Annotated in this window: 58 protein-coding genes, 1 tRNA gene and 1 pseudogene (1 of these 60 only partly in view); 33 read left to right on the top strand and 27 right to left on the bottom strand. The window is 40.0% G+C overall.

Features of this window, described 5'->3' with window-relative positions; genetic code table 11:
• From BVH02_RS18085 to BVH02_RS18070, 4 genes are all read left to right on the top strand, one after another.
• Positions 1-529, top strand: partial view of an SAM hydrolase/SAM-dependent halogenase family protein gene (locus BVH02_RS18085; protein WP_086502879.1) — the 3' portion only. It extends 242 nt beyond the left edge of the window; 529 of the gene's 771 nt are visible here — the last part of the coding sequence; the start codon falls outside the window, past its left edge; it ends in the stop codon at positions 527-529.
• Complete coding sequence (locus BVH02_RS18080; RefSeq protein ID WP_086502878.1) at positions 529-828, top strand: putative quinol monooxygenase; 300 nt, start codon at positions 529-531, stop codon at positions 826-828. Before BVH02_RS18085 ends, BVH02_RS18080 begins: the two co-directional genes overlap by 1 nt.
• 79 nt (positions 829-907) lie before the next feature.
• Positions 908-989, top strand: a tRNA-Leu gene (locus BVH02_RS18075).
• A gap of 394 nt (positions 990-1,383) precedes the next feature.
• Positions 1,384-2,568, top strand: coding sequence for an ATP-binding protein (locus BVH02_RS18070; RefSeq protein ID WP_086502902.1), 1,185 nt, complete (start codon positions 1,384-1,386; stop codon positions 2,566-2,568).
• A gap of 94 nt (positions 2,569-2,662) precedes the next feature.
• Here the strand turns inward: BVH02_RS18070 and BVH02_RS18065 are convergent, their stop codons facing one another.
• The 3 genes from BVH02_RS18065 to BVH02_RS18055 all read right to left on the bottom strand — a co-directional run bounded on the left by BVH02_RS18065 (position 2,663) and on the right by BVH02_RS18055 (position 6,428).
• A complete protein-coding gene (locus tag BVH02_RS18065) occupies positions 2,663-3,109 on the bottom strand; it encodes a hypothetical protein (protein ID WP_086502877.1) in 447 nt (148 codons plus the stop codon).
• 126 nt (positions 3,110-3,235) lie between these two features.
• Positions 3,236-5,758, bottom strand: a complete 2,523-nt coding sequence (locus BVH02_RS18060) for an ABC transporter permease (RefSeq protein ID WP_086502876.1) — start codon at positions 5,756-5,758, stop codon at positions 3,236-3,238.
• A complete protein-coding gene (locus BVH02_RS18055) occupies positions 5,751-6,428 on the bottom strand; it encodes an ABC transporter ATP-binding protein (protein WP_086502875.1) in 678 nt (225 codons plus the stop codon). Before BVH02_RS18055 ends, BVH02_RS18060 begins: the two co-directional genes overlap by 8 nt.
• Positions 6,429-6,634: 206 nt before the next feature.
• Between BVH02_RS18055 and BVH02_RS18050 the strand changes: the two genes are divergently transcribed.
• From BVH02_RS18050 to BVH02_RS21465, 5 genes are all read left to right on the top strand, one after another.
• The gene (locus BVH02_RS18050; protein ID WP_086502874.1) at positions 6,635-7,327 is read left to right on the top strand and encodes an arylesterase; all 693 of its coding nucleotides are present in this window, start codon (positions 6,635-6,637) and stop codon (positions 7,325-7,327) included.
• Positions 7,328-7,436: 109 nt separating this feature from the next.
• Positions 7,437-9,179 (top strand): GMC oxidoreductase, encoded by a 1,743-nt coding sequence (locus tag BVH02_RS18045; RefSeq protein ID WP_086502873.1) that lies wholly within the window; start codon positions 7,437-7,439, stop codon positions 9,177-9,179.
• 3 nt (positions 9,180-9,182) lie between these two features.
• Positions 9,183-9,887 (top strand): gluconate 2-dehydrogenase subunit 3 family protein, encoded by a 705-nt coding sequence (locus BVH02_RS18040; protein WP_086502872.1) that lies wholly within the window; start codon positions 9,183-9,185, stop codon positions 9,885-9,887.
• Between the two features lie 138 nt (positions 9,888-10,025).
• Complete coding sequence (locus tag BVH02_RS18035) at positions 10,026-11,216, top strand: hypothetical protein (RefSeq protein WP_086502871.1); 1,191 nt, start codon at positions 10,026-10,028, stop codon at positions 11,214-11,216.
• The gene (locus BVH02_RS21465; RefSeq protein WP_158093910.1) at positions 11,213-11,362 is read left to right on the top strand and encodes a hypothetical protein; all 150 of its coding nucleotides are present in this window, start codon (positions 11,213-11,215) and stop codon (positions 11,360-11,362) included. The genes BVH02_RS18035 and BVH02_RS21465 overlap by 4 nt, the downstream gene beginning before the upstream one ends.
• Before the next feature lie 150 nt (positions 11,363-11,512).
• Here the strand turns inward: BVH02_RS21465 and BVH02_RS18030 are convergent, their stop codons facing one another.
• The 10 genes from BVH02_RS18030 to BVH02_RS17985 form a co-directional block, all read right to left on the bottom strand.
• Positions 11,513-12,103 carry a porin family protein gene (locus BVH02_RS18030; protein WP_086502870.1) on the bottom strand — a complete coding sequence of 197 codons (591 nt, stop codon included), beginning with the start codon at positions 12,101-12,103 and terminating at the stop codon, positions 11,513-11,515.
• Positions 12,104-12,961: 858 nt separating this feature from the next.
• The gene (locus tag BVH02_RS18025) at positions 12,962-14,347 is read right to left on the bottom strand and encodes a sodium-dependent transporter (protein WP_086502869.1); all 1,386 of its coding nucleotides are present in this window, start codon (positions 14,345-14,347) and stop codon (positions 12,962-12,964) included.
• 39 nt (positions 14,348-14,386) lie between these two features.
• Entirely contained in the window at positions 14,387-15,322 is a 936-nt protein-coding gene (locus tag BVH02_RS18020) for an SDR family oxidoreductase (RefSeq protein WP_223271912.1), read from the bottom strand.
• On the bottom strand, positions 15,294-16,139 hold the full coding sequence (locus BVH02_RS18015; RefSeq protein ID WP_086502867.1) for a peptidylprolyl isomerase: 846 nt from the start codon (positions 16,137-16,139) through the stop codon (positions 15,294-15,296). Before BVH02_RS18015 ends, BVH02_RS18020 begins: the two co-directional genes overlap by 29 nt.
• Positions 16,136-17,065, bottom strand: a complete 930-nt coding sequence (gene hemC / locus BVH02_RS18010) for a hydroxymethylbilane synthase (protein ID WP_086502866.1) — start codon at positions 17,063-17,065, stop codon at positions 16,136-16,138. Before hemC ends, BVH02_RS18015 begins: the two co-directional genes overlap by 4 nt.
• Entirely contained in the window at positions 17,062-17,967 is a 906-nt protein-coding gene (gene rimK / locus BVH02_RS18005) for a 30S ribosomal protein S6--L-glutamate ligase (RefSeq protein WP_086502865.1), read from the bottom strand. The genes hemC and rimK overlap by 4 nt, the downstream gene beginning before the upstream one ends.
• 175 nt (positions 17,968-18,142) lie before the next feature.
• Positions 18,143-18,583 (bottom strand): ATP-dependent zinc protease family protein, encoded by a 441-nt coding sequence (locus BVH02_RS18000; protein WP_086502864.1) that lies wholly within the window; start codon positions 18,581-18,583, stop codon positions 18,143-18,145.
• Position 18,584: 1 nt separating this feature from the next.
• On the bottom strand, positions 18,585-19,721 hold the full coding sequence (locus BVH02_RS17995) for a DNA polymerase III subunit (RefSeq protein ID WP_086502863.1): 1,137 nt from the start codon (positions 19,719-19,721) through the stop codon (positions 18,585-18,587).
• An 11-nt stretch (positions 19,722-19,732) separates the two neighbouring features.
• On the bottom strand, positions 19,733-20,929 hold the full coding sequence (locus tag BVH02_RS17990; protein WP_086502862.1) for a GlmU family protein: 1,197 nt from the start codon (positions 20,927-20,929) through the stop codon (positions 19,733-19,735).
• A 69-nt stretch (positions 20,930-20,998) separates the two neighbouring features.
• Positions 20,999-21,247 (bottom strand): type B 50S ribosomal protein L31, encoded by a 249-nt coding sequence (locus BVH02_RS17985; RefSeq protein ID WP_086502861.1) that lies wholly within the window; start codon positions 21,245-21,247, stop codon positions 20,999-21,001.
• 290 nt (positions 21,248-21,537) lie between these two features.
• Between BVH02_RS17985 and BVH02_RS17980 the strand changes: the two genes are divergently transcribed.
• The 6 genes from BVH02_RS17980 (at position 21,538) to BVH02_RS17955 (ending at position 28,989) form a co-directional block, all read left to right on the top strand.
• Positions 21,538-23,226, top strand: a complete 1,689-nt coding sequence (locus BVH02_RS17980) for a hypothetical protein (protein WP_223271913.1) — start codon at positions 21,538-21,540, stop codon at positions 23,224-23,226.
• A gap of 60 nt (positions 23,227-23,286) precedes the next feature.
• Complete coding sequence (locus BVH02_RS17975) at positions 23,287-25,119, top strand: ABC transporter ATP-binding protein (RefSeq protein ID WP_086502860.1); 1,833 nt, start codon at positions 23,287-23,289, stop codon at positions 25,117-25,119.
• 161 nt (positions 25,120-25,280) lie between these two features.
• Positions 25,281-25,649: a hypothetical protein gene (locus tag BVH02_RS17970; protein WP_086502859.1), complete on the top strand. Its 369-nt coding sequence runs from the start codon at positions 25,281-25,283 to the stop codon at positions 25,647-25,649.
• Between the two features lie 62 nt (positions 25,650-25,711).
• Positions 25,712-27,250: a YifB family Mg chelatase-like AAA ATPase gene (locus tag BVH02_RS17965; RefSeq protein ID WP_086502858.1), complete on the top strand. Its 1,539-nt coding sequence runs from the start codon at positions 25,712-25,714 to the stop codon at positions 27,248-27,250.
• A 333-nt stretch (positions 27,251-27,583) separates the two neighbouring features.
• On the top strand, positions 27,584-28,048 hold the full coding sequence (gene tnpA / locus BVH02_RS17960; protein ID WP_086502857.1) for an IS200/IS605 family transposase: 465 nt from the start codon (positions 27,584-27,586) through the stop codon (positions 28,046-28,048).
• A gap of 206 nt (positions 28,049-28,254) precedes the next feature.
• On the top strand, positions 28,255-28,989 hold the full coding sequence (locus BVH02_RS17955) for an MBL fold metallo-hydrolase (protein ID WP_086502856.1): 735 nt from the start codon (positions 28,255-28,257) through the stop codon (positions 28,987-28,989).
• 164 nt (positions 28,990-29,153) lie between these two features.
• On the opposite strand, the gene BVH02_RS17950 is transcribed toward BVH02_RS17955, so the two are convergent.
• Positions 29,154-30,254: a trans-sulfuration enzyme family protein gene (locus BVH02_RS17950; protein ID WP_086502855.1), complete on the bottom strand. Its 1,101-nt coding sequence runs from the start codon at positions 30,252-30,254 to the stop codon at positions 29,154-29,156.
• 392 nt (positions 30,255-30,646) lie between these two features.
• Positions 30,647-31,123, bottom strand: coding sequence for a DUF4293 domain-containing protein (locus BVH02_RS17945; RefSeq protein WP_086502854.1), 477 nt, complete (start codon positions 31,121-31,123; stop codon positions 30,647-30,649).
• 102 nt (positions 31,124-31,225) lie between these two features.
• Between BVH02_RS17945 and truA the strand changes: the two genes are divergently transcribed.
• From truA to hemE, 6 genes are all read left to right on the top strand, one after another.
• A complete protein-coding gene (gene truA, locus BVH02_RS17940) occupies positions 31,226-31,984 on the top strand; it encodes a tRNA pseudouridine(38-40) synthase TruA (protein WP_086502853.1) in 759 nt (252 codons plus the stop codon).
• A gap of 6 nt (positions 31,985-31,990) precedes the next feature.
• Complete coding sequence (locus tag BVH02_RS17935) at positions 31,991-33,763, top strand: ABC transporter ATP-binding protein (RefSeq protein WP_086502852.1); 1,773 nt, start codon at positions 31,991-31,993, stop codon at positions 33,761-33,763.
• Between the two features lie 38 nt (positions 33,764-33,801).
• Positions 33,802-34,383 carry a hypothetical protein gene (locus BVH02_RS17930; protein ID WP_086502851.1) on the top strand — a complete coding sequence of 194 codons (582 nt, stop codon included), beginning with the start codon at positions 33,802-33,804 and terminating at the stop codon, positions 34,381-34,383.
• A 2-nt stretch (positions 34,384-34,385) separates the two neighbouring features.
• The gene (locus BVH02_RS17925; RefSeq protein ID WP_086502850.1) at positions 34,386-34,901 is read left to right on the top strand and encodes a hypothetical protein; all 516 of its coding nucleotides are present in this window, start codon (positions 34,386-34,388) and stop codon (positions 34,899-34,901) included.
• 80 nt (positions 34,902-34,981) lie between these two features.
• Positions 34,982-35,530, top strand: a complete 549-nt coding sequence (locus tag BVH02_RS17920; protein WP_086502849.1) for a hypothetical protein — start codon at positions 34,982-34,984, stop codon at positions 35,528-35,530.
• Between the two features lie 115 nt (positions 35,531-35,645).
• On the top strand, positions 35,646-36,668 hold the full coding sequence (gene hemE, locus BVH02_RS17915; protein ID WP_086502848.1) for a uroporphyrinogen decarboxylase: 1,023 nt from the start codon (positions 35,646-35,648) through the stop codon (positions 36,666-36,668).
• A 193-nt stretch (positions 36,669-36,861) separates the two neighbouring features.
• On the opposite strand, the gene BVH02_RS17910 is transcribed toward hemE, so the two are convergent.
• Entirely contained in the window at positions 36,862-37,668 is an 807-nt protein-coding gene (locus BVH02_RS17910; RefSeq protein WP_086502847.1) for an MOSC domain-containing protein, read from the bottom strand.
• Positions 37,669-38,108: 440 nt separating this feature from the next.
• Here BVH02_RS17910 and dnaK point away from each other — a divergent pair, with 440 nt between their 5' ends.
• Both dnaK and BVH02_RS17900 read left to right on the top strand, forming a co-directional pair.
• On the top strand, positions 38,109-40,034 hold the full coding sequence (dnaK, locus tag BVH02_RS17905) for a molecular chaperone DnaK (RefSeq protein ID WP_086502846.1): 1,926 nt from the start codon (positions 38,109-38,111) through the stop codon (positions 40,032-40,034).
• A 124-nt stretch (positions 40,035-40,158) separates the two neighbouring features.
• Complete coding sequence (locus BVH02_RS17900) at positions 40,159-40,533, top strand: co-chaperone GroES (protein ID WP_086502845.1); 375 nt, start codon at positions 40,159-40,161, stop codon at positions 40,531-40,533.
• A 67-nt stretch (positions 40,534-40,600) separates the two neighbouring features.
• On the opposite strand, the gene BVH02_RS17895 is transcribed toward BVH02_RS17900, so the two are convergent.
• The 5 genes from BVH02_RS17895 to rocD form a co-directional block, all read right to left on the bottom strand.
• A complete protein-coding gene (locus tag BVH02_RS17895) occupies positions 40,601-40,888 on the bottom strand; it encodes a hypothetical protein (RefSeq protein ID WP_086502844.1) in 288 nt (95 codons plus the stop codon).
• Between the two features lie 297 nt (positions 40,889-41,185).
• The gene (locus tag BVH02_RS17890) at positions 41,186-42,367 is read right to left on the bottom strand and encodes a porin (protein WP_086502843.1); all 1,182 of its coding nucleotides are present in this window, start codon (positions 42,365-42,367) and stop codon (positions 41,186-41,188) included.
• Between the two features lie 854 nt (positions 42,368-43,221).
• A complete protein-coding gene (hemB, locus tag BVH02_RS17885; protein ID WP_086502842.1) occupies positions 43,222-44,190 on the bottom strand; it encodes a porphobilinogen synthase in 969 nt (322 codons plus the stop codon).
• Positions 44,191-44,193: 3 nt separating this feature from the next.
• The gene (locus BVH02_RS17880) at positions 44,194-44,847 is read right to left on the bottom strand and encodes an HAD family hydrolase (protein WP_086502841.1); all 654 of its coding nucleotides are present in this window, start codon (positions 44,845-44,847) and stop codon (positions 44,194-44,196) included.
• Positions 44,848-44,956: 109 nt separating this feature from the next.
• Positions 44,957-46,192 carry an ornithine--oxo-acid transaminase gene (gene rocD / locus BVH02_RS17875; RefSeq protein WP_086502840.1) on the bottom strand — a complete coding sequence of 412 codons (1,236 nt, stop codon included), beginning with the start codon at positions 46,190-46,192 and terminating at the stop codon, positions 44,957-44,959.
• Positions 46,193-46,267: 75 nt separating this feature from the next.
• On the opposite strand from rocD, the gene BVH02_RS21460 reads away from it, so the two are divergent.
• The 9 genes and pseudogenes from BVH02_RS21460 to BVH02_RS17835 all read left to right on the top strand — a co-directional run bounded on the left by BVH02_RS21460 (position 46,268) and on the right by BVH02_RS17835 (position 50,260).
• Positions 46,268-46,426, top strand: coding sequence for a DUF5522 domain-containing protein (locus tag BVH02_RS21460; protein WP_158093909.1), 159 nt, complete (start codon positions 46,268-46,270; stop codon positions 46,424-46,426).
• A 102-nt stretch (positions 46,427-46,528) separates the two neighbouring features.
• A complete protein-coding gene (gene rpmB, locus BVH02_RS17870; RefSeq protein ID WP_057939354.1) occupies positions 46,529-46,771 on the top strand; it encodes a 50S ribosomal protein L28 in 243 nt (80 codons plus the stop codon).
• Between the two features lie 30 nt (positions 46,772-46,801).
• Positions 46,802-46,984 carry a 50S ribosomal protein L33 gene (rpmG, locus tag BVH02_RS17865; RefSeq protein ID WP_057939355.1) on the top strand — a complete coding sequence of 61 codons (183 nt, stop codon included), beginning with the start codon at positions 46,802-46,804 and terminating at the stop codon, positions 46,982-46,984.
• Positions 46,985-47,021: 37 nt separating this feature from the next.
• The gene (locus tag BVH02_RS17860; protein ID WP_086502839.1) at positions 47,022-47,174 is read left to right on the top strand and encodes a DUF4295 domain-containing protein; all 153 of its coding nucleotides are present in this window, start codon (positions 47,022-47,024) and stop codon (positions 47,172-47,174) included.
• 91 nt (positions 47,175-47,265) lie between these two features.
• Positions 47,266-48,222 carry a signal recognition particle-docking protein FtsY gene (gene ftsY, locus BVH02_RS17855; protein WP_086502838.1) on the top strand — a complete coding sequence of 319 codons (957 nt, stop codon included), beginning with the start codon at positions 47,266-47,268 and terminating at the stop codon, positions 48,220-48,222.
• A 158-nt stretch (positions 48,223-48,380) separates the two neighbouring features.
• Positions 48,381-49,189, top strand: a pseudogene (locus BVH02_RS17850) (SPFH domain-containing protein).
• Positions 49,190-49,191: 2 nt separating this feature from the next.
• Entirely contained in the window at positions 49,192-49,680 is a 489-nt protein-coding gene (locus BVH02_RS17845; RefSeq protein WP_143244244.1) for a hypothetical protein, read from the top strand.
• Positions 49,681-49,683: 3 nt separating this feature from the next.
• Complete coding sequence (locus BVH02_RS17840; RefSeq protein ID WP_086502836.1) at positions 49,684-49,863, top strand: Arc family DNA-binding protein; 180 nt, start codon at positions 49,684-49,686, stop codon at positions 49,861-49,863.
• Positions 49,864-49,915: 52 nt separating this feature from the next.
• Positions 49,916-50,260 carry a hypothetical protein gene (locus tag BVH02_RS17835; protein ID WP_086502835.1) on the top strand — a complete coding sequence of 115 codons (345 nt, stop codon included), beginning with the start codon at positions 49,916-49,918 and terminating at the stop codon, positions 50,258-50,260.
• A 9-nt stretch (positions 50,261-50,269) separates the two neighbouring features.
• Here BVH02_RS17835 and BVH02_RS17830 read toward each other — a convergent pair whose 3' ends face one another.
• Positions 50,270-51,763 carry a TolC family protein gene (locus tag BVH02_RS17830; RefSeq protein ID WP_086502834.1) on the bottom strand — a complete coding sequence of 498 codons (1,494 nt, stop codon included), beginning with the start codon at positions 51,761-51,763 and terminating at the stop codon, positions 50,270-50,272.
• A gap of 182 nt (positions 51,764-51,945) precedes the next feature.
• Here BVH02_RS17830 and BVH02_RS17825 point away from each other — a divergent pair, with 182 nt between their 5' ends.
• A complete protein-coding gene (locus BVH02_RS17825; RefSeq protein ID WP_086502833.1) occupies positions 51,946-52,710 on the top strand; it encodes a class I SAM-dependent methyltransferase in 765 nt (254 codons plus the stop codon).
• Here the strand turns inward: BVH02_RS17825 and BVH02_RS17820 are convergent.
• Genes BVH02_RS17820 through BVH02_RS17800 form a run of 5 tightly spaced genes read right to left on the bottom strand, consistent with a single transcriptional unit; the run spans position 52,707 to position 56,937 of the window.
• Positions 52,707-53,669, bottom strand: a complete 963-nt coding sequence (locus tag BVH02_RS17820) for a glycosyltransferase (RefSeq protein WP_086502832.1) — start codon at positions 53,667-53,669, stop codon at positions 52,707-52,709. The two genes, BVH02_RS17825 and BVH02_RS17820, sit on opposite strands and share 4 nt — an antisense overlap.
• On the bottom strand, positions 53,669-54,628 hold the full coding sequence (locus tag BVH02_RS17815) for a glycosyltransferase family 2 protein (protein WP_086502831.1): 960 nt from the start codon (positions 54,626-54,628) through the stop codon (positions 53,669-53,671). The genes BVH02_RS17820 and BVH02_RS17815 overlap by 1 nt, the downstream gene beginning before the upstream one ends.
• 3 nt (positions 54,629-54,631) lie before the next feature.
• Complete coding sequence (locus BVH02_RS17810; RefSeq protein ID WP_086502830.1) at positions 54,632-55,180, bottom strand: DUF4199 domain-containing protein; 549 nt, start codon at positions 55,178-55,180, stop codon at positions 54,632-54,634.
• A gap of 7 nt (positions 55,181-55,187) precedes the next feature.
• Positions 55,188-55,700 carry a DUF4199 domain-containing protein gene (locus BVH02_RS17805; protein WP_086502829.1) on the bottom strand — a complete coding sequence of 171 codons (513 nt, stop codon included), beginning with the start codon at positions 55,698-55,700 and terminating at the stop codon, positions 55,188-55,190.
• Complete coding sequence (locus BVH02_RS17800) at positions 55,693-56,937, bottom strand: dihydroorotase (protein WP_086502828.1); 1,245 nt, start codon at positions 56,935-56,937, stop codon at positions 55,693-55,695. Before BVH02_RS17800 ends, BVH02_RS17805 begins: the two co-directional genes overlap by 8 nt.
• Positions 56,938-57,273: the final 336 nt, after the last annotated feature.

Genomic DNA, 57,273 nt, shown 5'->3' with positions numbered 1-57,273 from the left:
TGTTAAGCTGGAAGACCATATTTTCATAGGCCCAAATAATGGTATAATTAGCTTATTAGCCGATCATGAACCTGGCATTATGGTTCAATTTGCTGATATTCACCTGAAGGACTCTACTTTTCCTACCAAAGATATCTTGGCACCAATTGCCGCTAAGGTGGCCAGTGGGGCTGCCATACATGACTTCGGAGGACCACTAAAAAACTTCCGAAAGCTTATGTCCCGTCATCCAAAAGCCACACGTGAGCAGATTGTAGGACATGTCCTTCGTGTGGATCGCTATGGGAATCTGATTACAAACATCAATAAGACTGTCTTCGACAAATTGAATCCGGGTAATTTCACTATCGAGTTTGCAAGAGAATCTGTCAGCAAACTGAACAATGGCTACGATCAGGTAGAACCAGGAGATTGTTTTGCTTTCTTTAACAGTTTGGACTTACTAGAAATCGGAATTAATCATGGTCATGGAGGAGATTTACTTGGCATGAAATACGACAGCGTAGTCTATGTGATCTTTCATCCCTAATGCTGATTCGAATAGTTCGCTTGACTTTTAGGCCAGATGCTGTGGAAGATTTCTTGGAAAATTTCCATGTAAATAAGCAATCCATCCGCAATTTTCCTGGATGTCTGCATTTAGAGCTTTGGCAAGATGAAAATGAGAAAAATATTTTCATAACTCACAGCCACTGGGAAAGCGAAGAATACCTGAATCAATACCGTGATTCTGAGCTTTTTAAAAGTGTATGGACATTCACCAAAGCTCTTTTCTCAGAGAGACCAGTTGCATTTAGTTCGCGAAAAATAGAAGAAGTAACAATATGAGTTTGTAGAAAAAAGATTCTTTGCTCATATTTGCATCCCGTTACGCAAGTGACAGGAATGAGACACACTCTCACCACAAGCCCAGGTGGCGGAATCGGTAGACGCGTTGGTCTCAAACACCAATGCCGCAAGGCGTGCCGGTTCGACTCCGGCTCTGGGTACATTGCTAAAGCTCTTTCTGAAAAGAAAGGGCTTTTTTTATGTCAGAAAATTATTCCTGACCGCATTCAACTTTTCCAAAGTTCTAAACTTTGGAAAAGCTTTGGATCAGGCTGAATATCTGGGGAGGAAGAAAAGTTTATCCGTATGACACGAAGTAGATATCGGGAAGTTTCGCTCTAATTTCGGTAAACAGGTATATAATCTAAAGGCATATCAGGGTACAAAAGCTCGCTTAAAAGCAGACTTGTTTGAATTACAAAAAAGCCTCTTATAATTAATATACCTTTCAGATTACATAAAAAACTATCTAATTTCATGCAAATTGAAAGTTTAACTTTCATATTGCATGAATTTAAACTACATTTCATGCAAATTGAAAGTTTACACAAAAGCATGATCACGAGACTTATAGAAGATCGCCTCCTCCAAAGCCTGAAAAACATGCCCGTAGTGGTCATTCTCGGCCCAAGGCAAGTGGGGAAAACTACACTAGCTTTAGAGCTGGTGAAGTCTGCTGTGGACAAACCTATTCACTACCTAGATTTGGAACTCAATTCCGACTTAGCCAAGTTGGATGATGCGGAAAGCTATTTGAAACGCTTCGAAAATCAGCTTTTGGTCATAGACGAAGTACAACGCAAACCAGAACTTTTTCCTGTAATTAGAGCTTTGGTGGACATCCGAAAACGGAGTGGAGAGCGTGCTGGACATTTTCTGCTTTTAGGGTCAGCTTCACGAGATCTTTTGCAACAGTCTTCAGAATCACTGGCAGGAAGAATTCGATACTTGGAATTAGCCCCTTTTTCTGTAAAGGAACTATATCAGAATGATCCATTGGGTTTCAATCTGGAGAAATTGTGGTTCAGGGGAGGATTCCCAGATAGCTACCTGGCAGATTCAGAAGCGGAAAGCCAAAATTGGAGACGAGACTTCGTTTCTACCTATGTAGAAAAAGATATTCCGCTGTTTGGACCATCGATTCCGGCTACGAGAATGAAGCGTTTCTGGTCTATGTTAGCTCACTATCATGGGCAACAAGCCGTACTGTCGGAAATCGCTAAGAGTTTGGAAGTCAGCCATACCACTGCCCGATCTTATTTAGATATTCTTCAGGACTTCTTTATGGTCAGGCAAGTTCAGCCTTGGTCGGGCAACTCAAAAAAACGATTGGTTAAAACTCCCAAGGTTTATATTCGAGATACAGGCTTGTTACATAGTTTGTGGAACATTTCATCTTTCGAACAGCTTTTAGGACATCCGGCAGTTGGTGCAAGTTGGGAGGGCTTTGTGATGGAAAATATCTTAAATCAATTACCGGCTGACTGGACAGCGAGCTATTATCGTTCGAGTAACCAAGCCGAAATTGACCTGGTTCTAGAATTTGGAACAAAGGAAGTTTGGGGGATTGAAATCAAAAAGTCCAGTGCTCCGACGATCAGTTCCGGCTTTCATCGCGCATGCGCAGATATAGGAGCAACCAAAAAATATATGGTTTACTCAGGATCTGATCGGTTTCCGATGAGAGGTGACATTGAAGTGGTAGGACTGGTAGAATTTATGGGGATGATTTCTAGTTAACACTAATCCCTCTTATAATTCAGAGATTTCCCAAAGTTTGGCACTTTGGAAAAGCTAACATATCAGCTTGAATTTTGATTTTTTGTGGATCTTATTATTCTCTATTCAAACAGGGACAATACTCACCTAACTTACAGCCTACAGGTTCACCAGTACAAAAGTCAAAACCCCAGTAGCCATGATTGAAAATCATTACTGGTCCTACTAATATCTCCATCAATAGCTCATATCGTATTGGCTGCGGAAGATCATCTGGAAAGTGAACCAACAAATTCCAAGACTCCATCATTTTTACAAAGGAGGACGTCAATTGAGCAAGCTGCTCGTTGGAAAGCTGATCTACAGGAGGAAAGCTCTCCCGCTTCAACCCACAGTAGCCTTCAAATCCAGATCTTACCTCCTGTGACACAAACATTTCAGATTCTAGTAATGCTTCTTCCAAATCTTCTTCTTCGGAGTTTTTTCGTGACTTATTAAAATAATCTGCGGGGCGATGAGCTGCTGTAATGTCCTCCAGCAAAAAGTTAACGTAAGCTTGCATATCAAGATAAATTTAGAGATTTATGAAAAATATTTGATACTTGAATTTAATCAATCATAAGCAAAAAGAAAATGAGCTCCTTGTGAGAGCCCATTTCAAATTTCAACTATCTAATTTTTATCCCTGCTAGTTCCCCCTCAAGATCTCCATCGGTGGCTGATTAATGATTTTTCTACCGTTCAGCCAACCCAATACAATCGTAAGCGTCGTGATCACTACGTAAAGCATCAATGCCTCTGCCCATGCTCCGCGGAAGGACATCTCAAACACAAACTCACTCAGCAACCATGTCGCTCCAAAGGATAAAATAATCCCGGAAAGCGATGCTAAACTTCCTAAAAAGAAATATTCCAGCGTATTGATCTTACTTACAATAGCCGAGCTAGCCCCCAATGTTCGAAGCAAGATACTCTCTCGCATGCGTTGATATTTACTTATGATCAAGGAACTAATCAATACCAAGACTCCTGTTGCGATACTAAAAAACGCCATAAACTGAATAACAAAGCTGATTTTCCCTAAAATCTCTTCCAAGGTTGCTACGATTGTGCCTAGGTTAATAATAGAAATGTTTGGAAAATCTCGTACAATTTCCGACTGCGTCTCTGCGGCTTGTCGGTCATCTTTTGTTTTGGTGATAAGCACGTGAAATTTTGGAGCCTGATCTAAAACTCCCTCTGGGAAAAGAACCAAGAAATTGGTCGATACCTGATTAAACTTTACCTCTCGAAAACTTCCTATGTAAGTTTTAATCGGCCTACCCTGCACATTAAACTCAATTTCATCTCCGATTTTCAAACCATTCCCAGTACCAAAACCTTTTTCAAAAGAAACAAAAATACTATCTCCTCGGGCACCTTGTGGAATTAATTCACCTTCGACCAATGTCTCTGAGGAAATAAGTGTGTCCCGGTAAGTCACACGAAACTCTCTATTATAAAGCCGTCGAGAAAAGTTCTCCTCGTCCGACATCTCCTCGTTCTTCTTCTTGTCTACCCCATTGATCTCATTGAGTTGCATTGTCACAATTGCAACTTCTTGGAGAATAGGTATACCCTTAGACTCAATTGCCGCTTTTACATCCTCTAACTGAGCAGTTTGAATATCAAACATCAACATATTAGGTTGATCTTCTTTGTCTGCAAACTTTGCTTCTTCCAGCAATTGATTTTGGAGGAAAAAGAGTGTTGAAATCATCGCTGTACCCAAGCCGATTGTCGCAATCAAAGAAACGGTCTGATTATTTGGTCGGTATAAATTTGCCAGAGATTGACGCAAGGTATAAGTGAAAGAAATAGGCAAGAACCGTCTTACTGCCCAAATAATCGCTTGAGCAACTGCCCAAAGTATTCCAAATGCGAAGACTACAAAACCTGTAAAGCCAAAAGCAAAATCAGTTCTTCTTAATAAGTAAAAACTAAACCCCCAAATAAATGCAAGAATGGCAACGATCACCAACCATCGCAAAGGATCTTTGAGCAAGGTGGAATCTCCAGTTTCTGGTCTCAGCGTTGCCATTGGAGAAACATTTCTCACTTTCAACAGCGGCAATAGCGCAAATAACACGGAAACAAAAAGGCCTGTCACAACTCCAAAGCCCACTGAAAGCCATGAAATCCCAAAGGATACTTCTACGGGAAGGAAATCAGCAAACACAGCTGGCAACACAAACTGAAGTAGTGTCCCTAAGAAAGACCCAAGAACCGCCCCAACAAAGCCCATAATCATGATCTCCGTCAGATAAATCAGCAACACATCTCTAGACGAGACACCTAGACAGCGTAATACAGCTACAGAAGCCAACTTCTCTTTCACAAAAACATTCACGGCACTGGCAACTCCAACACAGCCTAGCAGTAAAGCAATAAATGCTACTAAACTTAGAAAATTTGAGAGGTTCGCAAATGAACGGCCAGTGGAATTTTTCTTATCCTCAACCGTGTCTGCGTCTACCCGCTCTTCTTCCCATAAATCATCATAGGGCTTAATTAATGCGTCTACATCAGTCCCTTCAGCAAACTGAAAATACCTACTGTAATTAACCCTACTTCCAAGTTGTACTAAGCCAGTTTCTTCCAAATAATCCATTGGAATATACACCGCCGGAGCTACTGAAGCGGTGATCCCTGTTTGTCCAGGGACACTTTGCAATTCACCAACTACAGTAAATAGCACTTCTCCTATTTTGATCTGATCACCTACTACAGCATCAAACTGAGCCATTAGTGTTTTTTCTACTAAAGCCTTTTTCCCACCGGAACGAAAATCTGCATCTCCAGAGACTGGTATGGTCTCAAAAAAACCATAGAATGGGAAATCACCTTCTAGCGCACGGACCTGTGTCAGACGACTTGCACCTGTTTCAGGAAAAGCCACCATACTGGCGAAATTAACTTCTGATGCCATCTGTGTAGCTAAACTATCTACAGCCTGCTTACCAATTGGCTTGCTATTTTCTAAAACCAAATCAGCTCCTAAAAGCTCTTTTGCTTGGTTATTAATGTCGGCCGTAAGATTTTCTCCAAAGGAACTAATCGCCACTAACGCAGCAATTCCGACTACAATCGAAGAAACAAAAAGCAAAAGTCTAGAGATATTTTTACGGAAATCCCGAAAAGCCATCTTAAAAATCCATCCGAAATCAGGCATGAGTTCCCTCCTGTACTTTTCCTCCTTTGATATAAATAATGCGCTGAGTTTTGGCTGCCAGTTCCAAATCGTGCGTCACTAAAACCAGCGTAGTTCCTTCTTCTTTGTTGAGGTCAAAAATCAATTTTTCGATCATTTCGCCTGTTTCCGTGTCCAGATTACCCGTAGGCTCATCTGCGAAAAGTATTTTTGGTTCATTGGCAAAAGCTCTGGCGATAGAGACTCGCTGCTGCTCTCCACCCGAAAGTTGAGTAGGATAATGTGTTCCTCTATCTCCCAAGCCAACTTTATCAAGAAGCTCTTGAGCTTTCTGACGTGCATTTTTCCTCTTCTTCAGCTCCAAGGGAACCATCACGTTTTCCAAAGCTGTCAAGGTTGGCAAGAGTTGGAAATTCTGAAAAATAAAGCCAACACTTTGATTTCTGACCGCTGCCCGCTGATCTTCAGTAAGTTTCTCTAGGGAATTACCATCCAGCACTACACTTCCTGTAGATCCTGAATCCAAACCAGCGCAAAGTCCAAGAAGCGTCGTCTTACCACTGCCCGAGGGACCTACGATAGAAATGATTTCTCCTGCTTTGATGTCGAATGTAACCTCGTCTAAGACAGTCAGTTTTCTGCTGCCACTTTGGTAAACCTTGCTCAGGTTTGCTACTGATAAAATATTCATGTGATGTACTTGGGTGGGGAAACGTGTTGAGTTACAGCTTAACGGCAAACCCTTGCTATTGTTGGTGGAAGGTAACAATCCCACTACGAATCGACAAATTACTTTACAGTGAAGGTATTTTCATGCTTGTTTGTATTCATTATCGAACCTTTTAGATAGAATATCCTTTTGGGTATATAGTCTTACTACTCATCATTCCCATCATCATGACTTTCAATTATAAGCGCCTATCCTTTCCTACCCTTCTATTATTTCTAGGACTTGCTGTAATTTCTTGCGCTGAGAAAAAAAGCGAAACATCTCAAACAGAAACCACCACTAAGAAAACAAGTGAAGTAAAATCTGATCAGAAGAACATCCTCTTCTTTGGTAATAGCCTGACTGCCGCCTACGGAATCGATCAGGAGGACGGCTTCACTGGATTAACACAAAAAAGAATTGACAGCCTTGGTATGGATTACAGGGTAATCAACGGTGGCCTTTCGGGCGAAACTACCGCTGGCGGTCTGAGCAGATTGGATTGGTTTCTGGAAGACAAGCCGGATGTTTTTGTATTGGAACTTGGGGGAAATGATGGCTTGCGGGGCATCAAAGTAACAGAGTCAAAAAGTAACCTCCTCAAAATTATAGATAAGGTCAGATCTAAATTTCCTGATACCAAAATAATTTTAGCTGGCATGCAGATCCCTCCGAATATGGGGCAGGACTATACTGGTGAATTTACAGCCATGTACCCAGCTGTAGCCACTGAAAAAGGTGTAACATTAATACCTTTTCTCCTAGAAAATGTAGGTGGAATTCCTGAACTTAATCTGCCTGATGGCATTCACCCTACTGAGGAAGGTCATCAAATCGTCTTTGAAACCATTTGGCCTTACATAGAAAACGCAATTAACTAATTCAATAGAATAAGTTAATATATTGTCTTAAAAACCAAGGAAGTAGCGGAGCAGTTTCATTGCTCTATTTTTTACGCTATATTTTATCTTCCATAAAAATTTTTAATAAATGAGCTTTCAAATTAAATCTTCCGGGGACACTTATGATGTAATTATCGTAGGGTCTGGAGCTGGTGGCGGTATGGCCTCCAAAATCCTTTCTGAGGCCGGACTCTCAGTAGCAGTAATAGAAGCTGGCGGAGATTTTGACCCCGCCAAGGAAGAAGATCGTACCCAACTCAGACCACCTTGGGAATCTCCACGAAGAGGTGCCGGCACTCAAATACGTCCATTTGGAGATTTTGATGCGGCAATCGGAGGCTGGGAAATTGATGGTGAACCATACACCCGGAAAGGAGATTCCGAATTTGATTGGTTCCGATCTAGAATGGTCGGTGGCAGAACTAATCACTGGGGAAGAATCTCGCTACGCTTTGGTCCAAATGATTTCAAAAGAGCCAGTATAGATGGTTTAGGTGACGACTGGCCAATCGGCTATGACGATGTCAAACCATACTATGACAAGGTTGATAAGCTGATAGGCGTTTATGGTACTAAAGAAGGCATTTACAATGAGCCCGATGGTTTTTTCCTTCCTCCTCCTAAGCCGAGACTTCATGAAATCTATCTGAAAAAAGGTACTACTGCCGCAAGCATCCCGATGATTCCCTCAAGGCTATCAATTCTGACCAGGCCAATTAATAAGGAACGAGGTGCATGTTTTTTCTGTCGCCAATGTAATCGTGCCTGTCAGGTTTATGCTGATTTCTCTGCAGGAACATGCCTAGTTCATCCCGCCATGAAGCAGGGCAAAGTGGATCTTTATACGCACAGCATGGTAAGAAAAGTTACCTCGGATGATTCGGGCAAAGCGACTGGAGTTTCCTTTGTCAACGTGAAAGACATGAAGGAATACAAGCTCAAATCCAACGTGGTAGTCTTGGGAGCATCTGCCTGCGAGACTTCACGGATTATGCTGAACTCTAAGTCAAAGATGCATCCAAACGGGATTGGCAATAGCTCCGGCGTACTGGGTCATTACTTACATGACTCTACAGGTGCCAGCAGATCAGGGATTATTCCAGATATGATGGGGCGAGAGCGATACAATGAGGACGGTACCGGTGGAATGCACGTGTACACACCATGGTGGCTGGACAATAAGAAACTGGATTTTGCCAGAGGCTATCACATAGAGTATGGCGGAGGAATGGGCCAACCTAGCTATGGAGCTGGAGGAAATATGGACTCCATGAGAAAATACATTACTGATGAATTTGGCCAGCCAAGTCCAAACGGCGGCTATGGTGTAGGTCTGAAAAAGGACATCCGCCAGATCTACGGATCAACTGTAGGAATGTCAGGCCGAGGGGAAAGTGTCCCGAGGTTTGACAACTACTGTGAAATCGACCCAACGGTGGTGGACAAATTTGGTATTCCAGTGCTACGGTTTAATTACAAATGGACAGATCAGGAAATCAACCAAGCCAAGCACATGCAAGATACCTTCGAAGAAATTTTGACTGGAGCTGGAGCACAATTACTGGGAACAAAACCTGGTGCAGATACGATGTATGGCCTTCTCGCTCCTGGAAGGATCATTCATGAAGTAGGCACAGCCAGAATGGGCAACGACCCAAAAACTTCCGTGCTTAATTCTAATTCTCAAGCACATGACTGCAAAAATCTTTTTGTGGTGGATGCGGGCTCATTTGTATCTCAAGCTGACAAGAATCCTACCTGGACCATCCTTGCCTTGAGCTGGAGAACCTCAGATTTCATAGTATCAGAACTGAAAAAGAAAAATATATAAGCCATGAACAGAAGAGAAAACCTCAAACTACTCTTTACCGGTACAGTCGGTACAGGTTTATTCCTTACCGGATGTTCTCCTGAAGAGAAGGCCTTGCCTGAGAATGCACTTTTATCTGGAGGCACTATTGGCGGTAGAACCGAAGAAGAAAAACAACGTGATCAAGCCTTGCTTTCTAACACTTTCTTTACGGATGAAGAGCGAAAAAAGCTAAGCACTTTGGTGGATATCATCATGCCAAAAGACGATGATTCGCCTGCCGCTACTGAAATTGGCGTGGTGGATTTTATAGAGTTTATGATGAAAGATCAGCCAGAAAATCAGACACGAATGCGTGGAGGGCTTATGTGGCTGGATTTTGAAGCAGATGAAAAGTTTGGCAAAACCTTCAATGACCTAAGCCAATCTGAAGTGATACAAATCGTGGATGAAGTGGCTTGGCCCGACACCGCAAAACCGGAGTATGAAGGTGGCGTTCGGTGGTTCAACGCGCTCAGAAACTTGACATGCTCAGGCTATTTCTCCACAGAAGCAGGCTGGAAATACATGGGATATGTAGGAAACAAACCTAATGCTTGGGATGGTGTTCCTCAAGAAGTGATGGACAAGCATGGTCTACAACTCGAAGAAAAATACCTTCAGCACTACCTCAAAATGGAAGATCGAGGTAGAATAGCAGAATGGGATACCGATGGGAATTTGACCTAATACCGTGAAAATTCAGCTAGTTAGTGCCTCCAAAAATGATTTTGGAGGCACTTTTTTTTAACAAAATTTTAGTTTTTAAGAAGTCATAAGATTGAATTTCTGGCAGGTTTCTTTTTAACTTAATAGAAAATTATACCCATGAAAAACTGTATTCTCTTCTGCTTTGCTTCAATTTTTGCTGGATTTGCTTGTTCAGCTCCTGAGAAATCCTCCGAAGATTCTAAAATACCTGAGTTATCCTTAGAAATAATTGACTCACTTGACTTGAAGGTACTTGGAGACCCGTTGATCACCTCCGTGAGTGAGTCGGGAGATTCATTTTTGTTTTATAATTATGCCTTCAGTGATATAATCATAACCAATAGCGAGGGGGAAATTCAAAGTCAATTCAATAAAAGTGAGGACATACCAGATTCTTATCAAATTATGTTAGAATCCCCCGGATTTATCGGGAATGATCAATTGGTTATAGTAGGGACGACTGGTATTTTCATTTATGATTTAGAAGGAAACTTGGTCAAAAAAATTGATCATCCTGAGTCGCTCGGCGGGGGTGGTTCTATGGTTTTTCCTGGTAAATCTGTGGAAACAATCGTCTTAAATGGCAAAACTTACTTAGTGACAAGATCTCTGCGCACAAGAGACTCCTATCCCGGAGAGCAGAAATACTACGATACGTTCAGGCATTTCGAGCTGGTGGATATTGCCACGGGAAGCTCTAATGAAATCGTCCCTTTTGAGCAGAACAGCCGCTTTCTGGATGGAATGGGTTACTATGAAAGTGATTTTTGGCCAGCCTTGGAAGCAAAGAATAACAAACTTTATGTCGCACTGGCAGGCGAGCCTACGCTATATCGCTACAGTTTGAATCCTGAAGGAGCAGCCTTAGATACTCTTGTCAACCTTACAATTCCTGGTTTTGCAGGGATTGATGGCACACCAAGAGTAGAGTTTGCAGAAGGAATAGTGATGCTGAACGGGAGTACTTCCACCATCCAAAATATTCATATCGTCGACGACAAGCTTATTATAAATTACTATGGTGGTATCTCGACTGAAGATAATGCCGAGCTCTCGAAGCTGTATGAAACAAATAAAATGGAAGAAGCAGAGGAAATGTATTTCAGATTAGATAGTCAGGTATCCAGAGGAATATTAGTTTTTGATTTGGAGAACTTGGCTTACTTAGGAAATCTCTCACTTCCCAAAAACGCGGATTTGGAGTCTTTCGCTTCCGGAGGAGGATATTTGTGGATGCAGAAAAACCCAAGTGAAGAAGTAGAAGAGGATTTCTTAAGGATTTATAAGGTGAAATTGACAGGGAAATGAGATGCATAATTCTACTGTCCCTCGCAGCGATTGGAAGCTTTTTTGCCTGCTCACCTTCGGAAAACAACAAAGAGAAAACCACTGAAGGCTCCAATGAATGGGAGTTGCAGATCGTCCATTCCGACTCTCAGATGAATTGGAATTAGAAACTAAAGTCCAGCTTCTGAAGAAGCAGGAAAATTGCTTGATGAAGCTGTCTCCTCCGTGTGAAATTTTTCTACTTCAGTGGTAAAAATATAAGCAGAAAAGCCCGACTGAAATTCTCAATCGGGCTTATTCTTTACTATTCAAGTCTTTTAGAAAAGTCTAAATCCTACAGACAATATCCATTGATTAACGCGCTGATCGGTATTGAAATTCCCCACTTTGCTACTCATCTTATTAAGCGAGCTCTCATATTTAGCATCAATGATCATGTTGCCAATATCCAGTCCCAGACCTGCTTGATAGCCTACAGTGGCATCCTCAAACTTCACATCCCGTACGGTATTCCCAGCATCCTTCAACTCCGAATTCAGATTTATACTTGCGATCGGCCCCGCCTGTACTCTTAAAAAATTAAACATCTTAAAGCCCAGCATTACCGGAATATCTACTCTATTGAAATCTGCTTCATATTCCTTGATCGGCGCATCAGCAGGATCAAATGTAAATTGCCCTTGTGTCTGCGTATAAAGCACCTCAGGTTGGAGATAAAGGGACCCAAGACCAATTCGAGCAAATAGGCCAACATGATAACCGAACTTGGATTCGCCGTTTTTGAACTGATCACTTTTAAGATCCAATTGGGTTTGACTTAGGCCTAATTTTGGGCCAAAAGAAAAGCCTTGCGAGTAGCCCGTCAGCGCAAATGCCAGCAGTGCTAGAGAAAGAATGAGTTTTTTCATGGTTATGTAGTTAGTTGTTTAGTATGAGTTTTAACGACGGATTTTAAGAAAAATTAGCAATTGTCTTGCCAATAGGTAGATCACTGTGTGAGGTAGGAGGTCTGAAGTAAAAAATATTCATGGATCACTGTTCAGTTTCAGGTTGAAAAAACGTGATGTTGTTCAAATCTCGATAATTGTCTCGGATATAATCTCGAACCATTTTCATGGGATTTGAAATGTTAACCCATTAAAAATTCCTCTGTGATAAAACAGCCATACCGGGTTTTGGCGAACCGTCTTTCCTTTGTTTGAGATTACTTCTGCCAAAACAACGAATCTTGCATAAACCATGAAAACTAGGGTTAAAACCCCAGGCTACAAAAATATCGCTCCTATGCAGCTAGTCTGACATTTTTATCCTCCAAATACATGTTTTAATTGAGTTAAAAAAAGTAAAAATTGCTCCCTCTGTGCGTACTCTTTGGCCTTCGCGGTAAAAAACGGTTGCTGTTCGAGTCCGGATGATTATCGCGGTTGCAATTTCGAACCCCTATCAGTGGATTTGAAATCCCTCTGTTAAAAGATTCCCACCTTACAATTGCAGCACCGTGTTCTTCACGTGACCTCCGTGGCCTCTGTGGTTAAAAAAAAAAGGAATAAGCTGTTCGAGTACCGATGACTATCGCGGATGTAATCCCAAACCCCCTATCATGGGATTTTAAATCCCAATGAGGAATAACATTTCAATAGATTTTCTGGGCTATTGTTGAATAAACCGCGCTCTCTGCGTGTACTCCGAGTTCTCTGCGGTTAAAAAAAACCAATAAAAAAAGGAAGCCCGAAGACTTCCTTTCACTTATAGTTAAGTGTTGTTTTTTAGGCGGCTTGCTCAGTCCCGAAAACACCCACTAAATTAAGAATCAATAATATAATCACGACTGGACAAATCCATTTTACAAAAAACATCCAAGCTGCTCTATAAGGCCCTTTGAAATTTGGCGCTCCCAATTTCAATTCATCTGCATAATCGGAGATTTTCGATGCCCAACCAGTATAAAGTGCAAGCATCAAACAAATCACAATCACGGCAAACGTACCAAATACGAAGTCCATAATCCCGAAGAAACCTTCGAGCTTATTTCCAAAGAAGTTGATATGAAGATTGGCAAAGAAATTACCTGGGATCTGAGATAAAGCGGAAGGAACAGAAAGCACCATAGCTGCGATACCTATTGTCCAAGTAGCCTTTTTTCTACCCCACTTTTTATCATCGATCATGTACGCTACAGGCACTTCAAGCATAGAAATAGTAGAAGTCAATGCAGCTACCATCAATAAAAGGAAAAATAATGCTCCTACGATATGTCCACCTGGCATAGCTGCAAATACTTGTGGCAATACGTCGAAAACCAATGCTGGGCCTGCTGCAGGATCTTTACCCGGAAGTAATGCAAATAATGCTGGAAACACCATCAAACCTCCTAACAGAGCAACTGAAGTATCCATTCCTGCAATCCATCCTGCAGACTGTACGATGTTTGATTTCTTAGGCAAATAAGATCCGAAAGTGATCATAAGACCCCATCCTACTGACATGGAAAAGAAAGCTTGACCAAGTGCCTGTAGTACTACTGCAGGATTAATTTTACTAAAATCCGGCTTCAAGTAATACTCAATACCAGCGCCTGCGCCTTCTAAGGTTACTGCTCTACTGGCAATGAAGATAATGATGATGAACAAGACAGGCATTAAAAACTTAGAGGCTTTCTCGATTCCGCCTGAAACACCACCCAAAACGATTAAAATCGTCATTAATATAAACAAAAACGTCAATGGAATCACATACAAAGGCGTCTGCACAAATTCAGCAAAATCGACCGGTACATTGATTATTTCCGTGATAATATAGCCTACTGTCCATCCTGCAATAACTGAATAATAGCTGAAAACGAAGAAACAAACTAAAACGCAAAGTACCCCAGCAGTCTGCCAAAACTTATTTCCACCTGTATCACGGATAGCCCCTATTGGGTTTTTACCAGATTTCCTACCTAGAGCTATTTCATTCAAAAGTAAGGGTAAGGCTATGAATAGAACACATAGGACATAAACAAACACGAAAGCTCCTCCACCATTTTCACCAACTAAATAGGGGAATCTCCATATATTTCCAAGACCTACGGCAGAACCAGCTGCGGCCATGATAAATCCTAGACTAGATCCAAATTCACCTCTTTCTTCGGTTTCGTTGTTAACTGCCATATATTGTTTAAAAGTTAATCGGGGTATATAAACTGCTTTTTAAGCGCGGGCTAAGATAATTTGTTTTGCCAAAATACCAATTGCCATTCGGAAAGTTTTAGGTTCAAATCCTAACTCCTTTTGAGCTTTAGTGATAATGAACCCTGTTTTTAAAGGTCTTTTTGCTGGCTGACTAAAAGTGCTAGAATCTGCTCTTTTAATTAGATCCTTATTTAGCCCAAAATAGTCCGCTGTAATATTCGCCATTTCATAAGCACTTAAGTAATCAGGACCACAGATATTGAAAATCCCCTCTGCTTCCTTCTCAGCTATCAAAATACAACCAGCCGCCAAGTCTTCAGCAAGTGTTGGAGTTCTGAACTGATCATCCACAACCTGAATTTCTTTTCCAGCCTCCAGAGAAGACTTAACCCAAAGAATAATATTAGTACGACTCATATCATGAGCTATCCCAAAAACTAATACAGTTCTCGCAATAGACCATTTTGTTTTGCACGCCATTACTAGCTGCTCACCTTCCAGCTTGGTCTCTCCATAGTAATTTACTGGAGCAGCTACTGCATTTTCATCCAACGGACCTTCTTCCCCTGAGAAAATAAAATCTGTAGATACAAAAATAAAATGTGCTTGTGCCTTCTCGGCAGCTTTTATTAGATAAGCAGTAGCATTGACGTTCGCGTCATAACACGCCTCCTGATTCAATTCGCACTGATCTACATTAGTCATTGCAGCTCCATGGATAATGATATCTGGACTTATTTCACCCAAAGTTTTCTCTACTGCGGCAGGATCAATAATATCTAGACTCACATATTCGAATCCCTTACCTGGCAGTCTACATTCGCCTTTTCCGCTGGCAAATACCTGAAAGGTTTCTTTTTCTAGCAATTGAGCAACGAGCTTTTGTCCAAGTAGGCCATTTGCTCCTGTAATAAATACTTTCTTTCTACTTGTCATTAGGGTAGCTGTAGCCATATTCTTTTTCGATTTTATTTCTTGACATTTTTTCCACTGTCACTTTCATATATACTGGCTCATTAGGCACATCTCTGTATCCTGTAGGCACATTTGATATTTCCTCCGCCACTTCTAATCCTTGGATCACTTCCCCAAATACTGTGTACTCCTTATCCAAATGCGGCACTCCACCAATAGTCGTATAAGCTTCGATCTGCTCAGATGTGAAATCCTTGGTCAAGTTTACATTAAGCGACTTTTCTAGCTCATCTCTTTTTGAAAGAATTAACGAAGTCAAACTATCGTATTTCTGCTCGTTATACAGTCGTATATATTCGATCTTCAAGTCTTCCTGACTTCCCAACTCCATGTATTTCATCAGCGACTTTTGAAGCTCTGCCATATTTGTGGTGAGTTCAAGCTCGTTATAAACTTTGCCGATAGTGATATAAAATTGAGATCCGTTGGAACGGCGATCTGGATTGACACCATCAGGTTGACGCGCCGCCGCAATCATTCCTTTCTTGTGGAAATAGCTTGCTCTGATTTCAGCTGGCAAGGTTGGCCAGTCTTGTGGAGGAAGGTTCTCTTTTGTGAATACGTCTCCGCCCTGAATCATGAAATTTTTCATGATTCTCTGGAATTCGGTAGAATCAAATCTTCCGGCTTCCGCCAACTCAATGAAATTAGACTTATGCGCAGGAGTATCATCAAACAGAACTGCCACAATATCCCCATGACTAGTCTCTATCGTGATCAAGTAATCTTTGTTCGCGGCACAGGAAAATGAGCTGACTGTAATAAACACAAAGAGTAAGGCTCTTAAAAATCTCATTTATTCAATGTTGTTTTGATTTGATCCAATATGACTTTTCCGCCTGCGGCAAAAACCTGATCAGCAAGCTCTTTACCTAGTTTTTCGGGCTGATCAGCGCTTCCTTTCACTACAATTGAGATTCGTTCTTTTCCGTCCAAACTCACGATCCCACCTTTGATACTAAGCTGATTTTCTTCAAGTGTTGCTAGCGCAAAAACAGGAATACTACAGCCGCCTTCCAAGACTCTCAAATAAGCCCGCTCTGCACGAAGTCTCAATGAAGTATCCAAATGATTACATGCTTGGGCAATTTTAGACTTCAAATCAGCATCTAGATTAATTGCCACTTCTACCGCCACAGACCCTTGCCCGACGGCAGGAGTAAATTCATCCAAATCCAACACCTGAATTATCATATGATCATATTCCATCCGATGTGCTCCTGCATAGGCTAGCAATAAAGCATCGCATAGTCCCTCTTCCATCTTGCGAATTCGAGTTTGTAGATTTCCACGAACCTCCACCGTTTTTACATGTGGATAAAAATGTTTCAAAGTTGAAACTCGACGTGTGGCTGAAGTGCCCAAAACAATTTCATTCTTCAAAGAAATAGATTTATCATGAGATACAATCACGTCATTTTCCTTCTCCCGCTCAGTAAAAGCAATAATCTCAAATCCATCTGGCAAACTAGACTGCATGTCCTTTGCGCTGTGAACGGCAATATCAATACGGCCATCAAGCAACTGATCTTCCAATTCTTGTGTGAAAACACCTTTACTCCCAATTTTAGCTATAGAAACATCCAAAATTTGATCTCCCTTAGTGTCAATAATAACAATCTCTGTACTTAAGCCTGCTTTCTTCAGAAGTGCTTCTACGTGGTATGCCTGCCAAAGCGCCAATTTGCTTCCGCGCGTACCTATTTTCACTAATTGACTCATTGACTTGATATTTTCATCGGGCGTTTATTAACCCCTTCTTCTATAAATTTTATAATGGCACCAGCGATATCAATCCCTGTAGCTTTCTCAATCCCCTCTAATCCTGGCGAGCTATTTACTTCTAGAATCAATGGTCCTCTAGCAGATTGAAGCATATCTACTCCAGCCACGTCTAGACCAAGTGCTTTCGCAGCACCCAAAGCAGCAGCTTTCTCCGCACGACTAAGTTTGATAATGGATGCTTTACCGCCTCGGTGAAGATTGGAGCGAAACTCACCCTCCGCCCCTTGACGTTTCATAGCTCCTACTACTTTCCCATTTACGATGAATGCACGAATGTCAGCCCCTTTGGCTTCTTTGATGAATTCCTGTATGATAATCCTTGCCTTTAAGCCATGAAAAGCTTCTATTACAGACTGGCTTGCTTTGCGTGTCTCTGCCAAAACAACTCCCAACCCTTGGGTTCCTTCGAGTAATTTGATGATCAGTGGCGCTCCACCTACGTGATCTATAATCTGCTTTTCTCCACCTTTAGAAAAATTGGTAAACGCTGTTTTAGGCATCCCAAGTCCAGCGCTAGATAAGATTTGTAAGCTGCGTAGCTTATCCCTGCTTCGGACAATCGCCTGAGAATTTACGGCCGAGAATGCTCCCATCAGCTCAAACTGACGAACCACCGCGGTACCGTAGAAAGTAACTGATGCACCAATTCTGGGGATAATCGCATCTACATCTGTGATTTTTTCACCTTTATATATGATAGAAGGACCTTCTTGCTCGATGATCAAGTCACAGACGCCATGGTTTACAATTATTGCTTCATGACCAGCTTTCTGAATTGCTTCTAAAAGCCTTTTAGTAGAGTATAAATTTGGGTTCCTAGAGAGGATTGCAATTTTCATGTGATTATAAATTTTTATCAATGGTCATCCCCCCAACAATTATCGAGGCTAAGGGTAGAAATCTCATATTACGGATGATTATACTATTGTGTTCCGCTACAGGTATACTCGATTTCATTAGAAAATATTAAGGTAAATTTGGTCATTTATATGACCTTAAGAGTAGACCAGTAAGTTATTTATTTATTCGATAGGGTCTAGCCAGATTGACCTTACATACATTTACAAGAAAACGATTTCTTAAGATTTTTCGACCGAGGAGAATAGCATTTCTCATACTCGATCGATCCGATAATGTAAACTCTGCTGAATAACTTTCACCAGCAAGCTCAAAGGTAGTCTCGATCAAATAACGAACCTCAGCATGACCGAATGAATTTTTTACTTTTTTCTCTCTAAAATGATCAATTGTAACCGCCTCGCCTGTGAAGGATTTGTGCCCAGGTAGAAGTGGTTGAAATTTGAGAACACGTTTACCATTAATTTCGACTACTTCTAAATTCTCTGCATGAATACTACTGGTGTAAGCACCAGTATCTACTTTCGCCCAGACCAAATGCAATCCCAAATCAGGGAGAGACACTTTTTCTTTTCTACCAATTATTTTTCTCTCCATATTAACTGATTTTCGCCATCAATTTTGTCACATTCATAGATAGGTCTGTGAAGATGAATTTGGCGTTGCCATTTCGTTCCAAATGATAATGTGCTGTATTGAAATCTCCATATAGCTTGCCTACATGCTCTTCCTTCAAAACTTTGCCGCTGATTTTATTCACAAAATCCCGATCCTCGTCATGGGTGCGAAGGAGCTCATCCAAACCGGCGTTTTTCAGGAGAATTTCACGAAGAACATTCAGCCCCGTCAGTAATAATGATTTTTGAGCTTCTTTATCTGATTTGTGAAAATCATCTGCCATTCCGAAAATACTTTTGAAATCAGCTTTGTAACAAGACAAAAACCACTCTCTGATTTTTTTTACTTGTAGATCTTCTACTTGATCGACTAATCGATAAGCCTCACGCAAATTCCCATCCGCTAGCATGGAGATTTGATCCGCCGAAGCTTCGTCGCAAAGCCCTTTTTCAAAAAGATGATTTTTCACTTCCTCATCTGAGAAACCACGAATTGTCACTTTTTGCGTCCTCGAAAGTATAGTAGTCAGCAACTGATCTGCGGCACTAGTTACTAGTATAAATAAGGTCTTTGGCTGAGGTTCTTCGAGAATCTTCAATAAGGCATTTGCCGCTGAAGGATGAAGATATTCCGGGGCCCAAATCATCATAATTTTGTAGCCCCCTTCAAAAGACATCAGCGAAAGTGCCTGAATGATTTTGCGAGCAGCTCCTTTTGAAATGTTTAATTGCTTCTTTTCAAAATTATTGAAGTATATATAATCATGCACATTGCCATATGGCTGCTCTGTAGCAAACTTTCTCCAGCTCGTCAACACATCCGTCTTATCCTCGTCGTCTTTATCATCCTCCTTGGAGGAAGTAATCGTGGGAAAGGCAAAATTCAAATCAGGGATAACCAATCGGCTCATGCGCTGACAAGAAGCACATACTCCACAAGAATCGGTATCCGTAGGGTTTTCGCAGTACAAATAGGTGCAAAGCGCCAAGGCCATCGTCAAATTTGCGGAGCCCTCAGGCCCATGGAATAACAATGCATGCGCCAAATGATTGTTTTTGACGGCATTTATAAGATTTACTTTGGTTTCGGGAAGTCCCGGTATAGCTGCGAATTGCATGAATTAATTAATCAGGATGAAGTTTCCCAAATTCTATAGTTTTTTGACATTTCGAAAATCAAGCGTAAGATCTCTTGTTCTTCCGCATCTAACTCCAGTCCTCTTCTCGCTACTACAGCTTTTGCTGTCTCTAGAAATTTCGGAAACAAGAAGGTAGAGAATCCTTCTTCTCCACCCCAAGCAAAGGAAGGAATAAATTTACGCGGAAATCCGGGACCAAAAACATTTGAGCCAACCCCAATAACAGTTCCCGTATTGAACATGGTGTTAATTCCGCATTTGGAGTGATCTCCCATCATCAGTCCACAAAACTGTAAGCCTGTGTTGGAGTAATTCCCGACAGTATAATCCCAGAGTTTGACTGGAGAATAATTGTTTTTCAGGTTGCTCGTATTCGTATCCGCTCCCATATTACACCATTCACCGATCACAGAATTACCCAAGAATCCTTCATGACCCTTGTTACTAAAGCCAAAGATCACAGAGTTGGAAAGCTCACCACCTACCTTAGAATGAGGGCCAACCGTGGTATCTCCCTTTATTTTTGCTCCCATATTTACAGTAGAACTTTCGCAAAGCGCAAATGGGCCCCGGATCAAAGCTCCTTCTTGAATTTCGGTATTTTTCCCTATGTAAATAGGTCCAGCATCCGCATTCAATACTGCTGCACGAATCACAGCTCCTTCTTCTATGAAAATATTTTTGAGAGAATACGCTTTGGTGTGGGGATCGCTGATTTCAGCTGATTTTCTCCCTTTTGTAAGTAAAATGAAATCCTTTCTGATCTCCGATCCATTGAATTGGAATATATTCCAAGTTTTCAATAGCAAGGTAGTCTCAGTGTCAAGCTGAATAATTTCTTTGCTCTTGACAGCTCCGAGGTTTTTTTCAGTTTCTCCAATATATGTTGCGATCAGCGTTTTGCCGAAATAGAGTGCTTGAGTGGAGGAAAGAGATTTCAAGAGAGTGTGACTTTTACTGTCTGGCAACCAAGCTCCATTTACAGCTAAGGCATTTCCTGATTTGCGAGGAAATTTCTTTTGCAGGTAGTCTTGAGTAAGAAAAGATACTGAAGCACCTGTTATCAATTCCCATTTTTCAGAAATCTTCAGAATCCCAATGCGGATATCCGCCACAGGCCTGGTAAAAGTAAAAGGTAGCAACGAGCCGCGAATTGCGGGATCATCAAACAATAAAATTGAGTCCATGAGGCAAAAATAAAAAAGTCTCCCGGAATCCATGCTCCGGGAGACTTTTTAGCCTGAGATAAAGAAGAATTACTTCTTCTGAGCGTATCTTCTGTTGAATTTCTCAACACGACCCGCAGTATCAAGCATCATTTTCTTACCAGTATAGAACGGGTGAGACTGTGAGCTCACTTCCACTTTGAACAATGGGTAATCGTTGCCATCTTCCCAAGTGATTGTTTCGCTTGTCTCGATAGTTGACTTTGTAAGAAATTTAAATTCGCTAGAAGTGTCGTAGAAAACGACGTCTCTGTAGTTTGGATGGATATCAGCTTTCATATTTATTGCTAGTTATTATGTACGTCTTTCAAATGAGGCACAAAGCTACCCTTTTTCAGAAAACTCACCAAATCTTTGTCAAGTATTTCTAAGTCAATTGATCAAAAGGAATTAAAAAGTCGATTTATGAATGTAAAACAAGGTGTTTTTCCTTGAAAATAAAATCTGAATCAGAATCTATGGCATTCAATAATGCCAGCTCAGCTTAATTATAGTATGTGAATAGCCATAATTTTGAACCTCTTTCTTAGACATGTTCCATTTTCAGGAATGTTTTTTAGATTTAAGCAATGCTAAGACCTCCATACATTCGTTTGCTTATTTTATTAGGCATAGTTCTATTCCCACTTTTTGCTTTTGCACAAGGTAGCTACATCCCTTATGACCGGGATTATTATCATAAAATCGAACGATATGAGATTCTTCGAGGAAAAAACAACCCGGTTTTTCACACGGGAGCAAAACCTTATCGCCGAGATCATGTGGCGCATTTTTTAGATAGTATCGCAAATGACGCAGTCATACGAACTAGCATAGATCGCTTTAATCTCGCTTATTTGAGCCAAGACAATTGGGAGTTTGTCAGTAGAGAGACACCTTTATCTGAAAAACCTCTGTTCAACTCAATTTATAAGAGACCAGGAGACTTTGCTTATTACAATAGCGAGGAATTTGACATCCATGTCAGCCCAGTTTTTTACTTGAATGGCGGTGTTGAGCCAGACAATGAACGTAATCCAAACCGCTTTTCTAGAGGATTGGTTGTACGGGGATCGATTGACAATAAAGTCGGTTTTTACACCTACTTCACTTCTTCCGAAGCCTTTTTTCCGAGTTGGGTAAAAGACTATTCTGAACACAACGGCGCAGTGCCTGGCGAAGGATTCTGGAAGGAATATAATGGAGATGGCTACAGTTACTTCTCAGCATTAGGCCATGTAAGCTTTAATATCACCAAACACATTCAGGTGGAAGCCGGTCATGATCGCAACTTCATTGGAGAAGGTTACCGCTCTTTTTTGCTGTCAGACTTCTCCAATCCTTATATGTTCGTGAAGTTAAACACGCAAGTATGGAAGTTTCAACTAACAAATATCTGGAGTCAAATGACAGCGGATGTTTTTTATGACAGAGGAAGACCAACAGACGGTAAATACCCGCAGAAATTTTTTGCGTATAGCAGACTTGGAATGAATATAGGCAAGAATCTAAATCTGGGATGGTTTTCATCGGTCATGACTAATGAGGTGAATTTCAATTATTTCAATCCGATCATCTTTCTACGCTGGGTGGAGCAGCAACAAGGCACTCCAGATAAAGTAATGTTAGGATTGGACGGTAAGTGGATTTTCACACCTGGGATGGAGCTTTACGGCCAATTTGCTTTAGATGAATTTGTTTTCAATGAGTTTTTTGGAATAGACGGCAAAAATTCCAAGCGCAATAAGTACGGGGTGCAAATGGGCTACAAATACATGGATGTATTAGGAGTCTCTAATTTAGATTTTCAATTGGAATGGAATCAAGCGAGACCTTACACATTCCAGGAAAAATTTGATTACCAATCCTATTCGAATTGGAATACTCCTTTGACGCATCCACGCGGTGCGAATTTCAGGGAATTTATAGGCGTCCTCCGTTACCAACCTATTCCAAAATTAAACTTGACTTTCACTGGAATGCATCAACTCTATGGAGCAGATCCAGACGAGGCAACAAACTGGGGTGGAGATGTATTGAAAAACAGACTTGTAGGAAGTCCTACCGGATTGTTTAACAATGTGATCGGTCAGGGAATCGAAAATACCGTGATTCAATCCAATTTAAATGCGAGCTATATGCTTAAACATAACTTTTTCATAGATGCCTCACATACTTTCAGAAGAAGGACAGCACAAGATTTAGGCAGTCCTGAGACTTCCCAATACCTTCAGCTGGCATTCCGATGGAACTTTACGCGGCCGGATTACAACTATTAATAAGGAACCTCTACTATCAATTTTGCTTAACTTGCGAGATTATTCCATGAATATTAGTTTATGAAAACTTACCTGCGAATTCTTTCCTATGCCAAGCCATATGGGAAGTTCGTACCTACCTATATCATTTATGCGTTTCTGTCCATAGTTTTCGGATTACTGAATTTCACGCTTTTGAAACCACTTTTCGATGTGATCTTCGAACAAGTAGATCCAGCAACGCTAACTCAATATGCCACGAAGCCTGAATTCAGCTTTTCGCTAGCATACTTTTCCCACGTATTCAATTACAACTTCCTCCAAATTGCGGAGGAATACGGTAAAATGGGGACGCTTTACTATGTGTGTGCCATCATCGTAGTTTCTGTTTTCCTCGCAAATTTATTCACTTATCTATCAGGTGTAGTTTTGGCAAAGGTGCGAGCTACTGTGATCAAGCGTATGCGAATGGATATTTTTGGTCAGGTCAGCAAGCTTCACATAGGATACTTCTCCACTGAACGAAAAGGCGATCTCATGTCAAAAATGACGAATGATGTGCAGGAGGTGGAAAATACGATCGTGCAATCCCTTCGAGTTGTCTTTCGAGAACCAGTGACCATTATTTTGTATTTCTCGGTGCTCTTTTTTATGTCTCCTAAGCTTACGATTTTTACCATTTTGATCATACCTATCACAGGCGCAATCATTGGAGGAATTACAAAAAGATTGAAGAAAAAAGCGGTGGAAAGTCAGGAATCTCTGGGAAGAATCGTTAATATTTTAGACGAGACTTTGGGAGGAATGCGAGTAATAAAAGCCTTCAATGCGGAGCGTTTTATGTGGGGGAAATTTGACCAAGAAACTGATTACTATGCCGGAGTAAATGTAAATATGGCTCGAAAGAATGAGCTAGCCTCGCCGATTTCCCAGTTTCTCGGTGTGTTCGTAGTAGCAGGAATTCTTGTTTATGGAGGAGGCCTAGTACTCAGCGGTAACTCAGATCTGGGAGCCTCCGACTTCATTACTTACATCATCATTTTCACCCAAGTCTTAAATCCTGCAAAGGAAATATCCCGCGCAATGAGCAGCATTCAGCGCGGAATTGCTTCAGCGGAGCGAATATTCTCAGTAGTTGACACGCCAACGCAGATTAGTTCGCCTGTGAGTCCAATTGCATTGAGTTCTTTTGAGAAATCAGTCGAATTTAAAAATGTAAGCTTTGCTTATCAGGATGCAAATGTTTTGAAGAATATCAATTTTACCCTATCCAAAGGGAAAACTATCGCGCTTGTAGGACCTTCAGGTGGTGGGAAATCCACCTTAGCTGATTTGGTTCCTCGTTTTTACGATCCTTCAGCAGGTGAGATTTTACTTGACGGTAAAAATCTTAAAAGATTTGATTTGAAAGATCTGCGAGGCCTAATGGGCATAGTGACGCAAGAGTCCATTTTATTTAATGACACTGTTTTCAATAATATCGCATTTGGAGTGGAAGGCGCGACCAAAGAGCAGGTACTCGAAGCAGCGAAAATTGCAAATGCCCATGAATTCATTCAAAACATGGAAGATGGTTACCAAACCAGTATTGGAGAGCGGGGTTCTAAGCTTTCTGGGGGACAAAGACAAAGAATAAGTATTGCAAGAGCCGTTTTGAAAAACCCTCCAATTTTGATTCTTGATGAAGCTACATCAGCTCTTGATTCTGAATCCGAGCATTTGGTGCAGGAAGCTTTGACTAAATTGATGAGCAATCGAACCACTTTAGTGATCGCTCATCGACTTAGCACAATCCAACATGCAGATGAGATATTGGTGATAGAGCGAGGAGAAATCGTGCAAAGAGGAACTCACTCAGAATTGAATCAAGTTGATGGCTTGTATCAGAAACTTTCTACTATTCAGTCAGTTTAGTATATTCGTTAAATTTAATATTAATACTCGTGAAATCGAGCCAGCCTGAGGCAGACAGGCATGTCTAAGATGACACAAACTTGGATAGTAATCTATTTTGTGAGATATCATATCGAAACATCTGGTCAAGTTGTGAACACTAAAAATCAAAATATAATCATATGAAAAAACTTCACCAAATCCTTCAAATAGCTCTTTTGGTCTATTTTGGTGCTTTTCTCATTTTCTTCATTGCCTTTGATACCCTTGGTGGTGTTTTTGGAATGGATGAGATCACCTCTGATTCCATGGTAACAATCATCTTGATTGGTCTGATTCTTTTTCTTGCAGCTTGGGGAAGTAGTTATGCCGCATATGCCAGCCTAGCTTCTACAATTAAGAAAATGGAAATAGATGCAAATTCTTTGAAAGCTAAAATCTACGATTTCGAGCATCCAAGAATCCCTACCACCCAGCCTACAAGACCTACCTTACCATCAGATACTGATCCAAGTAATCTTCCTCCAAGACAAAATATTACAGATAAGTAAGATTTTAAATTTGTCAAACTAGTATATTGAGGAGACCAATCAGGTCTCCTTTTTTTGAAAATATGGTAGCAAAAACTTTTGGAAGCGCAGTATCTGGCGTTGATGCCAATATCATCACCATAGAAGTTAATGTTGGGCAAGGAACCAACTTTTTTATGGTAGGTCTCCCCGACTCTGCCGTGAAAGAATCCCAGCAACGGGTGGAAAGTGCCTTGAAATACTACGGCTATAGAATGCCCCGGCAAAAAGTAGTAATTAATTTGGCTCCCGCAGACATCCGAAAGGAAGGTTCTGCTTATGATTTACCAATTGCGATGGGCATTCTGCAGGCTTCCGAACAAGTAGAATTCCCAACTTTAGGAGACTATGTGATTATGGGTGAGCTTTCATTAGATGGCAATCTCAGACCAATTAAAGGCGTTTTGCCGATAGCTATAGAAGCTCGGAAAAAAGGATTCAAAGGATTTATTCTTCCCATAGAAAACGCCAAGGAGGCATCGATTGTCAATAATTTGGATATTATCGCTGTGGAAACCATGCAGCAAGCCACTGACTTTTTGTTAGGAGAATTGGATATAGTGCCACTGGTGACTGATACTCGTGAGATTTTTTATCATTCGCTAGATGATATTGAGTTTGACTTTGCAGATGTGCAAGGGCAGGAAAACATCAAGCGGGCTATGGAAATCGCCGCAGCGGGCGGACATAACGTGATCATGATTGGCCCTCCCGGCGCAGGGAAAACCATGCTTGCAAAACGCCTTCCTTCGATCCTTCCTCCTCTGACATTGATAGAAGCACTGGAAACTACCAAGATTCACTCGGTAGCGGGTAAACTGGGAAAGAATGGATCTCTCCTAGCCAATCGTCCATTTCGCTCGCCGCATCATACGATTAGTGATGTGGCTTTAGTTGGAGGTGGCGGAAATCCTCAGCCCGGAGAAATATCCCTTGCACATAATGGAGTTCTGTTTCTAGACGAGTTACCAGAGTTCAAGCGAAGCGTACTTGAAGTGATGCGTCAGCCGCTGGAAGAGCGTAGAGTGACGATTTCCAGAGCAAAAATTTCGGTGGATTTCCCTGCCAATTTTATGCTGATTGCAAGCATGAATCCTTGTCCCTGTGGTTATTACAATCACCCTGAGAAGGAATGTGTCTGTGGACCAGGAATAGTACAGCGCTATCTGAACAAAGTTTCTGGACCGCTTCTGGATCGAATTGATTTACATGTCGAAGTCACTCCGGTGAAGTTTGACGAGATGACCTCCACCAGAAGAAATGAAACAAGTAAAGAAATTCGGGAACGAGTAATCTTGGGTAGAGAGCGCCAGAAAAAGCGTTTCAAAGACAATCCAGAGGTATTCTGCAATGCCATGATGCCTTCACATTTGACCAAGCAAATCTGCCAGATTAACGAAGCCGGGAAGATGCTGCTAAAAACTGCGATGGAGAGATTAGGATTGTCCGCTAGAGCTTACGACAGAATTCTGAAAGTAGCTCGAACCATTGCAGATATCTCAGGAAGCGAGGACATCAAAGTGGAGCATTTGGCCGAAGCGATCCAGTATAGAAGTTTGGATAGAGAAGGCTGGGCGGGGTGAAAAGAATTTAAAATGAAGGAATTAAAAGTTTGAAATTATGGCTGAAAGTCAAAGCTGGAAATTTCGTCAGGTTAATTTTCTACCTATAATATCTCCCAAAAAGGCCTATTGTAGAAAACAAAATCTTGATTAACAACAATAGACTACCTGACAAGGCAAGTGAATTAATCGTGACCGCTATAAATATCGTGTAATCAACATTTCAAGCAGAGTTCATATATAGTAACTCTCGAAATTATCCCAAACCTGTCCCGTTAGGGACTTATTATGGGTAGCATTTTAATGAATAGTGAACCCTGCCGTGCCTTTAGGTACAGCCCTAATTTTTCAATCATGGCAAATACTTACACACAAATCCATATTCAGGCTGTCTTTGCAGTTCAAAATAGAATCTCATTAATTCAGCCAACATGGAAAGATGAATTGTATAAATACATCTCAACTATTGTCTCAAGTTATGATCACAAGCTTCTGCAGATAAATGGAATGCCCGATCACGTCCACTTATTAATAGGTTTTCGACCAACGCAATCACTTTCTGATCTTATGAAGGAGGTTAAGCAAGATTCATCCAAATGGATAAATAAAAAAGGCTTCGTAAAAGGAAAGTTTACTTGGCAAGGAGGTTATGGCGCTTTTTCTTACAGCAAAGATCAAGTTCCAAGGGTAATGAATTACATCCAAAATCAGGAAGCACATCACAAGAAGCAGTGCTTTCTTGATGAATACGAAGGATTATTGAAAATCCACCAAATTGAATACGATAAACGCTACATTTTCAAACCAATTGAAGAATAGAGCTATACCTAAAGGCACAGCTTGAAATTTTATATTAATACACATTCTACCCATAATTTGTCCCTAAAGGGACTTATAGTAGAAAAATAAAATCTTGAATGAAAGCTTGATGGCAAAAGGAATTGGGTGTTTCGGTTAAGAATCCTCTCCAAACAATTTTCTAACTGCCTAGTTTAATAAAATTAAAAAACTAAATTTTCATCATCATGAAATATCTTTCTTTACTCCTTATTCTCATCTCTTTTAGCTCTTTTGCACAGGATAAAATACCTGCCAAAAACGGAGAGATCACCATCAATCCAATCACTCACGGCACTCTCGTATTTGAGCATAACGGCCAAGTGATTTACGTGGATCCTTATGGCGGAGCAGCAGGTTTTGCAGGACAGAAAAAACCTACACTAGTTTTGATTACAGACATTCATGGAGATCACCTCAATCAGGAAACTTTGGATGGACTGGATCTGTCAGGGGCTACTTTTGCGGTGCCACAAGAAGTTGCAGACAAGTTGCCTGTCGGCACTGGAAAGTCTATAGAGATACTTAGTAACGACCAGTCCAAAACTATTAATGGTGTCAAAATCGATGCTATACCAATGTATAATCTTCCTGAAAACTCTGAATCCAGACATCCAAAAGGTCGAGGAAACGGATACATAGTTAACCTCGGTGGCAAACGTCTTTACCTCTCAGGAGACACTGAGGATATTAAAGAAATGCGTTCGCTGAAGAGAATTGATGTTGCTTTCGTCTGTATGAATCTGCCTTATACAATGGATGTGGACCAAGCTGCAAGTGCCGTTTCGGAGTTTAAACCTGCAGTAGTTTATCCTTACCATTACAGAGGCACAGAAGGCTTATGTGATGTAGAGAAATTTAAAAATTTGGTAAATGCATCTGCTCCAAATGTAGATGTAAGATTAAGAAATTGGTATCAATAAGATCTCTCAATTTTGCCTCCTCAAAGCATTTAATACTTGAGAATAAACAACAAAACCCAGCCGAATGGCTGGGTTTTGTTGTTTAAGGCTATTCTCTTATATCACAACTGTACTTTTTATTGCGCTATCTGCGAGGCACTCCGCGTCCACTGCTGTAAAATTAATTATTTCAGCGCATCTTCCATATCTTCAAGAAGATCGTATAAATGCTCTAATCCAACTGAAACCCTAATCAAATTCTGAGGGGTCAAGGTGTCTGGGCCTTCGGAAGCTGCTCTGCGCTCGATCAAACTTTCTACTCCTCCAAGGCTAGTCGCATTGGTAAAGTACTTGAGTTTAGAAATCACTCGATCAGCGGCATCCGCTCCACCTTTCACAAGAAAAGAAAGTACTCCTCCAAACCCAGTCATCTGATTTGCGGCGACCATATGTCCTTCATGACTTTTCAAACCTGGGTAGTAAACCCTTTCTACTGCATCGTGATGAGAAAGAAAATTAGCCAAAACCATGGCATGCTCTGCATGGCCTTTCACACGATAAGGCAAGGTCTTTATGCTTCTGCACAGGTAATAGCAATCCATAGGAGACGGAACTGCACCTCCCCCGATTTGCACATTTTTCACTTTCTCCCAGAATTCATCTGCCTCTTTGGTTATCAAAGCTCCTCCCAAAATATCCGAATGTCCTCCAAAATACTTGGTACTGGAATGCATGACGATATCAGCACCCAAATCAATAGGATTCTGAAAAACTGGTGTAGCAAATGTATTATCACAGGCGAGCATCACGCCTTTCTCTTTAGCCAATTTTGCAACTGATGCAATATCTGTAATCTTTAAGAGTGGATTCGATGGAGTTTCCAGCCAAACCAACTTAGTATTTGGCCTGAAGGCATTTTCCAGCTTATCCAAATCCGTCATATCTACAAAAGTGGCTTCTAACACTCCTTTGAAGATGGAAAGAATTGCATTTTTCAACCCGTGGTACATATCATCTGGAGCAATAATATGCGAACCTGGCTCCAAGGCCTGAAATACCGCAACTCCGGCAGCATTGCCAGAGGAAAAAGCTGCAGCATCTCCACCTTTCTCCAAAGCAGCAAGCAATTTCTCAAGCGAATGCCGATTAGGATTATTTGCCCTAGCATAAATCATCGACTCAGGTTGATGAATAAAAGTTGTGCTGAGTGTGATCGGCTGGATGACTGGCTTCTCAGAATCAGTGACAATATTTCCTCCGTGAATGGCGAGTGTTTCGAGTTTCATAATGTTAATTATTAATACTTGCAAAAGGCAGTGCTTGAAATTACCATTATTTCCGTTGAGCCCTAAAAGAATTTGTAAAATGCCCAGAAGTCTGGAAAAAAATGTCAACAATCCATCTTAAATATTAACTGTAACTAGTTTACTACTACAGAATTCAGCTGGGAGTAGCCGCCTCTCTGTACTTCAAAACTTTCTATCCTACTGTGGGCATGAGTTTCAGGCAGAAAAAATTACGCATGGATTATGCCTCTAGAGGTGGTCCATAAAAAACCACACCTGATAAAAACGAGTAAAGCCAGCGAGTTGCTGGCTTTACTCGTTTTTTAAATGATTGGGAGATCGCTCCCAATGACGTAAATCTTATATCTTGATTCTTTTATCTAACGTCTATTTTATCGTATTCTATCCACAGATTTTAGCAAGGCCACATCTTTTCGGATGAAACGATTGGCAAGCATATTACAAACCATACCTATCAGAACAGCCCAAAAACCAATCTGATATTCGCCATTATCAGGAGCTGCCATATCATTGTTTACTCCATTTGTAGTCAAAAATACAATGGCTACCAAGCCAACCATTATCAGGGAATTGAGCATATTTAACATCATCTGGCGGCTTAAGTTTCTGTATTGGAAAATCGAAATAATCGCTAAAAGACCTGCAAATGCAGCCATGGCAGCGATATACCAATTAGAAGAAGACTGAATGACTTCACCTGAAGCATCTAGCTGATTCATAAATAAAGCATTGAATTTCCAGATTTCACTTGTATCTGGCACATCTTGAATCCAAAGGTCTAAGCCTAAAGTCAAACCCATGGACACAGCCACTAGGAATAGGAAAATTGATTGTACGCGCTGGATCATTTCTTTCTAATTTTTTGGCAAATAAAAGGCCTTATGAGATCATTACCAAGGAAAGCAGGTTTTGCGCCATGATTTGATTGGGAATAGTATCTTTGCAGCCGTATGAGTGAAAGCAAAAGATATTTCTTGGACATTAGCTATAAAGGCACCCGCTATCATGGCTTCCAAATCCAGAAAAATGCATTTACAGTTCAGGAAGCCTTGGAAAATGGACTTTCTACTTACTTCAGAGAATCAATCTCTGTGATGGGCAGTGGGCGTACAGATACGGGAGTGCATGCTATAATGCAGATCTGCCACTTCGAAACGAATCAAGAAATAGACAGAGCTAAGTTTATACGGGCAATAAATGGAATTTTACCGAAAGACATAGCAATCAACTCTATCCGAGAAGTCAAAGCAGATGCACATGCTAGGTTCAGCGCCAAAAGCAGAGCATATGTTTATCGTTTGATTTTACAAAAAAGCCCTTTTATAGAAGATTACGTTTGGAGACATTACTTCAATCCAGATATAAATAGAATGAATGCGGGAGCTAAAATCCTTTTAGAATACAATGATTTTGAGTGTTTCAGCAAAGTGAATACCGCCGTTAAGCATTTTCGCTGTGAAATAAAATCGGCTCATTGGGAACAAAAAGACGGGGAATTGCAATTTCATATAACTGCTAACCGTTTTTTGCGTGGAATGGTAAGGGCAATCGTCGGAACGCTCGTATCTATTGGCCTTGGCAAAATAGAGCCAGAGGAAATGCATCATATCATAGAATCACGTGATAGAATAAAAGCGGGAAAATCAGCTCCAGCCAGTGGCTTGTTTTTCAGCCGAATTGAATATTCAGAAGACATTTATTTAGACTAGTTTACCTTGAGTTTAGAACAAGAAAAATCATCCTCCGGCGAAATCGTCGATTCGAAAGTACTCAAGCAGCTCTATGGTTTTGTAAAACCTTACAAACCTCAGTTCTATTTTCTGATCTTTCTTACCATCGCTTTGGCCATTTTGGCACCTACGCGACCATATTTCATTCAGGTCGCCATAGATGATTACATCGCTGTGGGAGATGCGGCAGGGCTTTTGAAAATCATCTACCTCCTCATAGGATTGATGATTGTGCAGGCATTTGTCCAGTGGGCACACACGTATTATTCTGGCTGGATAGGTCAGGTAATTATCCGCGATATCCGCGTGAGACTGTATAAGCATCTTTTAAAACTTCGGCTAAAATTCTTTGACAACACGCCTATAGGCAGATTAGTAACACGTAATATATCAGATGTTGAAACGCTTGCAGATGTATTTTCCGAAGGTTTGGCTGCAATTATTGGAGATCTATTACAGCTGGTAACCATCCTTGGTGTTATGTTTTACATCGACTGGAAGCTTACGCTGGTGAGTTTATGTACACTACCGCTGATGATTATTTCTACTTATGTCTTTAAGGAAAAAATCAAAGTGACTTTTAATGATGTCAGAAATGCTGTTTCTAACCTAAATTCCTTTCTGCAAGAACATATCACAGGTATGAATATCGTACAGATTTTCAATCGCGAAGATCGGGAGTTCGAGAAGTTCAAAACAATAAATAAGGAACATAGAAGAGCACATATTAGATCTGTTCTTTACTATTCTATTTATTTTCCAGTAGCAGAGATTATCCAAGCTATTGGAATTGGACTGGTGGTATGGTACGGTGCAGTTGGTGTGTTGGGAATGGAGATAGAGATCGGTGTTCTAATTTCATTTATCATGTATTTACAGCTATTCTTCCGTCCTATTCGCATGATCGCTGACAGATTCAATACTCTTCAAATGGGCGTAGTAAGTTCATCCCGCATTTTCAAACTATTGGAAAGTGATGAGCACATCGCAAACGAAGGAGATTACAAGCCTGCCAAAGTCAGAGGTAATATCAAAGTAGAACAGGTTTGGTTTGCCTATGTAGATGAAAACTACGTGCTAAAAAATATCAGTTTCGAAGTGGAATCAGGCCAAACTGTTGCACTTGTCGGCGCCACCGGAGCAGGTAAATCTTCCATCATCAACTTGATTTCTAGATTTTATGAAATCAATACAGGTCATATTTCCATTGATGGCCATGACATTCGGGAATTTGAACTTAATACCTTGCGTAAGCACATTGGAGTAGTACTTCAAGATGTATTTCTTTTCTCCAATACAATTTTCTACAACATCACGCTCGGTAATCCAGACATTTCGCGTGAGCAAGTAATGTATGCTGCGGAGCTTGCTGGCGCAAAAAAATTCATTGAAAGGCTGCCAGGCGGGCTCGATTACAATGTAATGGAGCGCGGCGCTACCCTTTCTGTAGGCCAGCGTCAATTAATTTCTTTTGTGAGAGCGATGGTTTACAATCCTGAAATCATCATTCTGGATGAAGCAACTTCATCGGTGGACACCGAAACAGAGGAATTGATCCAAGAATCTATAGAAACAATGATGACGGGAAGAACGTCTATTGTTATAGCTCACAGACTTTCGACCATCCAAAAAGCAGATAAAATTATTGTCCTTAATAAAGGCGAAATTGTAGAGACTGGCACCCATGATTCCTTATTGGAATTAGGCGGTCATTACACCCAACTGCATCAGATGCAACTTAAGACAATGGCTATCTAGCCTGATTTTTAAAAACTAGTATAAAACCTATAATTATCGTGAAATACAGCTTAATCATCCTCTTGGTAGTATTACCATTTATCAGTTTTGCACAAGAACGTGGAGTCGGAATTCGTCTTGGCGAACCTCTTTCTATTACTTATAAAGATTTTCTGTCCGAATCTATATCCATCGAAGGAATGATCGGAGTGGCGGGGATCAATGGAGCTAGTTATTATCAGAAAGATTTCGAAAGCAATCCACCTGAATCCAACTCTTTCTATATCTCGCATAGCGCACAAAAAGGAATTTCCTTTAATGTGCGTTCAGCTTATCATGAAGACATCACAGATGTTTTTGGAATTACAGATGGATACCTTCTAGCCTATGGTGGCATTGGAATCCAACTTAGATCTACCAAAGTCACCTATACCTATGCTGATGGACAGACTTCCTCTCTTATGAAAAATGACAGCCGGACCAATTTTGATTTTGGTCCAGAGACATTCATTGGAACGGAATACTACTTTGATGATGTGCCTATTTCAGTTTTCGGAGAAGTTGGCCTCTTCCTAGAGCTAATTGACCGCATTGGACATATAAAAGGACAAGGTGGTATTGGGGTTCGCTATATTTTCTAAGCATGAAAAGGATTGCCATACTTATTGTCGCGCTAATTTCCGGCTTTACGATTTTAGGATTCTGGGCATTTAGTAAACTAGGAGGAAATATCCCTGTAGAAATACAGTTGGTAGAAAATAAGCCTGACAATCTTGCGGGATTAACCTACCGAGGAACTCCAGGTAACGTTGAATTAGGAAAGATTTTTGAAAAGATGGAGACTCAAAAAGCACTCCACCCAGGAAGTCAACTCCATACCATCTATGAAGTGGAGCCAGCAGGAAAACTTGACACCATGCTCGTTTTTGTAGGAATTAATCAAATGCATCCTATCTCAGATATGGAATTTCGGGTTTTTGAAAACAGAGGCTACCTGCTTGCACAAATTAAAAGTAGCACTTGGGTGATGCCTAGTCCAGAAATGGTAAAGGAAAAACTAGCTGAATTTGCGGAAGCAAATAAGCTGGAATTGAGTGGAATTTATATCGATAAAATAATTTCGAAAAACGAAGTTCAAGTGATTGCACCTATCAAGTGAAAAATCGTTAAGGATTTCTCACCAACCATTTAATGGCATTATTCGTGAAAGAAACCTAACCAACCATAAAAACTACTTCTATGAAAAATATCAACTCTCTTATTTTAGCTCTCTTTGGGCTATTTGTATTCCAAGCATGTGAAGGTCCAGAAGGTCCTCAAGGTGTACCGGGTGCTCAAGGCGATCAAGGTACGCCAGGAGTAAATATAGTAGGTCAAACATTTGAAGTGGAAATTGACTTCACTAGCACAAACAACTACGCAGGCAACTTTGACTTCACTGAGCCACTAGTAGATGGAGATGCTTTGCTAGTCTATATGCTAGAGCAATCGCCTGCTACAGAAGGCAGAGTAGCTTGGAGGCTTTTGCCTCAGACTTTCTATATAGATGGTGGCATTCTTGTTTATAACTTCGATTATACTGTAGATGACTTCAGTATCTTTTTGGACAACTCCCCGATAGAATTCTCAACCTTGGACAGTTATTATACTACGGGCGTACTATTCAGAGTAGTGGTAGTCCCATCAGATCTTATTGGAGCTCGCGTAGATTATACAGACTATGAAGGAACAATGAAGCTATTGAACATCTCTGAAGACGACTTCGAAAGAATAGAATCTAAGAAATAAAAAGCACGTTAAATCATCTATTAAACCAATAGCTGGATCTATGTCAGACATAGATCCAGCTTTTTTATGTAGTCACTTTACCTGCCATAAATAATTTGGCGCTTATCTTTGTACCATGCATTTGAAAAATGACCTATTACTTCGCGCTGCCAAAGGCGAAATCACAGAAAGAACACCAGTCTGGCTGATGCGCCAAGCAGGCAGAATTTTACCAGAATATAGGAAAGTTCGGGAAAGCGTAAGTGGCTTTATTGAGCTAGCGCAGACTCCAGAACTTGCTGCTGAAGTGACTATTCAGCCTGTGGATTTGTTAGGAGTGGATGCAGCTATTATATTTTCAGATATTTTAGTAATTCCAGAAGCTATGGGTTTGCCTTATGAGATGGTTGAGAAAAGAGGTCCCTTATTCCCAACTACCGTACGGTCAGAAGCTGATTTGAAGAAGTTGCATATCTCAGATGGTTCGGAACTTCGCTATGTAACGGATGCTATTCAGATTACTAGAAAAGCCTTAAATGGTCGAGTTCCACTGATCGGCTTTGCCGGTGCACCTTGGACTATTTTCTCCTATATGGTAGAAGGTCATGGCAGCAAAACATTTTCAGAAGCCAGAAAAATGCTTTACACACAGCCAGCCTTCTCACATAAATTGCTGCAGATGATCACGGATAGCACGATCAATTACCTACATGCTCAAATCGAAGCAGGTGCACAATTAGTGCAGCTATTCGACAGTTGGGCGGGTATTTTGGGGCCTAAGCAATATGCCGAATTTTCTATGCCCTACATCGCTCAGATATGTGATGCAATTACTTCAGTTCCAAAAACTGTTTTTGCTAAAGGGGCATTTTTCGCCAGAGAAGAAATGGGCAAATTGAATTGCGAAACGATAGGTTTGGATTGGAATATGGGAATCGCTGAATCAAGAAACTTAATAGGTTCTGAAAAAACATTACAGGGAAATCTAGATCCAGCTGCTCTTTATGGTAATGAAGAGCAAGTACGTGAGGCCACTAAAGCCATGATGGAGCAATTCCGTGGAACGAGACATATTGCCAATCTAGGGCATGGCGTATATCCAGACATCAATCCAGAGTTGGTAAAAGTGTTTATCCAGACCGTTAAAGATTTTAAATAGGCGCTTTTAACCACAGAGTAAAGGCAGAAATTTATACAGAGAACGAATCTGAAAATTGCTTAATAGGAGTGAAAGCCCTAGATAATCATTCCCAGTTCAATAGGACCGTGTAAAAAAGCATTTATTCCTAGTGATAAAACTCCAAAAGAGTGTAATACTATTTCCTGCTTCTCCAGAAGCAGGATTTCTTTTTTTACACCATCTTAATTTCATCGCCAACATTAAGAACCCCATTCGACAAGGCTACCATATTTTGTCCAAAAAGAATTTTGTGGCCCACTTTCCTGTAAGTAGCCAACGTTTTCAACGGTTCAGTTCCTTTGATACCAGTATCCTGATCCACCGTTATCATCACACATCGAGCACAGGGTTTAACAACTTGAAAATCTAATTGACCAATCTGTATTTTTTTCCAAGAATCTTCTGCAAATGGCTCCCCGCCCGAAAAGACAATATTTGGTCGAAAGCGATTCATGAATACCGTTTCATCTAATCGAACATTCAGATCTGCAAGGGAGTTTTGACCAATTAGTAAGTAAGGCATTCCATCTGCAAAACTTACCGATTCATCATTCACCGCGTATTTTGGATCTACTTTTCTTTGAGTTGTAAGGGGCATTTTCACTAAGCGCACACTCATTTCTAAAATATCGCTAAACCACAAATCAAAGTCAGTATTAACTAATCGGGCAGGCATCTCATCGTCCCAAACCGTCACTGATGATATTACTTCTCCCTCCATATTAATTGGAATGTGGATCATCTTTTCAGGCCTGGAAAGGTGGTAAACAGAAAGCAAATCACCCACAATTTCAACACGCAATAAAGCCATAAGTGGAAAAGCCCGCTGAGAAATAAACTGTCCCTCATCATCTATAAGCATCCAACGACGATCGAATTCAAATCCTCTTTCCTCCACTTTTGCTTTAGAAAGCCGAATTCCTGCTAGAGATTTAATGGGGTATGTATATAAGTCTTGAATAATTAGCGGTTCTGACATGTCCTAAAAATAAGATTCTATAAAAGGAAATGCTTAATTCATCCGACAAATTTTATGACGATGGGAATTGATATTTTCAAATAAGCCCACATTTTCTCTAATGTTTCTAATTCTCTTGTGCCGGCAAGAACTCCCAGTGCTAATATAACCACTAAGCACCATCGGCTTCGTTCGTTCATGTTTTTCCTAAAAAATGATTCCATTATACCTAATAGATGCAATTGGCAGTCAGTTGGTTGCAATAGCTTTGTCACTTACTGGAAAAATATGTCAGTTAGAAATACTGGTTCAATAGAAAAATGACAATTCAGTAGCTTTTTCGTCAAAACTATGTCAAGTTTTCTGCCAATGTGACACAAAATGTTGCGAATTGTGAGATGGCACATGCCTTGAAGAAAGGGAGTAGAATCAATTTGAAAAAAACTTAAAAACATATAATCATGGGAAAAATCATAGGCATTGACTTAGGAACAACCAACTCCTGCGTAGCAGTAATGGAAGGTAATGAGCCTGTAGTCATTCAAAACAGTGAAGGTAGAAGAACCACTCCTTCAATTGTAGCTTTCCTTGACAACGGGAACGGCGAGCGTAAAGTAGGAGATCCTGCTAAGCGTCAGGCAATTACCAATCCAACGAACACTATTTCTTCTGTTAAAAGATTTATGGGAAAGAAATTCTCTGAAATCACAGAAGAGAAAAAACATGCCCCTTATAAAGTAGAAAAAGGAACAAACGATACTGTCGTTGTAAGAATCGGAGATCGTACTTACACTCCTCAAGAACTTTCTGCTATGATCCTTCAGAAAATGAAGGCTACAGCTGAGGATTTCTTGGGACAAACAGTAACTGAAGCTGTTATTACTGTTCCTGCGTACTTCAATGATTCGGAGCGTCAGGCGACAAAAGAAGCTGGACAGATTGCTGGCTTAGAAGTGAAGCGTATCATTAACGAGCCAACTGCTGCAGCTTTGGCATACGGAATGGACAAAAAGCACATGGATATGAAGATCGCTGTGTATGACCTTGGTGGTGGTACATTTGATATTTCAATCTTGGAGCTTGGTGATGGTATTTTCGAAGTAAAATCTACCAATGGTGATGTCCACTTAGGTGGTGATGACTTTGATCAGGTAGTTATGAACTGGCTAGCTGAAGAGTTTAAATCTGAGGAGCAAATTGATCTTAGACAAGATCCAATGGCACTTCAGAGATTGAAAGAAGCTTCAGAAAAAGCAAAAATTGAGCTTTCTAGTTCTGCTTCTACTGAAATTAACTTGCCATACATCACTGCAACTCAGACAGGCCCTAAGCACTTGGTAAGAACCTTGAGCCGTTCGAAATTTGAACAACTTACTGAAGATCTAGTAAGAAGATCTATGGAGCCTTGTAAGAAAGCGTTGGCAGATGCAGGCATGACGCCATCTGACATTGACGAAGTAATTTTGGTTGGTGGTTCTACTAGAATACCTAAAATACAGGAAGAAGTTGAGAAGTTCTTCGGCAAGAAGCCTTCAAAAGGTGTTAACCCTGATGAGGTAGTAGCAATTGGTGCTGCGATTCAAGGTGGTGTATTGACAGGTGAAGTGAAAGACGTTCTTCTTTTAGACGTAACTCCACTTTCTCTAGGCATCGAAACAATGGGCGGAGTTTTGACCAAATTGATCGAATCAAACACGACTATTCCTACTAAGAAGTCTGAGACTTTCTCTACAGCTTCTGACAATCAACCAGCAGTGGATATCCATGTGTTGCAAGGTGAGCGCGCAATGGCAAAGGATAACAGAAGTATTGGTAGATTCCAACTTTCTGACATTCCACCAGCACAAAGAGGCGTTCCTCAGATCGAAGTGACTTTTGATATCGATGCTAACGGTATTCTAAATGTATCTGCAAAAGATAAAGGAACTGGAAAAGAGCAGAAGATTAAGATCGAAGCTTCTTCAGGACTTTCTCAAGAAGAGATCGACAGAATGAAATCTGAAGCGGAAGCTAATGCAGCATCTGATAAAATCGAAAAAGAAAAAATCGACAAATTAAATCAGGCTGACAGCTTAGTTTTCCAAACTGAGAAGCAGTTGAAAGAATACGGAGACAAACTTTCTGAAGGAAACAAAACTGCTATCGCTGCAGCTCTAGAAACTCTTAAAGTTGCTCATCAATCCCAAAACATAGAAGGAATTGATTTAGCTATGGAAGGATTGAACAAAGCTTGGGAAGCTGCTTCTACAGAGATGTACAATGCTGCCGGAGCAGATGGAGCAGCCGCTCCTGGTTCTGATCCAAATGCAAGCGCAGGTTCTGCTGATGCTGGTGACGGAGTATCTGATGTCGATTACGAAGAAGTAAGCGAAGAAGAGAAAAAATAATAGCTCATAAGCTAAACCAACTGAGAAAGGCATCTGTGTAAAAGCAGATGCCTTTTTAGTTACCAATCCATGAATCAAGAACACCTCGTATAAACTCTTGATATTCGATTCTAGATAAATAGCCATGCAATTAACAGCTGATAACAAACTAAGGAAACTCATCGTAGTAGGCGACCGAGTTCTGATCCGATTAAAGAAGCCGAATGCCAAGACTGGTTCAGGGCTATATTTACCTCCGGGGGTTCAGGAAAAAGAGAAAGTACAGCAAGGCTATATAATTAAAGCTGGCCCAGGATATCCTATTCCGGTAGCTTCAGATGACCCAGAGCCATGGATGGATAAGGAAGAAAAAGTGAAGTATGTCCCCCTTCAAGCAAAAGAAGGAGACTTAGCTATCTTTTTACTTTCTGGAGCACATGAAGTAGTTTATGAGGGAGAAAAGTATTACATCGTTTCCCAAGCTGCTATCCTTATGCTCGAAAGAGAAGAAGATTTATAAATGCAAAAAGCCCGGAAAAATCCGAGCTTTTTGCATTTATAAAAAATCAAGATGTAATCCTTGATTTTCAATCTTTCCAAACTTTTCTATTTTTTGCCTTAGGGCCTTGTTGCATTTTATCCTCTCTACGGACGTAAGCCGATTGGGTAGAGCCTTCAGACTTTTTCCACACTTTTTGATTCTTTCGCTTTGGCCCTTTTAGATCATTTGGAACAGTATTGAATGTAATCGGGGAAGCATTGACAGCGAGTTCAGATGCTGTTGCATTTTTTGCTTTTGGACCTTTCAAAGTTGATTGGGAATATCCAATCACCGATAACATCATAAGTGCGATCACTAACACCGATCGTTTCATAGTAAGAATAGTTTTAAGTTAAACTTACTTAACTATACTTATGAAAGGCAAAAAGGTTACGCGTTTTCGCTATTTAATAGATGCTTTTTGACAATTCATAAAATTATCTTTTTCAATGTTTTTAACAAACGTCCAATAATGAGTCTATAAATTAACTCGTAATTACAATCACTAGAACGTTGTTATTAGGACTGGGCATAATCATACCCTAGAAATTAGATCTTCACCTTGTATTATAAAAAAACCGGGATGAAATTCATCCCGGCTTAAAATTGAAAATAGACCCTGTTTATATTTTTAGAATGCAAATACTGCCGCCAACATGAATGATGACAAATTCTTTGAATCATTCAAATCATTATCCTTAAAGAAATTATCACTCATTGCATCCATTCTCAATTCAGGAATCAACGTCAGGTTTTTATGAACTCTCAAATTCCCAGAAAGAGTAGCTGCAAAGACACTACCGTCTCCATCAGAATTAACACCAACTACTCCACCAAGTCCACCATTAAATACATTAAAATATTCTCCACGAAGACCAATTGAAAATTTCTCAGAAGTAGTGGCCTGAACATAACCAGCAAAACCAAAGAATCCAGCGCCATCGCCATCTGTATCACTAACAGAAGATCCAGTAAACGTTTCACCCGTAGCAGTGGTATTGTATGTAGTGTTTAAGCCAAGATAGATAGCCTCAGAAGCATTGAATCCTGTAGTTAAATCAACTTGGAATGTTGTCCCATTAGAATATTGATCGGTAATTAGTGTGCCGTCATTTTCTAGTTTTCCATCTTGATCCCCGTAAACGAAGTTTAAGTATGTACTTCCGGCATCAGTCGAATAGCCTAACTGAGCTCCAAGGGTATAGGTACCAGCTATGTTGAATTCAGTCATATCCGTAGGATTCATCACCGCAGCCATCAATGACCACTTGTCAGAAAGTGCAAAATCTGCCTTCAAACCTGTATGAGAAAAAGGTCCATTGGAGAACATATAAGAGGTAGAGTAGTTAAAATTTCCCGTTGGAGAAATTACCTCATACCCGAGGAAGGTATTGAAGTTACCCATGGTCAAGGTCACCACATCGTTCACATTCCAGTACACATACAATTGATTTACAATTTGAGAGCTTCCAGCCATTCCTCCAGCAAACATCGGAGAACCAAAAACAGCCTGTTCACCTCTTGGACCAAAAACCAAGTCAGCGACAGCGCCTACTTTTTCACCTTGATAAGTAGCAATAATGTTTGCCATACCTAAAGAGAAGCCAGGAAGATTTCCAAAAGATGTAGCTGGGGCCTGAAAATTTTCGCCCCTGTTTGGGCCATTGAAGTTGGTACGGAAGTAAGAATCAACAGAACCTGAGAACGTTAATCCAGATGACTCTTTTTCTTCCTGTATAATCATCTCTTGTGCATAAGTATTGGCCACAACGAGAAGTAAGAGTGCCAAAACTAGTAATTGATTTTTTTTCATGATTTGAATAGGTATAGGTTTTAAATATGGTTTCAAGAGAGAGAGAGAGAGAGAGAGAGAGAGAGAGAGATGAAATTCCCAATTAATCGGAGCACAGATCCTTTGTCTTAAGATTCAGGAATTCGGAGCATTACATAAATGCGGATTCAACGCCTATTCTAAGTTCATCCTTTCATGGCCGTTTTTGTACATGAGTAAGAACACCCTATTACCCGTGTGTAGAAAGGGGCGGACACTAGTGTCAACACGGGTCCTAAGTAGATCTTTTAGCCATTTCTATCGAATCGACAATTTGACCGGTTAGTGCATTGACTAAGAATAGCGGCTAAATATCTTATAAGTCATAAGAAGTTATTTGACATAAAACAAAATTTTCAATAGGTCTAACACAGAAATTATGATTCCAATTTAAATACAATTTTAGCATAAAAACAAACGTGTATTTGAAATATTATCAAATTAAAATATTATTGACGGTTAATAATTATCCATTTTTTACTTAAATGAAGAATTTTTAACATTTATAGGATAAAAATAAACCCTAGTGGAAAAAATAATAATATTCGGTAAAAGTAGAGAGGTATTGATTAAAACGTCAACAACACACGCCATCCAGAATATTTAAATTAAGGAGCTTATACCATAGAGGATCTTCCTTTTAAAGACATAAGGCTTTGTTTTCAGTGAACCAGCTGATTTTACGAAAAATAAAAACTCTACTTACTTAAGTCCCCAATTCAACCTAATCATAAAATATTTTCATGTTTTTCAAAAAAAGAGACGTCTAAAAACACTTAGACATAAAAAAAACCGGCCTAACCGGTTTTAATTTCAAAAAATAATCACAGAAGATATTACTTCACCAAACTTGCATATTCTTTGGCAAAATATGTAAGAATGACCTTTGCTCCCGCCCGCTTAATACTTACTAAGATCTCAAGCATAGCCCGATCATTATCAATCCATCCTCTTTCTGCTGAAGCTTTCACCATGCTATACTCTCCAGACACATTATAAGCAGCTATTGGCAATGGAAAGTTATCGTCTAGCAGTTTGATTATATCCAAATAAGAAAGCGCCGGCTTCACCATGAGAAAATCTGCACCCTCTTCTGTATCTAAGTCCCCTTCGATAAGCGCCTCCTGAGAATTAGAAGGATTCATTTGATAGGTCTTTTTATCTCCAAATTTCGGTGCAGAATCTAACGCATCTCTAAATGGACCATAAAAAGCGCTCGCGTATTTGGCTGTGTAAGACATGATAGAAGTGTCTGTAAATCCACTTTCATCCAACAACTCGCGAATATACCCCACTCTCCCATCCATCATATCGGAAGGCCCAATGATATCTACCCCAGCGTCCGCTTGGGCTAATGACATTCTTGCCAAAATCTCAAGTGTCTCATCATTCAAAATTTTGCCATTTTTTACCAAACCATCATGACCATCACTACTGTAGGGATCCATCGCCACATCCGACATTAAACAAACTTCCGGGAATTCCTTCTTGATTTCGCGAAGCGCCTTCAAATAAAACGTCTCTGGATTATAACTCTCAGAAGCCACCGGATCTTTCAAACTATCAGAATAAGCTGGAAATACATCAAAAGCCTGAATGCCTAACTTCATACAGGTTTCGATTTCGCCAAGCATGTTATCAATAGAAAATCTATAAATTCCAGGCATGGAATCGATAGCTATTTTCTTTTTTGCTCCGTCTACCAAGAACATTGGAAAGATAAGATCCTTGACAGAAAGGCTCGTTTCTTCCACAAGATTCCTTACAGCTTCAGATTTTCGATTTCTTCTAGGTCTTCTTAGCATGATTTATTTGAAAAGTTGTTGAATCTGATTAAGATCTAATTTATTGTAATCTTCTATATATAGGTCACATTTTGGCAATTCATCAATTGTATGACTAGAAAGCACGCCAACTACTTTCATTCCTGCATTCAACCCTGCACTGGCACCTGAAAAGGAATCTTCAAACACCAAACAGTTATCAGGCCTCACTCCAAGTTTGGCAGCACTTTTTAAATAAACTTCAGGATCGGGCTTATGATTTGACACATCTTCTGAAGCAAGCTGAGATTGCATTAGCCCCCCAATTCCAAGTGTACCAATAATTAAATCCAAATTCGCCCTTGGAGCAGATGTAGCTACAGCTGTGAGCATATCGGCAGATTTCAGCTGATCAAAAAACTCGATAAAACCTGAAATTGGATTTACTTCTGACATATATATCTCCCTGAACAACCCTTCTTTCTCATCTTCAAGCAAAGCCAATTCTTCCCCCTCTATCTTTCTGCCTAAGAAATGACTCAGAATATATCCGTTATTTTTCCCGTACATATGCTCAGCATATTCAGCTTGAGTAGGATTCAGATCACGCTTCGCAAAAAATTTCTGAAAGGCAATGGAATGAAATGGATTGGTATGACAAATCACTCCATCCATATCAAAAATGATAGCTTTTAACATGTGTTGGTTCATTTTTTAGAGTTGCAAAATTAAGCATAAGACACTAAAAAACCCTCCCAAGTTCCAAAAACAAGGAGGGTCTATTTGAAATGTAAGCAATAGCTATAACTTACTTTTCGAATGCAAGGATCGATTTCTCTATAATATCACAACATTCATGAATCTGTTCTTCAGTCATCACCAATGGTGGAGCAAATCGGATTATATTTCCATGCGTGGGCTTCGCCAAAAGACCATTGTTTTTCAAGGCAATACAAATATTCCAAGCAGTACTACTTTCTTCAGTATCATTGATCACAACTGCGTTGAGCAAACCTTTTCCCCTAACCAACTGAACGAGATCTGACTTTTCTACCAGATTCTGCATTCTAGCTCTGAAAACCTGCCCTAGCTTCTCAGCGTTCTCTGCCAGTTTCTCATCTTTCACCACTTCCAGTGCTGTCATAGCTACGCGTGCTCCAAGTGGATTCCCTCCGAAAGTTGACCCATGCTGACCAGGTTTGATCACATCCATCACCGCATCATCTGCCAAAACTAGGGACACGGGATAAAATCCACCAGAAACAGCTTTACCGAGAATCAAAATATCCGGCCTAACATTTTCATGATCTACTGCGAGTAATTTTCCAGTTCTAGCTATTCCAGTCTGGATTTCATCCGCAATAAAAAGCACATTTTTTTCTTCACAAGCAGCCTTTGCTTCCTTCAAATAATCAGGTCCCGGCACATATACTCCAGCTTCTCCCTGAATAGGCTCAACAAGGAATCCAACAACATCAGGATCATTCAAAACTGCCTTTAATGCAGAGATATCATCGTATGGAATCTTTACAAATCCAGCAGTGTAAGGCCCAAAATTCTTACGCGCATTTTCATCATTAGAGAAAGAGATGATTGTAGTGGTTCTACCATGGAAGTTATTCTCTGCCACGACAATCTTTGCACGATTCTCATCCACTCCCTTTTTCTCATAACCCCATTTTCTTGCGATTTTTATAGCCGTCTCTACACCTTCTGCACCTGTATTCATCGGGAGCACTTTATCAAAACCGAAGTAATCAGAGATGTATTTCTCGAAAGGCCCTAGCACATCGTTATGGAAGGCCCTAGAAGTCAAAGTCAATGTGCTCGCTTGCTCAATTAGCGCCTCTTTAATACGGGGATGACAATGACCTTGATTCACCGCAGAATAGGCAGATAAGAAATCATAATACCGCTTTCCTTCTACGTCCCAGAGGAACACACCCTCGCCCCTGGCCAGTACGACAGGTAATGGATGATAATTATGTGCACCGTATTTATCTTCTAATTCAATTGCTTGCTTACTGGAACTGATAGTCTGCATGTTTTTCGTAATTTTGTGTACTCTATAAATAAGGACTGGTCAAGCTCAAATATAGCAATTGCCATTACTCTAACCATGAAAGACAGCAAGAAGCCGCTCCCAACACCAGCGATTAGTTCGGAAGACTTTTATTTTAACCCGCAAGGAATGATGGTTTTCACAGAAAAATATCACTTAAAACGCGGTTATTGCTGCGGAAACGGCTGTAAACACTGTCCCTTTCCAAGACCCTGAGATAAAAGAGGATATTTTTGAAATGTGTTGTTGCAAATCACCGAAAAGTTCCGATATTTGCAAACTCAATACAGAAACGGATACAATTTACTATACATTACCATGGCAAAAGTTTGTGACATTACCGGAAAAAGACCTCGAGTAGGTAACAACGTCTCCCATGCAAACAACAAAACTAAGCGTAGGTTCTACCCTAATCTTCATAAGAAGACGTTCTACGTTCCAGAAGAAGATGCATGGATCACATTGAAAGTTTGTACTAAGGCATTGAAGACAATCAATAAAAAAGGTATCACTGCAGTTTTGAAAGAAGCGCAGGATAACGGGATGATTGTAATCAGATAATCAAGGTCGCGACCTTAAATCAATACAAAGATGGCTAAGAAAGGCAATAGAGTACAAGTGATTATGGAATGCACGGAGCATAAAGCTTCTGGCTTGCCAGGTACTTCAAGATACATCACAACCAAGAATAGAAAAAACACGACCGAAAGATTGGAATTGAAGAAATTCAACCCAATAATGAAGAAAGTAACTGTTCATAAAGAAATTAAGTAATCTAGCTCGGAAGCAATTCCGTTAAAACAAAAAGACTATGGCTAAGAAAGTAGTAGCAACCCTTAAAAAAGAAGGTGGCGTGTCTTACGCCAAAGTAATCAAAGCGGTAAGATCTCCAAAGACTGGCGCTTATACCTTCAGAGAAGAAATGGTCCCTTCCCCTTTGGTACAGGACACTTTGAAAAAATAAGTTGCAATTCGCAACATAAGGCATTCGAGTCCCTCTGTCCATCGGTCAGCAGGGACTTTTTCGTTATATTCCACTTTTAAAAAGCATAAGCATGGGAATCTTTGGTTTCTTTTCAAAAGACAAGAAAGAAAGCCTTGATAAGGGCCTTCAGAAATCAAGCGAAAATATTTTTTCAAAACTAAGTAAAGCCGTAGTCGGTAAGTCTAAAGTGGACGACGAGGTTTTGGATGAATTGGAGGAAATTCTTATCACTTCCGACGTAGGAGTTGATACGACTATCAAAGTAATCAAACGCATAGAAGAACGAGTAGCCAGAGACAAATATGTCAACACAACTGAGTTAGACGTCATTCTTAAGGAAGAAATTGAGAACCTTCTCAAAGAAAATAACTCCCAAGACCTGCTTGACATTGATCTGCCCGAAGGCAAAAAACCATATGTTATCATGGTGGTAGGAGTGAATGGTGTGGGTAAAACTACTACCATAGGCAAACTTGCAAACCTTTTCCAATCGGCAGGGAAGTCAGTAATCTTAGGCGCTGCAGATACGTTTAGAGCAGCAGCTGTGGATCAATTGATTCTCTGGGGAGAAAGAGTTGGGGTGCCCGTAGTCTCACATGGAATGAACACTGACCCGGCTTCCGTAGCATTCGATGCCGTAAAGCAAGGCGTAGATACTAATGCCGATGTGGTAATAATCGATACGGCCGGACGTCTTCACACCAAAGTCAATCTGATGAATGAGCTAGGCAAGATAAAACGCGTAATGCAGAAGTTCATCCCTGATGCTCCCCACGAAATCCTACTTGTATTGGATGGCTCTACAGGACAGAATGCATTTATTCAAGCCAAAGAATTTACGAAAGTGACAGAAATCACTGCTCTCGCCATTACCAAACTTGACGGCACTGCCAAAGGCGGAGTAGTTATCGGTATTTCGGACCAATTTAAAATTCCCGTCAAATACATAGGTGTAGGTGAGAAAATGACTGATCTACAGATTTTCAATCGTAAGGAATTTGTCGATTCACTCTTCACTAAAAAGTAAAGAAAGCTCACCATATTCAAATACCCCGAACTACTTCGGGGTATTTTTTTTATCAACTATTAATCAATCCTGAGAGTTTTTTTTTGTATTTTAATATGATATCATTTTAACATCATATTAACATGTAAAAAATAACCAAACCCAGCTCCGGATACATCATGGTTTTCCTTGTGTTAATTGGAATAGCTATTTCAGTAGTTTTATTATCCAATAGTTCTCCCATCGGCGGAGTAACTCTTTTTCTTTATATTCTGTGTTTTCCAGGCTTCTTCATTGTTGAGCCTAACAAAGCAGCTGTACTCCTTCTATTTGGTAAATATGAGGGAACTGTCAAAGCCAATGGGTTTTATTGGGTCATTCCATTCATCACCAAAAAGAAAATTTCACTTCGTGTAAGAAACTTTGAAAACAAGCCAGTAAAAGTGAATGACAAAATCGGTAATCCTGTGATGATTGGGACTATTGTAGTATGGCAAGTGGAAGACACGTTCAAAACTTCTTTCGATGTCGATGATTATGAAAACTTTGTACATCTTCAATCAGATGCCGCCATTAGAAAAATGGCTGGATTATACCCTTACGATAATTTTGAAGCAGAAGAAGCGGAGGTCACTCTGAGATCGGGAGTAGAAGATGTGAATCATTCTTTGGAAAAAGAAATTGGTGAACGACTTCACCATGCTGGCATAAAAGTGATAGAAGCTAGAATTTCGCATCTCGCCTATTCTTCGGAGATCGCATCGGCTATGCTTCAAAGACAACAGGCAACTGCAATGTGGCTGCACGCCAAAAGATAGTAGAAGGCGCAGTTGGAATGGTGGAAATGGCTTTAGCTGACCTCAAAATGAAAGGAATAGTAGATTTTGACAATGAAAAAAAAGCAGTGATGGTCTCCAATTTAATGGTAGTACTATGCTCTGATAAAAGTGCCACACCAGTCTTGAACGTCGGAACATTAAATCAATAGCCGTGGTTAATCGAATTTTTAAAGAAAGTCAATCTTATGTTGGCACCTGGGTTATGTATTTAATTATACTAATAGAGCTACCAACACTTATTCTACTGGCCATACTATATGCTACCTCCGAGGACAAGCAAGAAATGATAATTGCTATGGCCGTAGTTATAGGCACCATGGGTCTGTTAATTCTACTTATTTTAAGTCTAAGATTAGAGACTAGAATTGACAGACAAAATATATCCTTTAGATATAAACCCATCATCAGGAATTGGAGAAACTATTCCAGAGCAGAAATACTTTCAGCTGAAGTGATTGAATACAGCCCGCTGACTGATTATGGTGGATGGGGTTTAAAAGGCAATAAAACTACGAAAGCGTATTCGGTTCTAGGTGATGAGGGTCTCCTTTTGGATGTGGGGGAAAAGAAAAAAATAATGATTGGTACGATGAAATCTAAAGAGTTAACAGATTTCATGAAAGATTGGATTGAGAAATAAATTATGTCTAGAAAGAAAGCATTTGCACTTCGGTTGGATGAAAATATGATGAAAGCGCTCGAAAAATGGGCGGCCGATGAATTTCGTAGTACTAATGGCCAACTCGAATGGATCATCCGTGAATCCCTTAAAAAAGCTGCACGCTTACCGAAGGGAGAATCAGGTTATTCAAATATAGAATAAACCAGTTCGAGTATTTATCTGTTGTATCTTTATAACATAAATCACTATAATTATGAAAAAACTAATCTTTACATGTATACTTTTAGGTGGCTTGATTTACTTATCACCAGCTGAAGTAATTGCCCAATCTGTAAGTACTTCAACTGTAGATTCGAAAACTCAAGAGAAATTAGAAAAATCAAAAATTCAGCTCGAAAAGTACACAGAAAGTCACAGGAAAGCTGTCGAAAAACTTGCGAAAACAAGAGAAGACTATGATAAAAAGAATGGCGCAGGAAAGCTCTCTCCAAATGATGTAGAGAAAATTACCAAGAAATTGGGTAAACAATCTAAGTCAATTGAGAAGCTTGATAAGAAGATCCGAAAGCTTGAAGAATACATAAGAAAAAATTCCTAAATACTCAAACTAATCTAAATCAGGACGATAGAGTAACTCCTCTTTTTCGAAATCATATAAAGTGAGGGATCTCAGCTCATAATATGCCTCCCAAAAGTCCTTCAAGGAAGTGTAAAAGGCTCTTTTATTAGAGTCTTTTTCATTTTGCGCAATGTTGAGATTGGTAATAGTCACGTTCCCTGTTTGATATCTTTTCAGAGCTATGTCGTATCTACGTTGAGCGACGTCATCCGACACTTTACTCACTTTTAGTCTATCCTTGATCATCATGAAAGTTTTCACCTGAGTAAAAACTTCCTGTTGAAAATTAATCAACTCCTGGTCTACAGTATATTCTACTAGCTCTTGGTTAGCCATTGCCATAGACATTCTGGCCTTATTCCTACCCCAGTCTAAAATTGGAACAGACAGTCCCAAACTTACCAGCGCTTGAGTATTGGGATTCTGATAGAGGTCAGGGAAATTAAGCGCTGCGTTATTATACCCATACCTTGCATTTAGTAGCACTTGGAAACGATCTCCTTTTGCCTGAGCCACCTGAGATTCAGCTACGGTTTTCTGTCGATCAAATCCAATTGCCTCAGCTCTGTTTTGAAAAGCAAGCTCAATTGCCCTATCCACATCTACTTCAAAATCCGGAATATCAACAGGAGAAACTAGTTTTAACTTAGAGGATTGATTCAACCCAATGAATGAATTCATTGCAAATGCTGTCTTTTCTAAAGATAGTTGAGCCTCTGCCCTTGCTTGCTGAGCATTTAGCACCTGTAATTCTATTTGCAAAAGCTCATCTTCAGGAGTGACTCCCATTTCATTCCGTTTTTTTTCTATGTAGAAAATATCTTCCGTATTCTTTAGATTCATAGTAGCAATCTCTGCATTAACCTGCGCGATTAAATAATCAAAATACAATTGGGTAACGTAAACAGAAACCCCTTCCATCTCCGCTACATATTCCCGCTTGCTCTCTTCATACAATAAAGGTTCGATCTTTTTATCCCATTTAAATCTGTTATAAGCAAAAATTGGTTGTTGCAATGCCACACTCACAGGCACACCTGAATACCTGGTTTGAGGTTCACCCGGAAATGGACGGAAGTTATCAAACCTGTTGGTAGAAGTGTTAATTGAAATAGTCCCTCCGGTAGCACCTACCACCTGCTGAAGCCCCAAACCCAAATCCATAAAATTCTGCTTTACCTCGATAAATTCGATAGAGCCATCAGGTTGCGTGATGGGACTGTATGATTGGGAGTATTGAGGAATTGTTCCGTTCAGTCTTAATTGCGGATTGTAATTTGACTTGAATAGTCTGTATTGCCAGTAGCTATTCTCTTTTATAGTCTTCACACGGAGTGCATAGGCAGAATTATCCTTTGCATGTTGCACCATTTCCTCTAAAGTAAAAGTTCGTATTTCTTGAGCTTGTGCAAAATTGGAAGCTCCTTCCAGAACAATTAGTGTAAAAAGCCATTGTAAAAAAAGCAATCTCCTGATCTTCATAAAGGCCAATTTTTAAGTGGTAATGAAAGAAATATTCCCTTCAACTAAAATACTGATTGATTCCCCACAAACAAGATAGTTATTGTACTTGAATTCATAAATAATGTAAAATAGCAAAACATTCCATTTCATTACGCTCCTTTTCAGCCTTTGCGTAACTTGCAGTCAGATCATAATCAACCATGAAATCAATTATCAGTTTTGTTATTCGTTACGTGCCTAGGCCGTTATTACAGCGCGTTAGCCCATTAGTAATGAAGGTATTTGCTAAAATGAATTCGGGTAAAGAAGTGACTTGTCCTGTATGTGATCATAGCTATAAGAAATTTCTTCCTTATGGTCGGATAGCGAGAGCAAATGCGCTTTGCCCAAATTGCTTAGCACTCGAGCGTCATCGTCTGATGTGGCTTTTCTTAAAAGAAAAGACCGACTTTTTTACCGCACCACTTCGAGTACTACATGTAGCACCTGAGCATTGTTTTATTGAAAGATTTGAAAGTTTGAAAAACTTGGATTACATCACTGCCGATATAGAATCCCCTTTGGCAAAAGTTAAAATGGATGTTCATGACATCCCATTTCCCGAAAATAGTTTTGATGTTGTATTTTGCAATCATGTACTGGAACACGTGGATGATGACATAAGAGCTTGTGCTGAGTTTAATCGTGTATTGAAGCCGAATGGCTGGGGAATCCTACAATCCCCTATTTACCCCATCAAAAAGACTTTAGAAGACAATAAAATCATTGATCCGGCAGAACGCGAACGAATATTTGGGCAGAGAGACCACGTGAGGAAGTTTGGAAAAGATTATGCAGAACGTTTGAGAAAATCTGGGTTAATAATAGAGGAAAACCATTTTGTAAAAGAAATCTCTTCAGCGAGTGTTAAGCAGAACGCACTCCCATCTGAAGAAGTGATCTTTGTTTGTAGAAAGGGCAATTAACCTTTTACGTATTTCCTTAAAAGCTCTAAAGGCAATCCAAGTCCATACGACCAAAGTTGCAAAACTGAGGTAAACCAACTTAAAACCCCGACTTTAGCTGACTTATTTTGCACTGCAGAAGAAAGAACAACGCCAACACTCCAGGTAATAAACACAGCTATACTGAGATGAAATAGAGGTTTACTACCAATAAAGAAAATAGGGATTGATAGACTAAAAAGCAAAAAAGCTGATGGCAACCAGTGAACCAACTTAATAGCTTCTGGATGAAATCTGGAAACGTTCACTCGATTCCTCCCAAATGAAAAGGCTTGCTTGGCAAATGATTTAAGTGTGTTTTTACGTTTGTGATATACGAAAGCATTCTTTACCAATTCAAGCTTGAATCCTGCTTTCTTAATACGAATACTCCATTCTATATCTTCTCCCTGATTCGGATCTACAAAACCAGCAGTCGTTTCGAATACTTTTCGCGATACTCCCATATTGAACCCACGAGCTTGGTACTTGGCAGGATCTTTCATTTTCCCGCGAATCCCACCTGTAGTCCAAAAGGAAGTCATCGCAAAATCCATAGCTTTCTGCAAAGCCGTAAAATCTTTATCGGCAGCATCTGGTCCACCAAAAGCATTAAGATTTCTGCTGTCAATAGCTTTTGCTAATTCTTGCAAATAATCATTTGGTAAAATCACGTCAGAATCTAGAATAACAAAAAAGTCACCATTTGCGATTTTCATTCCATTATTTCTGGCAAATCCTTGTCCTGTATTCACCTGTACTAAATATTGAAGCTGGAGTAGATCGGCAAAATTGGAGATTACATCACTCGAATTAATTAAAGAGCCATCCTCGATCACAACAACCTCGAAATCTGTGAAAATCTGATTGCTGAGACTATGAAGTAACTCACGTAATTCGTCTGGTCGATTGAAAACCGGTATGATTACCGAGAACTTCATCAGAAATCGAAGTTAATCTCCTCGTCAATTTTATACTCCGCTTCTTTGGATTGGTTAGAGGTCATTAACTCGGCTATAAATCCAGTTACAAATAACTGCACCCCTATAATCAACGCCACCAGTGCCAAAAAGAAAAGAGGCTGATCGGTAATTTCCCGTACTTTATGTCCTTTACTTAAGCCATATACTTTTTCAAAAATCAACCAACATGTGATTATAAATCCAGTAAAAAATGAAGCACTGCCGAGAAGTCCGAAAAAGTGCATTGGCTTTTTTTTGTATCGATGTACAAAAGAGACAGATATCAAATCTAGGAAACCATTCAGGAAACGCTCTAAGCCAAATTTAGAATACCCATATTTTCTAGCTTGATGTTGAACTACCTTCTCACCTATTTTCCCAAACCCATTCCATTTTGCCAATAAAGGAATGTATCTATGCATTTCACCATAGACATTAATGTTCTTAACTACTTTAAGTCGGTATGCCTTTAATCCACAATTAAAATCATGTAAATTAATCCCTGAGATCCACCGCGTTACACCATTAAAAAATCGTGAAGGGATTGTTTTCCCTAGAGGATCATGACGCTTTTTTTTCCAGCCAGAAACCACATCAAATCCTCCAGTGACCATCGCATACAAGCCAGGAATTTCTTCAGGACTATCCTGAAGGTCTGAATCCATCGTGATGACAACATCACCACACGCTTTTTTAAATCCTGCATCCAGAGCAGCTGATTTCCCATAATTTCTAGTGAAATTGATTCCTTTCACCTGCTTAGATACTATGGAAAGCGAATGAATTATTGACCAGGAATTGTCTGTGCTCCCATCATTTATATAAATCAATTCATAAGAAAAGCCGTGATCATGCATGACACGGCTAATCCATTGAGTTAATTCAGGCAGAGACTCTTCCTCATTAAATACAGGAACTACAACTGAAATTTGGGTCATAATTTAATAATCGAGAGACTTGTCCCTCTTCTTAAGGATTGCTCCCAAAATTAACGCAATAATTGCATATACTATCAAACTAAAACCAAAAGCCATCAGTTGCCCAGATAGCGTAAAACTATTGGCAGCGCTACTTCTCATTTCTTCCAATAAAGCAGGATCCATAGAATCAGGATTTTGACCGAAACTTTCCATAATGGATAATTGGGTCTCGAATCCCTGATCTGCCAACACTCCAGCCAAAGATGGGTCAATAACTTGAAATAAAAGAATCTGACCAATCAAGCCTACTAAGCCTGAAATTACTATAGCTACGAAACTAAAGTTAAAAGCTGTTCCAAACGTCATAAAACCTCCTAATTCAGTTCTATATTGTTTACCGAAATACATCATTAAAACGAAGAATAGGACAATTGCCACCAACCCAAACCACGCAGATCCTAGGAGAGATGAATCAATAAAATAGGCAATAAACGTAAGCGCCAAAGACACTAAGCCAATTGTTAACCCAGGCTTGATAGCTGCCTGAAAAGGAGATTGTTGTTCTTCCATGATTTAGTTAGTTAGGATTTTTCCTTAAAATAATAGATATAATAATAGTAAAAAACAGACCTGGGATGATTTTCCAAAGTGCATCATTCAAAGCAATATCCCATGGGATCATATTATTGATGCTCACTAGAGTTAAATCGAATGACCCTTCCCCAACTTGAGCTATAATAGTATCCTTGCTTGCCCCCAAAACATTAAGCTTTGAAGTCTTAATTCTATCAAATAAATCTGGGTGTACTATTAGTATCAACCATATTCCAGCTAATGAAACTATTGCTTCTAACATATAAGCTACAAATCCCACAGACATTCCTTCTGAAAATGAGAGATTGCCTTCATTACTATAATCTCTGTAAAATTTAACTGCAAGAAAAATAGCAATCGGGGTAATCGCATAACCAAAAATCAGATTTAGGTTAGTGGGATCTGAGTACAAAAATGAAAGAGTAATAAATGCCAGTATACTCAACACCCCCGCAAATCCACCAAACTTGTACGACGTACTAAAGTATTTAAACATTCACTTCTATTAACTCCCCTTTTTGAATCACATATTTTACCAGCCCTTTGAGCTCTTTCCCATACCAAGGTGAATTCGAAGAAAGTGATTTATTTGATTTCTCATTATAGCTCCAATCACCTTCCGGATCAAATATAGTCCAGGATTGATTCAGTTCATGAGGCAATATCCTAGTTGGACCAGCAGTGATTTTTTCTATCAAAAGAGACCATCCTAATTCTTTTTCTAGTAAAACTAGCGCTGGAAGAAATGTTTGTAAGCCGACCATCCCGAAATTCGCTAGGTCAAATTCCATAAACTTAGAGTCTCTATCTTCAGGCTGATGATTACTAACTAGCGCGTCAATAGTTCCATCCTTGATACCCTCAATCAATGCTGCTCTATCGGCACTTCCCCTGAATGGAGGTAATACTTTAAGATTTGGATCAAAATCCACCAGTTCTCCATCATCAAATAATAATTGATAAATAGAAACATCAGCAGTCACATTAAGCCCTTCTGCTTTAGCTTGCCGGATTAAATTTACTCCTTTAGCAGTATTGAGTGTCTGAAAATGAACACGGCCACCAGCATAGCGAATTATTTCAAGATTTCTCTGGATAGCTACATCTTCCGCAAGATTAGGAAATCCTTTCATGCCAAGCATCGTAGAGCACTCACCCTCGTGCATTTGACCATAGATGGCTAATAACGGATCATATGCATGATCAAACAACACTCCGTCGAATTTCTGGAGATACTGTAGGATTTTCATATAGCGATCTCCATTAGCTAAGGGCTTTATTCCTTCTCCAAAGATGGAAACGCCAGATTGATGATGCATATCGAGAATCTCGGTCAAATTCTCACCATTCGTGTCTTTAGTAGCTGCTCCTTGGATCAAAAACTCTGGAGTATATCTTTTAGATCTATTCAGCACATAATCCACATCACCTTTAGATTGAATAACAGGATCTGTATTAGGTAATATCACAGCGGTTGAAAAACCACTTACTACCAAACACTCAGCTAAGCTCTCAATGGACTCTTTGTATTCATGGCCTGGCTCACCCATGCTGCATCTAAGATCAATCCAACCAGGTGATAAAATCCAGCCTGAAGCATTGATTTCTTGATTAACATGCGAACTATTACTAGAAGATTTTTCGGAAAATTCTCGATTATCAAAAACGTAATCAGTTGATTCTTCAGAACCATCAGGATTAATAATACGGAGACCTTTAAATAGAATGGACATTCAAATTTACTTTGATGCAAAACTGCAATAATATTCCAAAAATGAAAAATGGAATTAGAAATAGTAAGATAAAAGACAACCCATATAGACTAAATCACACAATAAGCGAAATGTATTAGCTAAAATAAATAATGGCCTTTACTTCATAGTGATCATATGAGTTTTATAGAATTGGAAGATCTTACCAACTTTTTGTACCCAAAAACCCTTTAAATAAATAAGGAGGCTTTTTATTCCTTTCGGTGGCACCTCTAGCATGTGAAGATTAGATCAGGAAAAGGTCTTGAAAACCGAAAGAATTTTGTATTCAACGGGATGATGTAGAACAGTTTCTCG

This window comes from Algoriphagus ratkowskyi, from assembly GCF_002150505.1.
Lineage (GTDB): Bacteria > Bacteroidota > Bacteroidia > Cytophagales > Cyclobacteriaceae > Algoriphagus > Algoriphagus ratkowskyi.
Note: the sequence above shows the minus strand (reverse complement) of the source record. Positions and strands in the feature narration are given on the sequence as shown.

Excerpts from the sequence above, each read along its gene's own strand:
- BVH02_RS18080 (WP_086502878.1), top strand. The coding sequence starts at position 529 with ATGCTGATTCGAATAGTTCGCTTGACTTTTAGGCCAGATGCTGTGGAA.
- BVH02_RS18070 (WP_086502902.1), top strand. The coding sequence starts at position 1,384 with ATGATCACGAGACTTATAGAAGATCGCCTCCTCCAAAGCCTGAAAAAC.
- BVH02_RS18065 (WP_086502877.1), bottom strand. The coding sequence starts at position 3,109 with ATGCAAGCTTACGTTAACTTTTTGCTGGAGGACATTACAGCAGCTCAT.
- BVH02_RS18060 (WP_086502876.1), bottom strand. The coding sequence starts at position 5,758 with ATGCCTGATTTCGGATGGATTTTTAAGATGGCTTTTCGGGATTTCCGT.
- BVH02_RS18055 (WP_086502875.1), bottom strand. The coding sequence starts at position 6,428 with ATGAATATTTTATCAGTAGCAAACCTGAGCAAGGTTTACCAAAGTGGC.
- BVH02_RS18050 (WP_086502874.1), top strand. The coding sequence starts at position 6,635 with ATGACTTTCAATTATAAGCGCCTATCCTTTCCTACCCTTCTATTATTT.
- BVH02_RS18045 (WP_086502873.1), top strand. The coding sequence starts at position 7,437 with ATGAGCTTTCAAATTAAATCTTCCGGGGACACTTATGATGTAATTATC.
- BVH02_RS18040 (WP_086502872.1), top strand. The coding sequence starts at position 9,183 with ATGAACAGAAGAGAAAACCTCAAACTACTCTTTACCGGTACAGTCGGT.
- BVH02_RS18035 (WP_086502871.1), top strand. The coding sequence starts at position 10,026 with ATGAAAAACTGTATTCTCTTCTGCTTTGCTTCAATTTTTGCTGGATTT.
- BVH02_RS21465 (WP_158093910.1), top strand. The coding sequence starts at position 11,213 with ATGAGATGCATAATTCTACTGTCCCTCGCAGCGATTGGAAGCTTTTTT.
- BVH02_RS18030 (WP_086502870.1), bottom strand. The coding sequence starts at position 12,103 with ATGAAAAAACTCATTCTTTCTCTAGCACTGCTGGCATTTGCGCTGACG.
- BVH02_RS18025 (WP_086502869.1), bottom strand. The coding sequence starts at position 14,347 with ATGGCAGTTAACAACGAAACCGAAGAAAGAGGTGAATTTGGATCTAGT.
- BVH02_RS18020 (WP_223271912.1), bottom strand. The coding sequence starts at position 15,322 with ATGGCTACAGCTACCCTAATGACAAGTAGAAAGAAAGTATTTATTACA.
- BVH02_RS18015 (WP_086502867.1), bottom strand. The coding sequence starts at position 16,139 with ATGAGATTTTTAAGAGCCTTACTCTTTGTGTTTATTACAGTCAGCTCA.
- hemC (WP_086502866.1), bottom strand. The coding sequence starts at position 17,065 with ATGAGTCAATTAGTGAAAATAGGTACGCGCGGAAGCAAATTGGCGCTT.
- rimK (WP_086502865.1), bottom strand. The coding sequence starts at position 17,967 with ATGAAAATTGCAATCCTCTCTAGGAACCCAAATTTATACTCTACTAAA.
- BVH02_RS18000 (WP_086502864.1), bottom strand. The coding sequence starts at position 18,583 with ATGGAGAGAAAAATAATTGGTAGAAAAGAAAAAGTGTCTCTCCCTGAT.
- BVH02_RS17995 (WP_086502863.1), bottom strand. The coding sequence starts at position 19,721 with ATGCAATTCGCAGCTATACCGGGACTTCCCGAAACCAAAGTAAATCTT.
- BVH02_RS17990 (WP_086502862.1), bottom strand. The coding sequence starts at position 20,929 with ATGGACTCAATTTTATTGTTTGATGATCCCGCAATTCGCGGCTCGTTG.
- BVH02_RS17985 (WP_086502861.1), bottom strand. The coding sequence starts at position 21,247 with ATGAAAGCTGATATCCATCCAAACTACAGAGACGTCGTTTTCTACGAC.
- BVH02_RS17980 (WP_223271913.1), top strand. The coding sequence starts at position 21,538 with ATGCTAAGACCTCCATACATTCGTTTGCTTATTTTATTAGGCATAGTT.
- BVH02_RS17975 (WP_086502860.1), top strand. The coding sequence starts at position 23,287 with ATGAAAACTTACCTGCGAATTCTTTCCTATGCCAAGCCATATGGGAAG.
- BVH02_RS17970 (WP_086502859.1), top strand. The coding sequence starts at position 25,281 with ATGAAAAAACTTCACCAAATCCTTCAAATAGCTCTTTTGGTCTATTTT.
- BVH02_RS17965 (WP_086502858.1), top strand. The coding sequence starts at position 25,712 with ATGGTAGCAAAAACTTTTGGAAGCGCAGTATCTGGCGTTGATGCCAAT.
- tnpA (WP_086502857.1), top strand. The coding sequence starts at position 27,584 with ATGGCAAATACTTACACACAAATCCATATTCAGGCTGTCTTTGCAGTT.
- BVH02_RS17955 (WP_086502856.1), top strand. The coding sequence starts at position 28,255 with ATGAAATATCTTTCTTTACTCCTTATTCTCATCTCTTTTAGCTCTTTT.
- BVH02_RS17950 (WP_086502855.1), bottom strand. The coding sequence starts at position 30,254 with ATGAAACTCGAAACACTCGCCATTCACGGAGGAAATATTGTCACTGAT.
- BVH02_RS17945 (WP_086502854.1), bottom strand. The coding sequence starts at position 31,123 with ATGATCCAGCGCGTACAATCAATTTTCCTATTCCTAGTGGCTGTGTCC.
- truA (WP_086502853.1), top strand. The coding sequence starts at position 31,226 with ATGAGTGAAAGCAAAAGATATTTCTTGGACATTAGCTATAAAGGCACC.
- BVH02_RS17925 (WP_086502850.1), top strand. The coding sequence starts at position 34,386 with ATGAAAAGGATTGCCATACTTATTGTCGCGCTAATTTCCGGCTTTACG.
- BVH02_RS17920 (WP_086502849.1), top strand. The coding sequence starts at position 34,982 with ATGAAAAATATCAACTCTCTTATTTTAGCTCTCTTTGGGCTATTTGTA.
- hemE (WP_086502848.1), top strand. The coding sequence starts at position 35,646 with ATGCATTTGAAAAATGACCTATTACTTCGCGCTGCCAAAGGCGAAATC.
- BVH02_RS17910 (WP_086502847.1), bottom strand. The coding sequence starts at position 37,668 with ATGTCAGAACCGCTAATTATTCAAGACTTATATACATACCCCATTAAA.
- dnaK (WP_086502846.1), top strand. The coding sequence starts at position 38,109 with ATGGGAAAAATCATAGGCATTGACTTAGGAACAACCAACTCCTGCGTA.
- BVH02_RS17900 (WP_086502845.1), top strand. The coding sequence starts at position 40,159 with ATGCAATTAACAGCTGATAACAAACTAAGGAAACTCATCGTAGTAGGC.
- BVH02_RS17895 (WP_086502844.1), bottom strand. The coding sequence starts at position 40,888 with ATGAAACGATCGGTGTTAGTGATCGCACTTATGATGTTATCGGTGATT.
- BVH02_RS17890 (WP_086502843.1), bottom strand. The coding sequence starts at position 42,367 with ATGAAAAAAAATCAATTACTAGTTTTGGCACTCTTACTTCTCGTTGTG.
- hemB (WP_086502842.1), bottom strand. The coding sequence starts at position 44,190 with ATGCTAAGAAGACCTAGAAGAAATCGAAAATCTGAAGCTGTAAGGAAT.
- BVH02_RS17880 (WP_086502841.1), bottom strand. The coding sequence starts at position 44,847 with ATGTTAAAAGCTATCATTTTTGATATGGATGGAGTGATTTGTCATACC.
- rocD (WP_086502840.1), bottom strand. The coding sequence starts at position 46,192 with ATGCAGACTATCAGTTCCAGTAAGCAAGCAATTGAATTAGAAGATAAA.
- BVH02_RS21460 (WP_158093909.1), top strand. The coding sequence starts at position 46,268 with ATGAAAGACAGCAAGAAGCCGCTCCCAACACCAGCGATTAGTTCGGAA.
- rpmB (WP_057939354.1), top strand. The coding sequence starts at position 46,529 with ATGGCAAAAGTTTGTGACATTACCGGAAAAAGACCTCGAGTAGGTAAC.
- rpmG (WP_057939355.1), top strand. The coding sequence starts at position 46,802 with ATGGCTAAGAAAGGCAATAGAGTACAAGTGATTATGGAATGCACGGAG.
- BVH02_RS17860 (WP_086502839.1), top strand. The coding sequence starts at position 47,022 with ATGGCTAAGAAAGTAGTAGCAACCCTTAAAAAAGAAGGTGGCGTGTCT.
- ftsY (WP_086502838.1), top strand. The coding sequence starts at position 47,266 with ATGGGAATCTTTGGTTTCTTTTCAAAAGACAAGAAAGAAAGCCTTGAT.
- BVH02_RS17840 (WP_086502836.1), top strand. The coding sequence starts at position 49,684 with ATGTCTAGAAAGAAAGCATTTGCACTTCGGTTGGATGAAAATATGATG.
- BVH02_RS17835 (WP_086502835.1), top strand. The coding sequence starts at position 49,916 with ATGAAAAAACTAATCTTTACATGTATACTTTTAGGTGGCTTGATTTAC.
- BVH02_RS17830 (WP_086502834.1), bottom strand. The coding sequence starts at position 51,763 with ATGAAGATCAGGAGATTGCTTTTTTTACAATGGCTTTTTACACTAATT.
- BVH02_RS17825 (WP_086502833.1), top strand. The coding sequence starts at position 51,946 with ATGAAATCAATTATCAGTTTTGTTATTCGTTACGTGCCTAGGCCGTTA.
- BVH02_RS17820 (WP_086502832.1), bottom strand. The coding sequence starts at position 53,669 with ATGAAGTTCTCGGTAATCATACCGGTTTTCAATCGACCAGACGAATTA.
- BVH02_RS17815 (WP_086502831.1), bottom strand. The coding sequence starts at position 54,628 with ATGACCCAAATTTCAGTTGTAGTTCCTGTATTTAATGAGGAAGAGTCT.
- BVH02_RS17810 (WP_086502830.1), bottom strand. The coding sequence starts at position 55,180 with ATGGAAGAACAACAATCTCCTTTTCAGGCAGCTATCAAGCCTGGGTTA.
- BVH02_RS17805 (WP_086502829.1), bottom strand. The coding sequence starts at position 55,700 with ATGTTTAAATACTTTAGTACGTCGTACAAGTTTGGTGGATTTGCGGGG.
- BVH02_RS17800 (WP_086502828.1), bottom strand. The coding sequence starts at position 56,937 with ATGTCCATTCTATTTAAAGGTCTCCGTATTATTAATCCTGATGGTTCT.